The organism is Marinomonas sp. ATLA20, from assembly GCF_057180105.1.
The window spans coordinates 230,686-288,356 of record NZ_JBXUKU010000006.1; the positions used below are offsets into that span (position 1 = coordinate 230,686).

59 protein-coding genes (2 of these 59 only partly in view) are annotated in these 57,671 nt (G+C 42.2%); 20 read left to right on the plus strand and 39 right to left on the minus strand.

Going from position 1 to position 57,671, the window contains the following annotated elements:
- The 5 genes in view from miaB to lnt are tightly spaced (at most 58 nt apart) and all read left to right on the plus strand, a layout consistent with a single transcriptional unit that may run on beyond the window.
- Nucleotides 1-867, plus strand: the 3' portion of a protein-coding gene (gene miaB, locus AC2A4J_RS12420; RefSeq protein WP_484176227.1) for a tRNA (N6-isopentenyl adenosine(37)-C2)-methylthiotransferase MiaB. Its footprint begins 489 nt before the window's first position; 867 of the gene's 1,356 nt are visible here — the last part of the coding sequence; its start codon lies beyond the left edge, outside the window; its stop codon occupies nt 865-867.
- A 29-nt stretch (nt 868-896) separates the two neighbouring features.
- Complete coding sequence (locus AC2A4J_RS12425; protein WP_484176228.1) at nt 897-1,943, plus strand: PhoH family protein; 1,047 nt, start codon at nt 897-899, stop codon at nt 1,941-1,943.
- The gene (gene ybeY, locus AC2A4J_RS12430) at nt 1,943-2,407 is read left to right on the plus strand and encodes an rRNA maturation RNase YbeY (RefSeq protein WP_484176229.1); all 465 of its coding nucleotides are present in this window, start codon (nt 1,943-1,945) and stop codon (nt 2,405-2,407) included. Before AC2A4J_RS12425 ends, ybeY begins: the two co-directional genes overlap by 1 nt.
- A 12-nt stretch (nt 2,408-2,419) precedes the next feature.
- Nucleotides 2,420-3,286: a CorC family transporter gene (locus AC2A4J_RS12435; RefSeq protein ID WP_255828545.1), complete on the plus strand. Its 867-nt coding sequence runs from the start codon at nt 2,420-2,422 to the stop codon at nt 3,284-3,286.
- Between the two features lie 58 nt (nt 3,287-3,344).
- On the plus strand, nt 3,345-4,859 hold the full coding sequence (lnt, locus tag AC2A4J_RS12440; protein WP_484176230.1) for an apolipoprotein N-acyltransferase: 1,515 nt from the start codon (nt 3,345-3,347) through the stop codon (nt 4,857-4,859).
- Between the two features lie 195 nt (nt 4,860-5,054).
- Here the strand turns inward: lnt and AC2A4J_RS12445 are convergent, their stop codons facing one another.
- Complete coding sequence (locus AC2A4J_RS12445; protein ID WP_484176231.1) at nt 5,055-5,501, minus strand: hypothetical protein; 447 nt, start codon at nt 5,499-5,501, stop codon at nt 5,055-5,057.
- Between the two features lie 176 nt (nt 5,502-5,677).
- On the opposite strand from AC2A4J_RS12445, the gene leuS reads away from it, so the two are divergent.
- The 6 genes from leuS (at nt 5,678) to AC2A4J_RS12475 (ending at nt 14,127) form a co-directional block, all read left to right on the plus strand.
- On the plus strand, nt 5,678-8,125 hold the full coding sequence (leuS, locus tag AC2A4J_RS12450; RefSeq protein ID WP_484176232.1) for a leucine--tRNA ligase: 2,448 nt from the start codon (nt 5,678-5,680) through the stop codon (nt 8,123-8,125).
- A gap of 64 nt (nt 8,126-8,189) precedes the next feature.
- On the plus strand, nt 8,190-8,705 hold the full coding sequence (locus tag AC2A4J_RS12455) for an LPS-assembly lipoprotein LptE (RefSeq protein ID WP_484176233.1): 516 nt from the start codon (nt 8,190-8,192) through the stop codon (nt 8,703-8,705).
- Nucleotides 8,706-8,920: 215 nt separating this feature from the next.
- Complete coding sequence (gene holA, locus AC2A4J_RS12460) at nt 8,921-9,952, plus strand: DNA polymerase III subunit delta (protein WP_484176234.1); 1,032 nt, start codon at nt 8,921-8,923, stop codon at nt 9,950-9,952.
- A gap of 39 nt (nt 9,953-9,991) precedes the next feature.
- Entirely contained in the window at nt 9,992-10,648 is a 657-nt protein-coding gene (locus tag AC2A4J_RS12465; RefSeq protein WP_484176235.1) for a putative 2OG-Fe(II) oxygenase, read from the plus strand.
- 228 nt (nt 10,649-10,876) lie between these two features.
- Complete coding sequence (locus AC2A4J_RS12470; protein WP_484176236.1) at nt 10,877-11,485, plus strand: flavin reductase family protein; 609 nt, start codon at nt 10,877-10,879, stop codon at nt 11,483-11,485.
- A 26-nt stretch (nt 11,486-11,511) separates the two neighbouring features.
- Nucleotides 11,512-14,127, plus strand: coding sequence for a cyclic nucleotide-binding domain-containing protein (locus tag AC2A4J_RS12475; RefSeq protein WP_484176237.1), 2,616 nt, complete (start codon nt 11,512-11,514; stop codon nt 14,125-14,127).
- A gap of 57 nt (nt 14,128-14,184) precedes the next feature.
- Here the strand turns inward: AC2A4J_RS12475 and AC2A4J_RS12480 are convergent, their stop codons facing one another.
- A complete protein-coding gene (locus AC2A4J_RS12480) occupies nt 14,185-14,805 on the minus strand; it encodes a LysE family translocator (RefSeq protein ID WP_484176238.1) in 621 nt (206 codons plus the stop codon).
- Between the two features lie 370 nt (nt 14,806-15,175).
- On the opposite strand from AC2A4J_RS12480, the gene dapA reads away from it, so the two are divergent.
- Nucleotides 15,176-16,048: a 4-hydroxy-tetrahydrodipicolinate synthase gene (dapA, locus tag AC2A4J_RS12485; protein WP_484176239.1), complete on the plus strand. Its 873-nt coding sequence runs from the start codon at nt 15,176-15,178 to the stop codon at nt 16,046-16,048.
- A gap of 104 nt (nt 16,049-16,152) precedes the next feature.
- On the opposite strand, the gene AC2A4J_RS12490 is transcribed toward dapA, so the two are convergent.
- Entirely contained in the window at nt 16,153-16,392 is a 240-nt protein-coding gene (locus AC2A4J_RS12490; protein ID WP_012070611.1) for a GlsB/YeaQ/YmgE family stress response membrane protein, read from the minus strand.
- 237 nt (nt 16,393-16,629) lie between these two features.
- On the opposite strand from AC2A4J_RS12490, the gene AC2A4J_RS12495 reads away from it, so the two are divergent.
- Nucleotides 16,630-17,313 (plus strand): P-loop NTPase family protein, encoded by a 684-nt coding sequence (locus AC2A4J_RS12495; protein WP_255825416.1) that lies wholly within the window; start codon nt 16,630-16,632, stop codon nt 17,311-17,313.
- Between the two features lie 83 nt (nt 17,314-17,396).
- Here AC2A4J_RS12495 and AC2A4J_RS12500 read toward each other — a convergent pair whose 3' ends face one another.
- Together AC2A4J_RS12500 and AC2A4J_RS12505 are read right to left on the minus strand one after the other, a co-directional pair.
- Nucleotides 17,397-18,260 carry an isocitrate lyase/PEP mutase family protein gene (locus AC2A4J_RS12500; protein WP_114413291.1) on the minus strand — a complete coding sequence of 288 codons (864 nt, stop codon included), beginning with the start codon at nt 18,258-18,260 and terminating at the stop codon, nt 17,397-17,399.
- 435 nt (nt 18,261-18,695) lie between these two features.
- Complete coding sequence (locus AC2A4J_RS12505; RefSeq protein WP_484176240.1) at nt 18,696-20,432, minus strand: tannase/feruloyl esterase family alpha/beta hydrolase; 1,737 nt, start codon at nt 20,430-20,432, stop codon at nt 18,696-18,698.
- A gap of 345 nt (nt 20,433-20,777) precedes the next feature.
- Here AC2A4J_RS12505 and AC2A4J_RS12510 point away from each other — a divergent pair, with 345 nt between their 5' ends.
- Both AC2A4J_RS12510 and AC2A4J_RS12515 read left to right on the plus strand, forming a co-directional pair.
- Nucleotides 20,778-22,064 (plus strand): cation:proton antiporter, encoded by a 1,287-nt coding sequence (locus AC2A4J_RS12510; protein ID WP_484176241.1) that lies wholly within the window; start codon nt 20,778-20,780, stop codon nt 22,062-22,064.
- A gap of 227 nt (nt 22,065-22,291) precedes the next feature.
- Entirely contained in the window at nt 22,292-23,155 is an 864-nt protein-coding gene (locus AC2A4J_RS12515; RefSeq protein WP_484176242.1) for an alpha/beta fold hydrolase, read from the plus strand.
- A 6-nt stretch (nt 23,156-23,161) separates the two neighbouring features.
- Here the strand turns inward: AC2A4J_RS12515 and AC2A4J_RS12520 are convergent, their stop codons facing one another.
- Nucleotides 23,162-23,809, minus strand: coding sequence for a hypothetical protein (locus tag AC2A4J_RS12520; protein WP_484176243.1), 648 nt, complete (start codon nt 23,807-23,809; stop codon nt 23,162-23,164).
- Nucleotides 23,810-23,920: 111 nt separating this feature from the next.
- Here AC2A4J_RS12520 and AC2A4J_RS12525 point away from each other — a divergent pair, with 111 nt between their 5' ends.
- Nucleotides 23,921-24,526 carry an MSMEG_1061 family FMN-dependent PPOX-type flavoprotein gene (locus tag AC2A4J_RS12525; protein WP_484176244.1) on the plus strand — a complete coding sequence of 202 codons (606 nt, stop codon included), beginning with the start codon at nt 23,921-23,923 and terminating at the stop codon, nt 24,524-24,526.
- A gap of 86 nt (nt 24,527-24,612) precedes the next feature.
- Nucleotides 24,613-25,524 (plus strand): homocysteine S-methyltransferase family protein, encoded by a 912-nt coding sequence (locus tag AC2A4J_RS12530; RefSeq protein ID WP_255825430.1) that lies wholly within the window; start codon nt 24,613-24,615, stop codon nt 25,522-25,524.
- Between the two features lie 77 nt (nt 25,525-25,601).
- Here AC2A4J_RS12530 and AC2A4J_RS12535 read toward each other — a convergent pair whose 3' ends face one another.
- The 6 genes from AC2A4J_RS12535 to rluF form a co-directional block, all read right to left on the minus strand.
- Nucleotides 25,602-26,204 carry a PqiC family protein gene (locus AC2A4J_RS12535; protein ID WP_484176245.1) on the minus strand — a complete coding sequence of 201 codons (603 nt, stop codon included), beginning with the start codon at nt 26,202-26,204 and terminating at the stop codon, nt 25,602-25,604.
- Between the two features lie 14 nt (nt 26,205-26,218).
- Nucleotides 26,219-27,865, minus strand: coding sequence for an intermembrane transport protein PqiB (gene pqiB, locus AC2A4J_RS12540; protein ID WP_255825434.1), 1,647 nt, complete (start codon nt 27,863-27,865; stop codon nt 26,219-26,221).
- Nucleotides 27,862-29,133, minus strand: coding sequence for a PqiA/YebS family transporter subunit (locus tag AC2A4J_RS12545; protein ID WP_484176246.1), 1,272 nt, complete (start codon nt 29,131-29,133; stop codon nt 27,862-27,864). The genes pqiB and AC2A4J_RS12545 overlap by 4 nt, the downstream gene beginning before the upstream one ends.
- Before the next feature lie 238 nt (nt 29,134-29,371).
- The gene (locus AC2A4J_RS12550; protein ID WP_484176247.1) at nt 29,372-29,854 is read right to left on the minus strand and encodes an LEA/WHy family protein; all 483 of its coding nucleotides are present in this window, start codon (nt 29,852-29,854) and stop codon (nt 29,372-29,374) included.
- 2 nt (nt 29,855-29,856) lie between these two features.
- Nucleotides 29,857-30,858 carry a hypothetical protein gene (locus AC2A4J_RS12555; RefSeq protein ID WP_255825440.1) on the minus strand — a complete coding sequence of 334 codons (1,002 nt, stop codon included), beginning with the start codon at nt 30,856-30,858 and terminating at the stop codon, nt 29,857-29,859.
- Nucleotides 30,859-31,405: 547 nt separating this feature from the next.
- Nucleotides 31,406-32,461: a 23S rRNA pseudouridine(2604) synthase RluF gene (gene rluF / locus AC2A4J_RS12560; RefSeq protein ID WP_484176248.1), complete on the minus strand. Its 1,056-nt coding sequence runs from the start codon at nt 32,459-32,461 to the stop codon at nt 31,406-31,408.
- Between the two features lie 241 nt (nt 32,462-32,702).
- On the opposite strand from rluF, the gene AC2A4J_RS12565 reads away from it, so the two are divergent.
- Nucleotides 32,703-33,188 (plus strand): cytochrome b, encoded by a 486-nt coding sequence (locus tag AC2A4J_RS12565; RefSeq protein ID WP_484176249.1) that lies wholly within the window; start codon nt 32,703-32,705, stop codon nt 33,186-33,188.
- A gap of 161 nt (nt 33,189-33,349) precedes the next feature.
- On the opposite strand, the gene AC2A4J_RS12570 is transcribed toward AC2A4J_RS12565, so the two are convergent.
- The 8 genes from AC2A4J_RS12570 to AC2A4J_RS12605 form a co-directional block, all read right to left on the minus strand.
- Complete coding sequence (locus AC2A4J_RS12570; protein ID WP_484176250.1) at nt 33,350-33,709, minus strand: ribbon-helix-helix domain-containing protein; 360 nt, start codon at nt 33,707-33,709, stop codon at nt 33,350-33,352.
- Nucleotides 33,710-33,869: 160 nt separating this feature from the next.
- Nucleotides 33,870-34,439: a DJ-1/PfpI family protein gene (locus AC2A4J_RS12575; RefSeq protein WP_484176251.1), complete on the minus strand. Its 570-nt coding sequence runs from the start codon at nt 34,437-34,439 to the stop codon at nt 33,870-33,872.
- 701 nt (nt 34,440-35,140) lie between these two features.
- Nucleotides 35,141-35,473, minus strand: a complete 333-nt coding sequence (locus AC2A4J_RS12580; RefSeq protein ID WP_484176252.1) for a hypothetical protein — start codon at nt 35,471-35,473, stop codon at nt 35,141-35,143.
- Nucleotides 35,474-35,672: 199 nt separating this feature from the next.
- Entirely contained in the window at nt 35,673-36,014 is a 342-nt protein-coding gene (locus AC2A4J_RS12585) for a hypothetical protein (protein WP_484176253.1), read from the minus strand.
- Between the two features lie 86 nt (nt 36,015-36,100).
- Nucleotides 36,101-37,174, minus strand: coding sequence for a hypothetical protein (locus AC2A4J_RS12590; RefSeq protein WP_484176254.1), 1,074 nt, complete (start codon nt 37,172-37,174; stop codon nt 36,101-36,103).
- Nucleotides 37,175-37,281: 107 nt separating this feature from the next.
- Nucleotides 37,282-37,659 (minus strand): hypothetical protein, encoded by a 378-nt coding sequence (locus AC2A4J_RS12595; RefSeq protein WP_484176255.1) that lies wholly within the window; start codon nt 37,657-37,659, stop codon nt 37,282-37,284.
- A gap of 116 nt (nt 37,660-37,775) precedes the next feature.
- Entirely contained in the window at nt 37,776-38,348 is a 573-nt protein-coding gene (locus AC2A4J_RS12600; protein ID WP_484176256.1) for a hypothetical protein, read from the minus strand.
- A gap of 94 nt (nt 38,349-38,442) precedes the next feature.
- Nucleotides 38,443-38,913 carry a hypothetical protein gene (locus AC2A4J_RS12605; RefSeq protein ID WP_484176257.1) on the minus strand — a complete coding sequence of 157 codons (471 nt, stop codon included), beginning with the start codon at nt 38,911-38,913 and terminating at the stop codon, nt 38,443-38,445.
- Nucleotides 38,914-39,746: 833 nt separating this feature from the next.
- Here AC2A4J_RS12605 and AC2A4J_RS12610 point away from each other — a divergent pair.
- Nucleotides 39,747-41,378: a sensor domain-containing diguanylate cyclase gene (locus AC2A4J_RS12610; protein ID WP_484176258.1), complete on the plus strand. Its 1,632-nt coding sequence runs from the start codon at nt 39,747-39,749 to the stop codon at nt 41,376-41,378.
- A gap of 261 nt (nt 41,379-41,639) precedes the next feature.
- On the opposite strand, the gene AC2A4J_RS12615 is transcribed toward AC2A4J_RS12610, so the two are convergent.
- The 14 genes from AC2A4J_RS12615 to AC2A4J_RS12680 all read right to left on the minus strand — a co-directional run bounded on the left by AC2A4J_RS12615 (nt 41,640) and on the right by AC2A4J_RS12680 (nt 54,115).
- Nucleotides 41,640-42,413, minus strand: coding sequence for an alpha/beta fold hydrolase (locus tag AC2A4J_RS12615; RefSeq protein WP_484176259.1), 774 nt, complete (start codon nt 42,411-42,413; stop codon nt 41,640-41,642).
- Between the two features lie 139 nt (nt 42,414-42,552).
- A complete protein-coding gene (locus tag AC2A4J_RS12620; protein ID WP_484176260.1) occupies nt 42,553-43,176 on the minus strand; it encodes an HAD-IA family hydrolase in 624 nt (207 codons plus the stop codon).
- A 34-nt stretch (nt 43,177-43,210) separates the two neighbouring features.
- Complete coding sequence (locus AC2A4J_RS12625) at nt 43,211-43,597, minus strand: VOC family protein (RefSeq protein WP_484176289.1); 387 nt, start codon at nt 43,595-43,597, stop codon at nt 43,211-43,213.
- 261 nt (nt 43,598-43,858) lie between these two features.
- The gene (locus tag AC2A4J_RS12630; RefSeq protein ID WP_484176261.1) at nt 43,859-44,380 is read right to left on the minus strand and encodes a DUF2569 domain-containing protein; all 522 of its coding nucleotides are present in this window, start codon (nt 44,378-44,380) and stop codon (nt 43,859-43,861) included.
- A 131-nt stretch (nt 44,381-44,511) separates the two neighbouring features.
- Entirely contained in the window at nt 44,512-44,817 is a 306-nt protein-coding gene (locus tag AC2A4J_RS12635; protein WP_484176262.1) for an NIPSNAP family protein, read from the minus strand.
- A gap of 130 nt (nt 44,818-44,947) precedes the next feature.
- Nucleotides 44,948-45,520 (minus strand): hypothetical protein, encoded by a 573-nt coding sequence (locus AC2A4J_RS12640; RefSeq protein WP_484176263.1) that lies wholly within the window; start codon nt 45,518-45,520, stop codon nt 44,948-44,950.
- A gap of 168 nt (nt 45,521-45,688) precedes the next feature.
- Entirely contained in the window at nt 45,689-46,069 is a 381-nt protein-coding gene (locus AC2A4J_RS12645) for a VOC family protein (RefSeq protein WP_484176264.1), read from the minus strand.
- Between the two features lie 134 nt (nt 46,070-46,203).
- Nucleotides 46,204-46,653 carry a GNAT family N-acetyltransferase gene (locus tag AC2A4J_RS12650; RefSeq protein ID WP_484176290.1) on the minus strand — a complete coding sequence of 150 codons (450 nt, stop codon included), beginning with the start codon at nt 46,651-46,653 and terminating at the stop codon, nt 46,204-46,206.
- Nucleotides 46,654-46,686: 33 nt separating this feature from the next.
- Nucleotides 46,687-47,562 carry a J domain-containing protein gene (locus AC2A4J_RS12655; protein ID WP_484176265.1) on the minus strand — a complete coding sequence of 292 codons (876 nt, stop codon included), beginning with the start codon at nt 47,560-47,562 and terminating at the stop codon, nt 46,687-46,689.
- A gap of 114 nt (nt 47,563-47,676) precedes the next feature.
- A complete protein-coding gene (locus AC2A4J_RS12660; protein WP_484176266.1) occupies nt 47,677-48,897 on the minus strand; it encodes a Shedu anti-phage system protein SduA domain-containing protein in 1,221 nt (406 codons plus the stop codon).
- Nucleotides 48,836-49,564, minus strand: coding sequence for a hypothetical protein (locus AC2A4J_RS12665; RefSeq protein WP_484176267.1), 729 nt, complete (start codon nt 49,562-49,564; stop codon nt 48,836-48,838). Before AC2A4J_RS12665 ends, AC2A4J_RS12660 begins: the two co-directional genes overlap by 62 nt.
- 99 nt (nt 49,565-49,663) lie before the next feature.
- Nucleotides 49,664-50,956: a hypothetical protein gene (locus tag AC2A4J_RS12670; RefSeq protein ID WP_484176268.1), complete on the minus strand. Its 1,293-nt coding sequence runs from the start codon at nt 50,954-50,956 to the stop codon at nt 49,664-49,666.
- 93 nt (nt 50,957-51,049) lie between these two features.
- Nucleotides 51,050-51,604: a hypothetical protein gene (locus AC2A4J_RS12675; RefSeq protein WP_484176269.1), complete on the minus strand. Its 555-nt coding sequence runs from the start codon at nt 51,602-51,604 to the stop codon at nt 51,050-51,052.
- Nucleotides 51,605-52,477: 873 nt separating this feature from the next.
- Nucleotides 52,478-54,115 carry an NAD+ synthase gene (locus AC2A4J_RS12680; protein ID WP_484176270.1) on the minus strand — a complete coding sequence of 546 codons (1,638 nt, stop codon included), beginning with the start codon at nt 54,113-54,115 and terminating at the stop codon, nt 52,478-52,480.
- 73 nt (nt 54,116-54,188) lie between these two features.
- Between AC2A4J_RS12680 and AC2A4J_RS12685 the strand changes: the two genes are divergently transcribed.
- Entirely contained in the window at nt 54,189-54,449 is a 261-nt protein-coding gene (locus tag AC2A4J_RS12685; RefSeq protein ID WP_484176271.1) for a PP0621 family protein, read from the plus strand.
- Here the strand turns inward: AC2A4J_RS12685 and AC2A4J_RS12690 are convergent.
- From AC2A4J_RS12690 to AC2A4J_RS12710, 5 genes are all read right to left on the minus strand, one after another.
- Entirely contained in the window at nt 54,433-54,885 is a 453-nt protein-coding gene (locus AC2A4J_RS12690; protein WP_484176272.1) for a hypothetical protein, read from the minus strand. The two genes, AC2A4J_RS12685 and AC2A4J_RS12690, sit on opposite strands and share 17 nt — an antisense overlap.
- A gap of 55 nt (nt 54,886-54,940) precedes the next feature.
- The gene (locus AC2A4J_RS12695; protein ID WP_484176273.1) at nt 54,941-55,822 is read right to left on the minus strand and encodes a type II secretion system protein; all 882 of its coding nucleotides are present in this window, start codon (nt 55,820-55,822) and stop codon (nt 54,941-54,943) included.
- Nucleotides 55,819-56,133 carry a hypothetical protein gene (locus AC2A4J_RS12700; RefSeq protein ID WP_484176274.1) on the minus strand — a complete coding sequence of 105 codons (315 nt, stop codon included), beginning with the start codon at nt 56,131-56,133 and terminating at the stop codon, nt 55,819-55,821. The genes AC2A4J_RS12695 and AC2A4J_RS12700 overlap by 4 nt, the downstream gene beginning before the upstream one ends.
- 53 nt (nt 56,134-56,186) lie before the next feature.
- The gene (locus tag AC2A4J_RS12705; protein ID WP_484176275.1) at nt 56,187-56,729 is read right to left on the minus strand and encodes a GspH/FimT family pseudopilin; all 543 of its coding nucleotides are present in this window, start codon (nt 56,727-56,729) and stop codon (nt 56,187-56,189) included.
- Between the two features lie 87 nt (nt 56,730-56,816).
- On the minus strand, nt 56,817-57,671 hold the 3' portion of the coding sequence (locus AC2A4J_RS12710; protein WP_484176276.1) for an alpha/beta hydrolase. It continues 39 nt past the right edge of the window; only the last 855 of its 894 coding nucleotides appear in the window; its start codon lies off the right edge, out of view; its stop codon occupies nt 56,817-56,819.

The following is a 57,671-nucleotide window of genomic DNA, read 5'->3' on the forward strand; positions in this document are numbered from 1 at the left end:
GTTGTGCCTTACACTCGCGGCGAAGAAGTAAGTCGTCCGTTTGACAGCATTTTAAAAGAAGTAGTACAACTGGCTGAGCAAGGCGTTCGTGAAATCCATTTATTAGGACAGAACGTTAACGCGTATCGTGGTGAAACAGCAGAAGGCGATGAAGCAGATCTTGCTGATATTATTCACGCTGTAGCGCAAATCGATGGCGTAGAACGTATTCGATTCACTACATCGCACCCAGTTGAATTTACTGATAGCTTGATCGAAGCCTTCCGCAATGAACCTAAGCTAGTAAGCCATTTGCACTTACCGGTACAAAGTGGCGCAGATAATATTCTAAGCGCTATGAAGCGCGGTCACGATCGTCAATATTACATTGATAAAATCAACCGTATTAAAGCAGCGCGCCCTGGAATCAGCCTATCATCTGACTTTATCATTGGCTTCCCTGGCGAAACGGATGACGACTTTGTCGATACAATGAATTTAATTCAAGAAATCGGCTTTGATCACTCGTTCAGTTTTGTATACAGTCAAAGACCTGGCACCCCGGCTTCTAATTTAGAAGACGATACGCCAGAAGACGTTAAAAAAGAGCGTCTTGCTATTTTACAACGCCGTATCAGCCAGCAAGCCTATGACATTAGCTTGTCTATGGTCGGTGAGGTACAGCGTATTTTGATCAGTGGCTATTCACCTCGTGATCCTGGGCAGCTTCAAGGTCGAACAGAAAACAATCGGATTGTAAACTTCCGTGCGTTCGATCCACAATTGATTGGTAAATTCGCAGATGTTGTTATCACAGATGCTTACCCTAACTCCCTATTGGGTGAATTGGTCAGCTCTGAACTTGATTCTGACTTTATATTACAATAAAAGCGCACTTCAATAATCAAAGGTAAATCTTGGAAATCACACAGACAACTCAGCAAATCCGTTTAGTTCCTGCCGAAGCCGATGCTTTGGTTGGACTATGCGGTCAACTCGACGAGAACATCAAGTTAATCGAAAAACGACTTGATGTTTCTATTAAATACCGCGGCGAACTATTCGACATCTCCGGTGAAGACTCTGAACATGTTGCAGCCACAAAAACGCTACTAGAGAACCTTTATCGCGAAGCTTTGGCGAATACAAACATCACCCCAGAAACGATCCACCTTTACCTGCAAGAGTCTGCGATTGAATCGCTCACCAGCAGTAAAAGAGAGAAAAGCGATCAGTTGGTGATTAAAACGCGTAAGGCATTTATTAAACCAAAAGGTAAAAACCAACAAGGTTACGTCCAGCAGATTCGTAAACACGATATTAACTTTGGCATTGGACCGGCTGGCACAGGTAAAACTTACTTGGCAGTGGCTTGTGCGGTTGAAGCCCTCGAAGCCGACCGTGTTGAACGCATTATGCTGGTTCGTCCAGCAGTGGAAGCTGGTGAAAAACTGGGGTTCTTGCCAGGTGATTTATCACAAAAAATCGACCCTTACTTGCGCCCTCTTTATGATGCCTTGTACGAAATGCTTGGTTTCGAATTGGTCGATAAGCTGATTGAGAAAAATGTCATCGAAATCGCACCACTTGCTTTCATGCGTGGCCGCACCCTGAATAACGCCTTCATCATTCTTGATGAAAGCCAAAACACCACACGCGAACAAATGAAAATGTTTCTAACGCGTATTGGTTTTGGCTCAACGGCAGTGATCACGGGCGATACCACACAGGTCGACTTACCTCGTGGCACTACCTCAGGTTTGGCGCAAGCGATGCACGTTCTGAAAGACGTAAATGGCATTAGTGTGACTCAATTCGCCTCATCTGATGTTGTTCGTCACCCTCTGGTTCAACGTATTGTTGAAGCCTATGACAAGTTTGACGTAGAAGTCGAAGCGGAGAAAAAAGCGCGTACTGAAGCCCGTTTAAACGCTCAAGCTGAACTATCTGAGAGTAACAAATAATGGCTTCTTTAGAGTTAGACCTCCAAATCGCAACCGAAGAAACGGCAAACTTACCAAGCGAAGCGGATTTTAGACTTTGGGTTGAAAAAGCCCTTCCAGACTCTGATGAAGAATTTGAAGTCACCATCCGCATTGTCGATGAAGAAGAAAGCCACGCCCTGAATCATGAGTATCGTGGTAAAGACAAACCTACCAACGTCCTATCTTTCCCATTCGAGGCACCTCCTGGGTTAGAACTTCCATTATTAGGCGACTTGGTCATCTGCACTCAAATTGTGGCAAAAGAAGCCGCAGAGCAAGATAAAGAGTTGTTCCATCATTGGGCACATATGACTATTCATGGCATCTTGCATTTACGCGGCTATGATCATATAAATGATGATGAAGCAGATGAAATGGAATCGATAGAAACCGAGCTATTAGCATCTCTATCTATTTCCGATCCTTATTTGATTAAAGAGTGAGTTAACACCCCAATGAGTGATGACCGATCGAGTTTATCCAACGATCAACAAAAATCTTGGTTTGAACGTTTAACCCAAGCATTCAACGATGAACCACGCAGCCGTGGCGACATCGTTAAACTTCTAGAAGCCGCAGTGAAATCCGATGTTATTGATCGTGATGCTTTCACTATCGTAGAAGGCGCACTAGAAGTTTCAGAAGTTCAAGCACGTGACATCATGATTCCACCGTCTCAAATGGTGGTCATTAAGTCCGAAGATGACCCTAAAACGTCAATCCGCAAAATAATAGACTCTTCTCACTCACGATTCCCTGTCGTTGGCGAAGACTCCGATGAAATTCTCGGTGTGCTACTCGCCAAAGATTTATTACCTCTTCTATTTAAAGAAACCGTTGTGACAATAGAGGATATTTTAGCGCGCCTACGACCTGCTAACTTTATCCCTGAAAGTAAACGCCTCAACGTATTACTGAATGACTTTCGTACCAAGCGCTATCACATGGCATTAGTGCTAGACGAATATGGCAGCGTTTCTGGCTTAGTGACGATTGAAGACGTGCTAGAACAGATTGTTGGTGAAATTGAAGACGAAACCGACAAGCTTGATGAAGAAGGCATTCAAGTCACCACTGAACCTGGTGTGTATCTTGTACCTGCATTGTGTCCAGTTGAGGACTTCAATGAGTTCTTTAAAGTTGAACTCAACGAAGAAGAATTCGACACTATCGGCGGAATACTAGTACAACAATTTGGCCACGTTCCATTACGTGATGAAGAGCTTTTCTTCAACGACTTCCATTTCCGGGTAGTGAAGTCTGATGGACGCCGAGTTAAAACCATTCAAGTCACCAAACCAACCATCAACACACAAGATTAATATGACCCTATCTCACCCCGACTTAACCCATACCAAGACGGGGTGGGAGCCACTCTTGGTGGCTAAACTATCCAAACTCCCTTCTCTAGTTATTGGTCTTATCGGCGTTATTGCTGGCGCATTAGGCGTCACCAGTTTCTCTCCTTTTCATTTTTGGCCAGGCTATTTTATTAGCTTAACCATATTTAGCTTGCTCGTTTTTACCAGCACAACAGCCAAGTCCGCCTGCTGGCGTGGCACCTCTGTGGCGTTAGGCTTTTTTGGTGCGGGTGTTTCTTGGGTATATGTCAGCATTGCCGAATACGGACAAGTTGGTAGCCTCATTGCTGGGCTCATTACTTTCGCCTTTGTTGCTGTACTCTGCGTTTTTTGGGCGTTGTCAGCATGGGGGGCGTGGAAACTCTCTCAACGTTTCCCCAAATTACCTACCAGCCTATGGGTTACAGTCAGCTTATTGCTTGGTGAATTTGCCAGAAGTACGCTGTTTACTGGGTTTCCTTGGTTATTACCTGGTTATGCGATTGAAAACACCTGGTTATTTGAGCTTTTACCTATTGGTGGCATTTGGCTAACCAGTGCGTGTGTTGTACTAACCTCAAGCGTGCTTGCCAGTCTGCTATTAAGACGAAGCAATCAGCTTGCGCTGATTTTCGTATTGTCGGTCATCTGGTTAGGTTCAGCCTATTTAAACTATTCCCCTGTCTCTTGGGTAAGCCAAACAGGCACCTTAAAAACCACGTTAGTACAAGGCAATGTAAAACAAGATGAAAAATGGCTCGCTGAGACCGCAGGCAAATCTCTCGCCTATTACCAACAGGCAACCATAGAACACTTAGACAGTGAGTTAGTCGTCTGGCCTGAAACGGCTGTCACCTATACTTACCCTAGAATAAAGCCTTATTTTGCTAGCTTTAGTAAAGAGCTAGAAAACACGAATACCACGCTAATTACTGGCATCCCTGATGTCAGCGAAGACAAGAAGAATTACTACAATGCGATCTGGGCGACTGGAAATGGCTTTGGTCTTTATTACAAACGCCGACTGGTTCCCTTTGGTGAATACATTCCGTTTGCAGAATACATAGGCCCGATTTTAGATGTGTTCGGTATGCCCATGTCGAGCTTTAAATCCGGCGATGACAATCAGCCCGTATTGCAAGTCGGCGAATGGGGCATCGCTCCATTTATTTGCTATGAGATTGTTTATGCAGAGCAAGTAAGACGCATGGTAAGAGACAGCGACTTTCTAATCACCATTAGTAATGATGGTTGGTTTGGTACATCTTTCGGTCCTTGGCAACATTTGCAAATCGCCCAGTTTAGAGCAAAAGAAGCGGGTCGCTATGTTATTCGTGCGACCAATACTGGTGTGACAGCGTTTATTAATGAAAAAGGCGAAGTGGTCGCGCAAGCACCGCAGTTTAAAAGAACAACACTGACAGCGGAGGCCAAAGCCTTTACTGGTAACACACCTTATGTGCAATGGGGTTATTGGCCCACGCTTTGGTTACTAGGGATCTGTATGGTGTTTACTTATTTAAGCGGCTTAGCTCTAAAACGTAAAAACAGATAACCAATAAAGAAATGAACCTTGGAATTCGATTCACGCTGACGCGTTGAGCTTGCGAAACAGGCGCAAGTACTTTCTATTTTAAGAACTGAATACCAAGGCTCATGCTATGCATTACCACGCAGGACACCTACAGGGATGTAGGTGGTAGAGTCGAGTCAGGAATAGAGACCGAGCGTGGCAACGAGGAACAATGAATTACTCAGTTTTATTAGTCTGATTATCATGAGTCGACATCAAACCGTAGTGACAAATTTCACAGGGCGCTAATGCTTGCTTGGTTTCGATCACATTATCATGACCGCATGACATGCAGCGGTAACTCCCCGGTTCGACCTCAGCACCAACCACATGACACTCTTCAAGCGGCACAGGATTATTGTTGGCATGATTAATCAACCACAACAATGCAACATCTTCTTTTTCATCAAGTTCATCAACTAACTCATGACCTTCATCAAGAACGTAATGCCAATTCGCATCGACCCATGCTTCGGTATAGCCCATTTTGTCATGCCAATAAGCTGTCATTAAGGCCACATCTTCGAGAAACCAATCCTTTGCTCCAATCAATGTTTTACGAGCTTCTTCGACTAAATTGGAATCGTCAGTCTCTTTTGGTGAATCTTTTTTCATAGAATTCATAACTCCTCCTATATGCACCTTCTAATTAGGGCTCCATCTCTATAAAATAGCGGATATTTTCAGACTCTGTTGGCTATTGCATCATTATCTTGAGCTATGCCGCTATAATGGCTTCTTTATATTAAATAGAATACAGGTCTACCAACCTTTCGTCGATCACGGGATAAGAATACATCATGCAAGAACAATATAATCCGCAGCAAATCGAACAAGCTGCTCAATCTTTTTGGGACGAAAACAAAGTCTTCAAAGCCGTCGCTGATTCCAACAAAGAGAAGTTCTACTGTCTTTCGATGTTCCCTTACCCAAGTGGTCGCCTACACATGGGTCACGTTCGTAACTACACAATCGGCGATGTTATTTCTCGCTACCAGCGCATGCAAGGCAAAAACGTACTACAGCCAATGGGTTGGGATGCTTTCGGTCTGCCTGCCGAAAACGCAGCAATCAAACACAAAACCGCTCCGGCAAAATGGACGACTGAAAACATTGCCTACATGAAAGGCCAACTTAAAGAACTTGGTTTCGGTTACGACTGGGATCGTGAAATCGCTACTTGTACACCAGAGTACTACAAGTGGGAACAATGGTTCTTCACTCAATTGGTCGAAAAAGGCTTAGCATACAAGAAAACCGCTGCGGTTAACTGGTGTCCGCATGATCAAACTGTATTAGCCAACGAGCAAGTAGAAGATGGCGGATGCTGGCGCTGTGGTACAACCGTAGAGAAGAAAGAGATCTCACAATGGTTTATCCGTATCACAGATTACGCAGAAGAGTTATTAAACGATCTTGATCAATTGGATGGCTGGCCAGAAAAAGTAAAAGCCATGCAACGTAATTGGATCGGTCGTTCAGAAGGTCTAGAGTTCAGCTTTGCTGTAGAAGGCAAAGACGAGCGTCTATCGGTTTACACGACGCGTCCAGATACCATCATGGGGGTAACCTACGTTGCTGTGGCGACTCAGCACCCACTTTCTTTGGAAGCTGCCGAAAAAAATGCCGATCTAGCTAACTTCATTGCTGAAAGTAAACTAATGTCGACAACTGAAGCCGATATGGCCACCGTTGAGAAAAAAGGCATGGACACTGGTTTCAAGGCGGTTCACCCAATAACTGGCGATATTGTTCCCGTCTTCGCAGCGAACTTTGTCTTAATGGAATACGGCTCAGGCGCTGTAATGTCGGTGCCAGCTCACGATCAACGCGATTTTGAATTCGCGAAAAAATACGACCTAGCCATCAAACAAGTTGTTCAGCCTGCTGGCGACGAAGTCGTTGATCTAGAAAAAGCCGCTTTCACTGAGAAAGGCGTGCTTTGCAACTCTGGCGAATTCGACGGATTGGCATTCAAAGAAGCATTCGATGCGATTGCTGCTTGGATGGTAAAACACGAATTAGGCGAAGTAAAAGTGAACTACCGTCTACGCGATTGGGGCGTTAGCCGTCAACGCTACTGGGGTACACCAATCCCGACCATCAATCTAAAAGACGGCTCTGTTGTTCCAGTTCCAGCGGATCAACTTCCTGTTGAGCTGCCTACAGATGTAGTCATGGACGGTGTTAACTCTCCAATCAAAAATAACCCTGATTTTTCTTCCATTATGTTTAATGGTGAAGAAGCGGAACGTGAAACCGATACCTTCGATACATTCATGGAATCGTCATGGTACTTTGCACGTTACTGCTGCCCAGATTCTACTGATGCCATGCTGACAGAAGAAGCGAACTACTGGCTTCCGGTTGACCAATACGTTGGTGGCGTTGAGCACGCTATCCTTCACTTATTGTACTCACGCTTCTTCCATAAGTTGCTTCGCGATGCCGGTCTTGTTAACTCTGATGAACCATTCAAACGTCTTTTGACGCAAGGCATGGTAAACAAAGACGGCACCAAGATGTCTAAGTCCAAAGGCAATACAGTCGACCCTCAAGAAATGATTGAGAAATACGGCGCTGACACCGTTCGTCTGTTTATGATGTTCAGTGCGCCACCAGAGCAATCACTAGAATGGAACGATGCAGGTGTGGATGGTGCTTCACGCTTCCTACGTCGTTTATGGACGTTATCTTACCGTCATACCAACGCTGGAAAAGCGGGCGAGCTTAAGGTTGCTGAATTGAATGGCGCTCAAAAAGCCTTACGTCGTAAAACTCATGAAACGATTCAGAAAGTATCGGACGATATCGAACGCCGTCAAACATTCAATACCGCGATCGCGGCAGTGATGGAACTTTGCAACGAGATTAGTAAATTCGAAGACACATCTGAATTAGGTCTTGCCGTCGTTCAGGAAGCACTAGAAGCGGCAACATTATTGCTGTCTCCTATCGTACCTCACATAGCTCATCAGCTATGGGCTGAACTTGGCCACAACGGCAACATCGTTAATACACCTTGGCCAACGCTAGACGAAGACGCTTTGATCAAAGACGAGCTTACTATTGTTGTTCAAGTACTTGGTAAAAAGCGTGCTGAATTGACGGTTTCTGCTAGCGCAGATAACAAAACGATTGAAGCCGAAGCCCTTGCGCACCCAAGTGTTGCCAAATTCCTTGAAGGCAAGACCGTGCGTAAAGTGATTGTGGTTCCAGGTCGCTTGGTCAACATCGTTGCCAACTAATTGAGGCGTACAAAGGGATGGTTACACCATCCCTTTTCCTTCACACAAAATAGAGATCACGGATATGATAGCCGCATTAACACAAACTACTCGTCTCGTTTTATTAGCGCTACTAACCATGAGCATTGTCGCCTGTGGGTTCCATTTACGTGGCGAAACTAACATTCCGGCCAGACTAAAAGTAATCACTTTAACCTCTGAGAGCGGTTCTGACAGCTTTGATAGATCCTTACGCATTGCGTTTAACAAAGCAGGCGTGATGATTATAGATAAAGTCTATGCTGATAAAAACACCCTAAACCTGAAAATCAACCCGATTAAATCGAAAGACACAGAACTGGCTCGTGATGCCGATAATGATTTGTCACAAGTACAACGTCGCTTGAGCAGTAACTACTTCATTCGCCAAGCAGACGGTAAAGCCGTTTATGGGCCTAGAACTATTAGCACTACGAAAACACTGACCAATCAAAATGCAGAAGAAAGCGCCAAGCTTTCCTACAACCAAGACCAAACCGAAAGAATGAATGAAGAGCTAGCCAATCAATTAATTTATGACCTTGGTTATGCTCCATTATAACTCGCTTCATTTTTAGGCAAACAATGAGGCCTTTGCACGATGTCACGAGCGAAGCCAAGACGAGGCAAAAACAAACGAAAAAGCGGATAACTACATGGATGTAGTTATTAGAGCGACGCAGGAAGCCAAAGCCGAGCTATGGGTTATAAATGAGCATTTTGAGTTTGTTTTTAACAAAGTATTGGAGAGCACAGTAATAGTGCCAAGGTCTCAGAATGAAAGTCAGAGCTGACCAACTACCAGCACAGCTAAAAAAAAGCTTGGCGCCAATTTATATTATTTCTGGTGACGAAGTCTTATTGTGCCAAGAAGCAGCAGACACTATTCGCAAAGCAGCCCAGCAGCACGGTCTTGATGAACGATTGCGTTTCGTGGCTGATGCTCAATTTGATTGGCAAGATGTTATCAACGAAAATCAAAGCTTATCTTTGTTTTCATCTCGCCGTCTGTTTGATATTCAAATAGACAAAATGGGCGAAAAGCACAGCAAGGCACTGGCACAATTAGGCCAATCACTGAGCGAAGACAACATCATCTTGCTCACCCTGCCTAAAATTGACGCTCGAACTCAAAAAGCAAAGTGGTTCACTCAGCTTGAATCACAAGGTGTGTTTATACAAATCTGGCCAATAGACGCGAATCGATTACCTGCTTGGGTGCAACAAAGAGCTCAAGCATTAGATTTATCACTGACTCGTGATGCTGCCAGCATGATTTGTGAACGTGGAGAAGGTAACCTACTAGCGCTTTCTCAAGAATTAGAAAAACTCGCTCTAATGCATGGGCAAGGCGTACAGATTGATGCCGAAAAAGTCGCTGAATCTGTCGCTGATAGTAGTCGCTATTCTATTTATGACTTAAGCGATCGACTATTAATGGGTAAAACTAAAGAAGCCATGCACTGTCTACATCAATTATTAGGCGAAGGCGTCGAGCCCAACATTATCCTTTGGCTATTCAATCGAGAAATTCAAACCTTGGCTAACTTACTACAAGGCATGCAATCTTCCAGCTTTAAACAAGCCTGCCAAAGTGAAAAAATATGGGATAAGCGAGTCCCTTTTTACGAAAGCGCCATGTCACGTCACAATAAAGTGACTCTGCCTTACATGCAAAACTATCTAGCGCTTATTGATAAAAGCATCAAGGGGTTAGAAGGTCCAGATAACGAAACAGGCTTTCGTAACTTAGTAATGATGTTTTGTGGTTACAAACCTGTTGTGACCGAATTAGACATTCCCGCATAACCTTTCACATTCTCGTTCACCTTTTTGTAGGCATACAACATGACAAACAGCGCAATCATCGAAGAAATAAACGTTTGGACAACACCATTGTTTGTCACCCAAATGCCCGACCATGATTTTTTAAAAGAGGCACTTTTAGCTGCGGTGTATCAACAAAAAGCAGCTCAAAGCACTGCGATTGAAAGCCGAATAGCGCCAGCTGCAAAACACGCTCTACACGAAAGCACATTGGATTTTCTGGATCTTGCTGACGCCAACATCATGGAAGCCAAACGCACTTTTGAAGAGCTGATTCTAGAAATAGCTGGATCTGTGAACCAAGCTTTTTGGCCTGAAGATATGGAAGCTGACGCCCATATTATTGAGTCTTGGTATCATGTCACGCAAAAAGGCGGCTACCATGATGCACACTCTCACCCAAATTGCTCTTGGTGCGGTATTTACTATTTAGAACCCGGCGATGCCCATATTGAAGGCAATGGTGGTCTCAATCGCTTTTATGATCCAAGAGTCAATGCGGAACATTATGCAGATCCAGGCACGGCATATCTAGGCGGTCATGGTGTTTGGGATTTCACCCCCAAAGATGGACAAGTAATCATTTTCCCATCCTATTTGAAGCATTCCGCTTTGCCCTATTTCGGTGATAAAGATCGAGTGGTCATTGCTTTTAATGCCATCATTGAAGCCTACTAATCTAAAGACCTAAAAAAAACAAACAACACACCTACCAATTAAGAGCCTTCTGCCTTCTAGTTTTTAATTCCTGGAATTCATAACATATTGAGTTGGCTCTTATAATCGCTTCACCTACCCTGAACAGCCTTTTTACAATAAATTTCATAAGTTTCCATTCAAAGATTCACAATGGATTGGTATTTGTAGTAATTTAACAAGTAATGTTTCATAACGACGGGGAAGTCTATGCGTTTCCAGTTTGATCAACTAAGCGGCAATCAGCGCTATCATCTGATCACTCAGACAATTACACCACGCCCGATTGCGTGGATCATGACCAAAAATGAAAACGAGAGCTTCAACCTCGCCCCATTCTCTTACTTTGCTCCTATCTCTTCTGATCCTGCCCTATTAATGGTCTCAATTGGCAACAAAACGACGGATGTCGCCAAAGACACTAAACACAACCTAGTGAGAGAAAAGGAATGTGTTTTGCATATTCCGAGTGGGGATCTGGTTAATGCAGTAAATCAAAGTGCTGCGACATTATCGTATGGTGAATCTGAACTACCTACAACCGGTTTGTCACTTACCGATTTCACCACCACTTTACCCAGAATTAAAGAAGCAAAAGTCGCTCTGCACTGCAAATTGTTCGACATGCATACATTAGGCAATGCATCGTTCAATGCCATTTATTTGGAAATAACAGACTTATACGTTGATGAAGATCTTGTTACTGAAGAAAACGCTCGAATCTACATCAATAACGAAAAACTCAACCCTCTTGCACGACTAGGTGGCGACGACTACGCACTTTTAGGCGAGACAGTAACGATAACTCGTCCAAACTAGGGCAATACCAGATTTGAGGTAAAAAAATGGACATTACAAAACACATAAATGCATTTCCTTTTATGGCAGACATTGATGCCGAGCTAGCCACTTCCTTAACAGATCTAGCGGCTGTAAAAACGCTCAAAGCTGGCGACATCCTAGCAAAACAATTTGAAATTGGTCAGAATATCTATTTTCTTCTAGAAGGCGAAGTGGCCATTTCGGTTCCACTGCAAGATACAGGTAAATCTTATAATGTCGGTATGATAAGCAACCTTCTTTCTCCTATTGGCTGGTCTGCTTTTCGTCACCCTTCTCGCTATGCAACTACATTCACAGCAACCAAGTCTTCCAAGTTGCTCTATTGGCCTATTGTTGAGTTACAAAAAATTCTTGATGCCAATCTGTCTTTCGCTAATCAATTTCTACAATTTGTTTACCAAGAATCCTTACCCGTTCTCACCAATGTACAAAATCAAACGCACCCTTTCTTTTCCAATGAATCATTGGCTTTTGAAGAAACACGCCCATTAATCGACTCCGAAACGCAAGTTCATGCACTAAAAGATGCTATCAGTCTATTAAACTACGCACCGTTTTGTGAAACTTTCACCCAAGCGGAAATACACGCTTTAGCCAAAAAATCGTCGATTTTATTGGCGCATCAAGGTGACATTTTAAGCCAACAAGATCAGCCTGCTAATGGCTTATATATTCTAATTAAAGGCAAAGTTGTCATTAGTTATCAAACGGACTCTGGCGATATTATTACCACTCGCACCATCTCTCGTACTGGAACCGTTTTGGCTTGGGCAACTCAAAATAAAGAAATGAAAAACCGCACTTCCATCATCTCCTCTAGAGACAGCAGCATTCTCTTTATCAAGCGGGATGATTTATTAGAAATATTCGAAGATAACCCAAAATTTTCGGTCAAATACCTATACCGCCTTATTTGGCTGATTGGTGCTCATTTATTAGCCGCGAGAATGCGCTATCTTTCACAAATCGCCAACGATGAAGTGCTAGCAGTAAGCAACGTAATCGACCAAAACGCGGCACTATTACCCGTTAGCTCTCCTCTGTATAAAGTCAGCGAATTGCTCAAAAGTGCCATTACCACAGATGAAGCATTTGGTGTTCTTTACAAATGCCTGCATTTTGGCTGCGTGTTAGAAAGAACCATTTCTGGCATGTGTTTGGATATTCTGAAAGACTTACAGCGTGAAAATGCATTTTATCGTCATCTACAAAATGTCTATGACACCATCAACAGCTTACCGAAAGACACACCAGCACTAGATGCTAGACGTTTAAGTACCGAGCTTTTTAAACAAGCCTTCCAACAAGTACCTTATGTCGTAAAAGGACTGGAAAACCTACCTAAAAAAACTGGCTCTCTGTTTATTTACAATCACTTATTGGGTTCACCGACTAACCGTTTACCAAACGGATTCCGCTTCTCTATGGATGCGCAATTTATTAGCTCAATGATCATCGACAAACAATACGGTATTTCAGGGCAACGTGTTGTTCGCCGTAGTAAAGAGAGTGAATTCTGGCGTGATGATTTTTACGGGCGATTTGGAAATATCTTCATTAATAGCTGGGAGGACCTAGCAAAAGATACTCCTGAGTACGATGAATTTATCAAAAACTCCCAAGACACTTTGAATAAGAACTTTCCGCTAATGATTTCACCTGAAGGACAAAGTTTTAGCACGCAGCAATCTCCAGGTGCCTTCTTACCTCACGCCTTTGAACTCGCTGGCTCCATGGGAACTGAAGAGCCTTGGATTGTGCCGATTGTGGTAGCAAACTTTGATAAACGCGCCGATCACAACCTGTATACAGTCATCATCAAACCGGCATTTAAACTGTCCAGCAGAGTAGATTACACGGATAAGAAAGCCTTAGCGCAATTTTTAGCGGCTTACCAAGAAGAATACAAAGGTTATGTTAACGAAGCGGTTGAGCTATCACGAGAAATTCGTCAATACCCAATATTCAGTGGTAAAAACGGCTATCGCTCTAATGTAATGAGCTTGAATCAAATCGATGTAGAGTTCGAATCGGATGTTCGTGAACTCGAGTTCCACCTAGCCTATCAAGAATACAAAGAGCAGCCAGTGGCATTTTATGGCTCCTCTACTGTTAGATTATGGCATGATTTCACTCATAACTTCCGCGACAAAAACGCCATTAATTTAGGGTTTCGCGGTGCAACATTAGAAGCTTGCGTTTACTATTTTGAACGCATCATCTTGCCACATAAGCCACGTTCTATGGTTATTTATGCCGGTGACAATGATATTGGCAACCATTGTGACAGCAACAAAGTGGTCGATCTATACATTGAGCTACTTCAAAAAATAGACCGTCATCTGCCTGGCATTCCGGTCACTTTAATCAGCATTAAATGCAGCCCAACTCGCTCGAAAATGCGGGCAACCATCGAACAAACCAACAAACAATTAATACGTCTCGCTAAAACGCGGCCGAATACTCAGTACGTTGACTTATTCTCAACTTTACTGGACAAAGAAGGAGAGATAAAAGAAAACCTATTTGAAGGTGATAGGCTGCACTTACTTCCAAAAGCCTATGATATCTGGACCAAGAAATTGCTGGAAACAGAAAGCTTTATTTTTCAAAAATAAAGCTTTTCATTAGACACAAACCTTAAAAAGCGCTTCTCGGAGCGCTTTTTTTTACGCCTAGGCAAAGGCATCGATCACCACTTTTAGACCAAGCAATATCAAAATACTCCCCATGCTCCTATCTACCCAATCAGTGTGACGACGCAACCAAGAAAGCACAGGCCCACCAGCCAAAAGCAAAGCTACAATGACATACCATCCAGTATCAATGACCACCACGGTTGCCCATAATTGGAACTTGATTAAGGTATTTATTTCAGCAGGAATAAGCTGACTAAACAAAGCCAAGAAAAACAGTGCTGCCTTTGGGTTCATCAAAGAAATCATCATGCCATCACGAGCGGATTCCCAATAGGAAGACTTTTGACCTTCGACCTTAATGTCTTGACCTTTACCAGCGTAACGCCATGCTTTAAAGCCTAACCAAGCAAGGTAAATCCCACCTAAAACGGTTAATACAGAAAATATGGTTTGGTGTTTTGACATCAATATAGCAAGGCCTTGCAGTGTCAAAAATGCCCAGAAGCCGATTCCTAAACCATGTGTTATGGCAGCTAACACGCCATGCAAAGGGGATTGGGAAACTGATACACGTAAAATAACCGCAAGACTCGGCCCCGGAGAAATTGCCCCCATGACACAAACTGCAACCAAAGAAAGCCAAGTCGTAAGATCCATATAGTTTCTCTTATTAGAATGATTAAAAGCGCATTAAATTGCGCCAATATTTTATCCAATCTAACGCAAAAAAACGAACATCCTAGAGGCGAAAATAGATCGAACAAAAAACACCTTCGCGTATTGACCTTTTTTAGAAAAAGCGTCAGCATAGAAACACTAACTATTTATAAAACTGAACAAAGATTTTCTATTACTCTATGAATAACAATATCTTAAATAAACGCAACGGTGATAAACGTAAGGCTAAGAAGCTTTGCGGCGCTGACGTGTGGAATTAAGATTTAAACAACTCCCCGGCAGCATTCTCGCTGACGGGTTTATCTCTCTTTATCAGCAGAATGCATACCGGCCTAAATGAGGCAAAAGTATGTTCTACGGCGCAATCACAGCACTTATCACCCCTTTTCGTAACGGCCAATTAGACGAAGACGCATTACGTAACATCGTTCGCTGGCAAATTGATCAAGGCATCAATGGCTTAGTGCCTGTTGGAACAACGGGTGAATCCCCTACATTAAGCGAACATGAACACAAACGTGTTATTGAAATTACCGTTCAAGAAGCCAATAAAGCCGTCCCTGTTCTTGCTGGGGCGGGTTCAAACAACCCAGTTGAAGCGGTAAACTATTCTGAATTCGCTTATCAAGCTGGCGCCGATGCCACTTTACATGTAGCCGGTTATTACAATCGCCCCAATCAAACAGGTTTGTATGAGCACTTCAAATATGTACACGACAACAGCAAACTTCCCATCATTCTTTACAACATTCCACCACGCGCTGTTGTTGGCTTAGAGGTCGCAACCTTATCTCGCCTTGCTGAATTACCAAGAATCATTGGCGTAAAAGACGCAACAGGTGATCTAACTCGACCTATTCGCGAGCGAGCACTAATAAACAAACCATTTAGCTTTCTAAGCGGAGACGATGTAAGCACTGTCGCTTATAACGTCGGTGGTGGTATTGGCTGTATTTCGGTGACATCAAACGTAGCACCGAAACAAGTTGTCGAACTACAGCGCTTATGCCGTGAAGGCAATTATGTTGAAGCAGCACAATTACAGGATCAATTATTTGCCCTACATAGCGCTTTGTTTATCGAACCTAACCCAGCTGGTCCAAAATACGCAATGTCATTATTAGGTCTTTGTACTGAAGAATGTCGTTTGCCAATGGTGCCATTGCAAGACAGCACCAAAGCCACTATTCGCCGAATCATGGAAGAACTAGAACTTATCTAAGCTTGACCATTAAACTATTGCTCATAAAAAAGCCCGCATTTAAAAGCGGGCTGATTTATGAGAAGCAGTCTTAAAACTAGGATTTATGAGAAGCCGTCTTAAAACTAGGATTTAGCAAGCCGCACAACATAGAGAAGAATAATCGCCCCGACCGTTGCCGTAACAAGAGAACCTAAGAAACTACCCGAGTACAAACCGAGCAATTGAAATGTGAATCCGCCGACAAAAGAACCAACAACACCAATAACGATATTACCAATCAAGCCAAAGCCGCCACCTTTAACCAGCTGACCTGCTAACCACCCCGCCAAGGCACCAATAAATAAAAAAGCTAAGATCTCCATAAAATGATCCTTATATTATGTAATTTACAATCATTCAGACTAGCACCTATTTGATTAAGTACCTAGAAAAGCAGCCTAATCCCCTTTACTACTAACCCATTTATTCTTTTTTCTGTTACTTTGTAATGAAAGTGCAAAACCTTTTCAGGCAATATTGTTAGCATGCATTTCCAACCAACCATGCTTTCAGTAAATCCTTTAACCATGATCAAGTTAAGATTCAATGAGGAAATTTAAATGGGTAAGGTACATTTTGTCGGTGGTGAAAAAGGCGGAGTAGGAAAATCTATGACCGCGCGCGTCTTAGCACAATTCTATATTGATAATGATCAACCGTTTTTAGGTTTTGACTGTGATGCATCTCACGGAACTTTTTCACGCTTTTACAATGAGTTTGCTTCACCTATCGTGATTGGCGAGGAAGACAGCTTAGATGGCATGCTAGCCGCCGTTGAAGAATATCCAGATCGTGACTTAATCATTGATCTTGCTGCTCAAGCGTCTCAGCCATTGGGAAAATGGATTGAAGAAACCGACGTATTTGGCCTGTTAGACGAAATGGGATATCAGGTCTGTCTTTGGCACGTTATGGATGATGGCGCTGACTCTGTGGCGCTACTGGATGATTTACTTGACCGTTATACTCAACCCTCAGTTGATTTTGTGGTCGTACAAAACTTAGGTCGTGGTACTGATTTTTCTCGCTTTCAAAAATCTGACACCTATAAAAAAGCCGTGAGCCGCGAAGCCTTGATCATTGAACTGCCAAAACTACAAAGTAAGTTGACTCAAAAGATTGATTTTAACAACAGCAGTTTTTGGGCTGTGGCGAATGATAAAGGCATAATGAACATTGCCGAGCGCCAACGCATGAAAGTCTGGCTACGAAATACTTATGAGCAACTCGCCCAGCTTGGTTAATCGCCATATTAACAGGTAAAAAATATGAAAAAGCCAACATGATGTTGGCTTTTATCGTTTTAGATATCTATTGGTAATAAAGATTATTCTTGAACATCCATATACTTGTTTGCCCAAACGCGGTTTTCTTCCAAAGTAGAGTAACGCGTAGACAGCTCTGAAGCGTTCAGAGTACCTTCAGCAATACCACGCTGCTCACGCAAACAATCGTAAGTCGCTTTGATCGCAGCAAAGTATGCCGCATGACCATTAACCACAATACGCACACCATTTGCTGCAAGACGCTCACGATCGCGCAATTCTGGATTATCGTAAGCCACAAGCATGATTGGAATAGTAATATGCTGGCTGATCTCTTCTAGATGAGCAAAGTCACGAATACCAACCATACAAATACCATCAACCCCAACAGCTTGATAAGCCTTAACTCGGGAAATGGTTTCTTCGGTCGATAATTGACCCGCATTAGTACGAGCAATAATGCTCATAATAGGATCAATACGCGCCTCTAAAGCCGCTTTCAATTTACCTACAGCCTCTTCAACTGGAATCAAATCAGTAGATTTATGACCGTACTTTGCTGGCAATAAAGTATCTTCTATCGTTAATGCTGCAACACCAGCACGTTCAAGCTCAACAATGGTACGCATGACATTCAATGCATTACCGTAACCGTGGTCGGCATCAGCAATAATAGGTAAACGTGCCACACGACCAATTCGAGTCGCTTGCTCAGTAAATTCACTTAAAGTAATCAAAGCAAAATCTGGTGCAGCCAATACCTGCAAAGATGCAACAGAGCCACCTAAAATCCCGACTTCAAAGCCAAGATCTGCAGCAATACGAGCCGACATAGGATCGAATGTAGAAGCAGTGTAATAACATTTACCGCTTGCTAATAATGCTCGAAAATCATTACGCAAATCGTGCTGGGAAGGTGTTGCCATGAATATACTCCTAAAAGACGTCACTAAATTTCATATTGGGACATTTTCACGATGTTACGAGCGAAGCCAAGACGAGGCAAAAATAAACGAGAAAGCGGATTTTATTGGGTATAAATGAGCATTTCGAGTTTGTTTTTAACAAAGTATTGACAAGCGTAGTAGTCGTGCAAAGATCTCATATAGTGTAAATGCCGCGGATTATACTCCCCTTGAGGGCTCGCTTCATCTAATTCAGACCATTTGGTTATGTTTTGTAAGTAAACTACGACCTATAAAAGCGGAAAACATTAAGAAATGAAGGGAATTTACAAACTATGAAAAAATCGGGGATATTATTCAGATAAATTTAAAACTGCACATTGGTTATTAAAAATTGGGGGTAGCAAAAAGGCTTACCTACTTTCATAGGCAAGCCTCTCCATAGCAATCAAAACATTACATGCTTTGAGGAACCTCACAAGCAAAGCTTTTGGCACTTTCTATATCACCTTTGCCGTCATAGGTTGCGACACTAGGATAAGGGCAAAGTGGTCTAGTACGGTTGGCACTCCATGAGGCTGGTAGTTCATCATTGACGCCACCTGGGTTACCTTCCCCTCGTGCAGTCGCAATCACTTGTTCAGGCTTCTGACCTTTTTCAACCCAAGCGACCAAAGGCATCAACATATCAAACTGATCCGTTGCTTGCCCGCCGCGGCAATGTCCCATACCAGGCACTGGGTAAAACTGGGCGAAATCGTCAGCATGACCTCCATTGGCTGAATTTAATGCGTTATACCAAGATTCCGTATCCTGCACAGAAAAAATGCCATCAGACACTCCGTGGTACACCATAATCTTGCCGCCATTATCTCGCAAGGTAGACATGTTTTCTGGCGTAGGCGGTGCCATAAATGACATAGCGGATTCTTTATACCCCCCAGACACAGCATTCACTCCAGCAACCAAATCATCAATATTGGACTGCCAAACAAAGTCAGCGCCATTGAAATTGCGGATACTATAATCTTTAAGATCAACAGGCGGTGTATTAAAAATCATTGCTACGGCACCAGAATCTCGCTGTAAAGGAGCTGAGTATTCCCACATCATGTGGTCTTTATCATTAATCCCCGCATCATAGGGAAAAGAAGAGTAAAAACGTGTGCCATCGCTCGTTGTGACGCCTTTATAGATGGTATCCACAGCGTCTTTTTGCGGTTGAGTAAGACAAGTGCCATCGCGGTCTGCCTTACAAGTAGCCACATCGGTTTGAATACTAAAAGCTGTCTGACAAGACTTAAAATCTTGAATCATGCCATCTTTAATACCATCAAGCGCGTCACATTTTGCCAGTATAGCCTTCGAAACGGTTGTACGTTCTGCCAAGGTAAAAGCCGTTTTCAAATCCTTTTTATCCGTATTAGGGACTGACGCATACACTTGAGCACCGGCAATGCTTGCCACCGCCGCAAGCGGTAAACGATAACCAGGAGCACCGACTAAAATACCATCGTAATCATTGGCATATCGGGTCGCCGCCACCATGGCATGACGACCACCATTAGAGCAGCCTGCAAAATAGCTACGATCAGGGCCTTTGCCATAAACTTGCTGTATCACTGTTTTCGCCATTGGCGTTAATTTAGCAACGGCCTGATAACCATAATCCAGTCTTGCTTGCGGATCATAACCAAAGGTTGGAAGCCCCTTGCCATGACCGGCATCAGAACTAATCACTGCAAAACCTTGTAATAGTGCACCAGTAAGAGGCCCACCGCCTAGTGCGCCTTCAGCCGTTTTGACGGCACCATCCAAACCACCATTGGCTTGATAGTAAAAACGACCATTCCATTTTTTAGGCAAACGTAGCTCAAAGCCAATGGCATAAGGCTTTCCATCTACCTCGCCAATTCGCTCATGCATCTTGCCCCTGACTAAACAATGCTTTTCAACCTCATTATCACCTAATTTCAACACGCCTTTGGCGACGGTTTCAACCGAGTCAATCACGGTATTGTTTGCCGTTAATAGTGCTGAAAATCCCTCACAACTCTTAGCTAGAACAGAAGATTTGGCTTCACTCAATTGTGGAATTGTCGCAGCAGTAGCGGCATTTACTAGGCTACTATAAGCAACACAACTGCCAATGGCTAAGGTAAGCAAACTAGGTTTGTATAAGAATGGGCGCATTATCAATTCCCTTATTTTGTTTTTATTAAAAATTGTTATCCATAACAACAGAATAAAAGAGATAAACAAAAAAGCAGAATAATTTTTTCGCTCAGACTATTCGAAAAATGCACAGCAACACACCAAATAGTTGTAATTTTCCTACATAAGAAGCGAAATATCGTCCAAAAATGATGCTTTTTGAAATAAAATTTCCTGTTTTATAAAAAAACACCCACTTCAGGACTACTTTTTGTACAGTGAAACAGTGACAGAGGCAAATTCTAGGGATAACATACTGTCCCAGCATCCCCCATGCACTCTTTTATGACTCTCACTCTTACTGATAAATGTTAAGGTTCTCGAATGAACGCTTGGTATCTCATCTGTTTTCTTTCGGCATTAGCGGTTTTTATCGCTTTTACCAATCAATACATACTAAAAATGCAAACTACGATCGCCATCACAACAGGTTCTGTCGTAATTTCATTACTTCTGATTCTTGCTGTGAAAATGCTTGGCGATGAAACCGCGCTTTTCATTACTCAAGTTGTTTCCGGTATAGACTTTAATCAGCTTTTGTTAAAAGGCATGTTAGGCTTTTTATTGTTTGCAGGCGCATTAGAAATCGACCTTGCGGCATTAAGAAGGCAGCGCTGGGAGATCACCATATTGGTGTTATTTTCCACACTCGTTTCCACCTTCATAGTCGGCTATTTAAGTTACTATGTATTGGCTCTCCTCAACTTCCCCGTTCCCTTTATCTACTGTCTACTATTTGGCGCTTTGATTAGCCCTACCGACCCGATTGCAGTATTGGCTATCATCAAACAAATGAATGCGCCTCAGGGCATCTCTATCCAGGTAGAAGGAGAGTCTTTGTTTAACGATGGTGTTGGTTTGGTTATTTTCACCACCATCTTTGCGGTCGCATTTTATGGTACTGAAGCCAACTTCCAAGACGTCGCTGAACTCTTCTTAGTCGACGCGATTGGTGGCATTGTATTTGGTCTTGTTATCGCTCTGGTTGGTCACTTTGTTATTATCAATTGCAAAGACATCAATACTCGCCTACTAGTTACTCTAACCATCCCTTCCGCTGGCTTTGCGCTGGCAAATATCTGGGAAATTTCAGGGGCACTTGCGATGGTCACTAGCGGTATACTTCTAGGTAACATCACGCGAGCAACAGCGTCAAAAAGACGCGGACCTGATGGAACCCGCTATGTAAAAGATTTTTGGCATGCAACTGACAGCTTCCTAAACGCCTTACTTTTCCTAATCATAGGTATGTTGATCGTTACCATGCCTTTAACCTGGGAAATAATAGGTGTAGGTTTAGTCATGGTGCCTGTTGTACTACTGGCTCGTTTTATCAGTGTTGGCAGCCCATATTTGATTTTCAAACGCTACCGCGAATACGATAAGCATTCCGTTAAAATACTCACTTGGGGCGGTTTACGAGGCGGGTTAGCACTTGCTATGGCTGCTGCTATTCCAACCAATAAAATGATGATTGAAGGCCTAGATTTACACGACATTATCGTCATTATTACTTATGTTGTGGTTATCTTCTCCATCATTGTGCAAGGCCTCACTATTTCGCCTCTGATTCAAAAGAGCATTGAAGCGGCAAAGAACAAAGCGAAATAATCACTCGCTTCATTCACTCTAAATCGCTTTAGAGCGATCCATTAGTAGAATGTAAAACGCCAACATCACGTTGGCGTTTTTTTTGCTACGGTCAACGCGGCAAACATTCCTACCATAAACTTGCTGTAGATCATAAAAACCTTCAAGTAAGTATTATAAAATAGCGTTATACCTTATGCGAAATAGTAGACAGGACTGAACTCAAATAAAGGAAGGAACACTTTATAATGCTGAAAACACTGCAAACAAAACACCTGTCAGCAGACATTATGCTCCGCAATAACATCAAACTAGTGGGCAAAGGCGAAAAAACAATTATTTTGGCGCACGGTTTTGGCTGCAATCAAAACATGTGGCGTTTTATGCTGCCTTTTCTTGAAAAAACACACAAAATACTACTATTTGATTATGTCGGTAGCGGCAATTCTGACTTTTCAGCTTATGAAAAAAATCGCTATCAGCAGCTAGAAGGCTATGCTTTAGACATCATTGAAATATGCGACACTTTAGAATTGAAAGACGCTATTTTTGTCGGCCACTCTGTCAGCAGCACTATAGGCTGGATAGTTGCCCAACAACGCCCTGAGCTTTTTTCAAAGTTGGTAGCAGTTTGCCCTTCACCTTGTTTCTTAAACATAGACGAAGAGTACCAAGGCGGCTTTGAGAGACAAGATTTGGAAAACCTAATCCAGTTAATGGATAAAGATTATATTGGCTGGGGAAACTATCTAGCGCCAATAGTAATGGGTAACGACTTGTCCCCTATTGGCCCTGGCATGTCGGAGAATGATGCATTAGTACATGAGTTACTTAGTAGTTTTTGTTCTACTGATGTGACCTACTCAAAACCCTTTGCAAAAGCGACTTTCTTCTCTGATTATCGGTCATTATTGCCGAGCATCTCTCATCCGTGCCTTATTTTACAAAGTTCAAACGATACCTTAGTCGCTAAAAGCGTAGGCGAATACACTCAAAAGAAATTGAAAAATGCCAAGCTGGAAGTCGTAGAAGGAAATGGACATTGTTTACACATGACTCATCCTCAGCATGTTCTAAACGCTATGGATACTTTCTTACAAGAAAACGAATAGAAACCGCTACTCTCGATGTACTGAATAGATAGCGCCATTTTCATAAAATTTAAGCAACTCTCGAATATTAAATGGCGTCACTTCATCCACATAATAAAATGCTTCTTTGGCCTTACCATTATGTAGGTCTTTTCTTACCCCACTTTTGCCGTCATAAGCATGAGTGCTACTTTGCACTTCTACAACATTAAGATTTACGGAGACAACCACCATGGTGCCGTATTTATAAACGGGATCTTCGTTTTTAAAAATTTTAGCAAAATCTACCCCATAGATGTCATTAACCTTTGGCTTGGCAAGATATGCCAGCGTCTTATTTTCTTGCTCAGCATTAAAATAATCAACGCCTAAGAAAATGCAGGGAACAATGACAGCCCATACCTCAACAGGCAAAAATAACAGGGTGTGTGCCGGTGACCGAGTTTTTTTGCCTGTTTCAGAATCAATCTGAATAATGCGATCGCGACTATTTAACAGATAACCAATAACGCCCACTAAGCAAGCAACGGCCACTAAAGCCGACACTTTTACCCAACGATTATCGCTATAAAATCCCTCTCCCATAAAGTAATCAACGACTCGTTGAATATCCACAAAAAAGGCAATGAAAATAACAGGGGCAATCCAGCCTCGTCCTTTCCAAATTGATAACATATTCACTTCCTATATATTATGTCTATTATTCATTAAATTTTAATTTCCTTTAAAACACAAGCAACCCCCAAAAACAGTCAAAATATGACACCCAAAAATAAGGATATTGCTATGTACATAGAGTCTGAAGAGGAACTAAGAGAAATATTTGGCTTCCCTAAAGGGCGAGCAAAAGACAAGCTTCTGACTAAGCTAGAAAAGCATTCAACCGCCTTTATTCGTTTATCTCCATTCTTCACCCTAGCGAGTTACAACGCTGAGGGCAAAGCTGACAGCTCTCCTCGAGGGGGCAAACCAGGCTTTGTAAAAGCCATCAATGAGCAATGCATTGTCATACCAGAATCCAAAGGCAACAATCGTTTGGATAGCTTAGTAAATTTATTGGCAACCAACAGTATTGGTTGTCTATTTTTAATTCCCGGCGTCGATGAAACCTTACGCATCAACGGAACGGCGCGCATAAGCACAGCGCCAGACTATTTGGCATTATTTTCAGAAGAACAAAATCCACCCAAAGCCTGTATTGAAGTACAAATTACTGAAGTCTTTCTACACTGCGCAAAAGCGTTAATGCGTTCTAAGCTTTGGTCTAGTGAGGCAATAATCGAACGATCCTCCCTACCCGCTATGGGCGTCATGATTAATGACCAATTAGGTATTAACGCAGAGCCTGAAACGAACGCCGATATGCTCAAACGCTATACGAAAGACCTATAGTGTCACTTGGATAATTGGTGTGCCCATTGAATACTTTAAAAATCCGTCTAAAATCGCGCATACACTAAAATACTGTAGGATTTTATATGACCTCATTTACCATTCTTGATGGCGGCATGGGCCGAGAACTTGCACGCCGCGGCGCTCCATTTAAACAACCAGAATGGTCTGCATTGGCGATGATGGAAGCACCAAACATTGTAAAAGAAATACATCAGTCTTACATTGCTAGTGGCTCACGCGTCATCACAACCAATAGTTATTCCCTAGTTCCTTTTCACATTGGCGAAGACGTTTTTAAAGAGCAAGGACGAACACTTGCCGTACTTTCAGGAAAAGTGGCTCGTGAAGCCGCTGACGAAAGCGGCACAGGTACAAAAGTCGCGGGGTCTCTTGCTCCGCTGTTCGGTTCATACCGTGCAGATCTATATCAAGCCGATCGTGTTGAAGAGCTGGCTGTTCCGCTTATTGAGTCACTCAACCCTTATGTGGATCTTTGGTTATCAGAAACCCAAAGCCTTATCGATGAAGTTACGCGTGTAAAAGCCCTTGTCGATAAAATTGATACCGATCAAAAACCGTTCTGGGTCTCTTTTACCCTTGAAGATTCAGAGCCAACCGCAGAGCCTTTATTGCGGTCTGGCGAAACGGTGGTTGAGGCGGTCAACGCCATGCAAGCCATCGGCGTCGATGCGATACTGTTTAATTGCAGCCAACCTGAAATTATCGGCGAAGCGATTCGACTCACCCAAGAAGTATTGTCATCATTGAAGGTTAGCAATATCCAAGTCGGCGCTTACGCCAACGCTTTCCCACCACAACCTAAAAATGCCACAGCAAACGATGGTCTTGATGAACTACGTGCAGATTTAACACCACCAGCTTACCTCGCATGGGTTAAACAATGGGTGGCAGATGGCGCCACGTTAATTGGCGGTTGTTGCGGTATTGGACCAGAACATATTGCTGCCATGAATGAGTTCAATCAATCTCACTAAGAATCAATTGAATGGGATTAAAAAAGGGACCGCGAATAGATCCGCCGTCCCTTTTTATTTACGCCAAAAAACAAGGTTTATTCTTTGAACGACTGGGCTATTTCTTGTGCCATAGGATCAATCACTTGATCAAACCAGCTGGCAGACAGTGTTTGCACCATGGTTGAATAACCATCTGATTTTAAGGCGCTTTTGACATCAAACGTATTTGAAGCAGACAAGTCTCCCATGGCAGAAATCACCTGCCAACGACCGACAATATGTATCATGCCTTCTAAATCTGCGTAAAAAGCATCTACTTCAATATTCAATAAAGCAATCGCATAAGACGGCAGACGCTGACCACCAAACCAAGTGATATTTGGTAAGGTTTTTTCCAATCGCTGCTGGGTTAATCGCGTTAATTGTGGTGATAGCGGCTCAGCCCACAAATTACTCTGAGAACGATGAACATCACCCTGCTTTGTGACCAAGACAATCTCGCTACTTGCCAAGTAATTGGCTACTACGATTGGCATAAGTTGCACAGACATTGCTTTTGTCGGTTGAGGTTGGACATTTTGTAGCCCAGTATCCATCAACAAATATTCTTTACTGGGTGGGGTTTGCGTGGCACAACCAGTCATCATCCAACCGATTAAAGCCAGCAAAAAAACGCGCCCATAAATCATCATATTCATTTTATCCCTTTCAACTATTTCGCTGCTTTTGGCTGTACATCTACTCGCGGTTTGCTATCAAAAATGAGTGTATTTGGATTTTCTCTCAACTGACGAAGCAAAGGCTGCAACTCGTTTAATGCTCGCCCTAGGGACACCATATTCTCTTTCAAAGGACGACCAATTTGGCCATTTGCCTGATAGGTTTCCAAAGTAACATTTAACTCATTAATAGTGGCAGCAAGATCCGCAGGAATCGCTTGAGTCTCTGATTTATCAAGCAACTGTTTCACACCTTTACTCAGCTCTTGTAACTGGCGTAATGTTTCGTTGGCTTCACTCAGGGTTTGCCCAAGCTGCTCAAACGTTCTATTTAAAGGAACCTGAGACACATTATCTAAGATATTTCCCACTTTGGTTTCAATATTAGCAAGCGCATCCGGTGCTGTGGGGAAAATCTGATAACCGGCAAACTCTTTTATTTTTACTGGCGGTGGATTGGCTATAAAATCGATATTAATAACCTTTGCACCATTCAGATAGTTACCAATTTTAAGGGTCGCTCTAACACCTTTATTAATACGATCTTCGATTAATTCATTCCATTTTTGTAATGATGATTCCTCCGACGTATCTAGGGAGTTCAAGCGTTGAGGCTCGATGCGTGCTCGTACTGGGATCAAAGGCGTATCAAGAGAAGTTAAAGAGTCCATTGGAATACCATTAAATGGCACATCAAGAACCGTACCTATACGCACACCTCGAAACTCAACGGCGGCACCCGGTGTCAGGCCACTAATGTTGCTCTCAAACAAAAATACATAATTGATAAATTGATTGTACATATTGTTCGCAGCGCTTTCTTTTGACGAATAAAGGCGGAATGAAGCCATGTCGTTAACCGGTGGCCCTGCTGTTCGACCTGGAGGCAAGCCAAACGAAATTCCACCAGCAAAAAATGTTTCTAATGAATCAAGACGAACTTCAAAACCACTGGCAGAGCTTTTTAGTGACAACCCCGGAGTCATCCAAAACTGCACGTCACTATTAACCAAAGCATCATACGGAGAACGCACAACGATACGATATGTAATCGCTCCTTTTTCTGAATCAAAGCCAACTTTTTCAACATAACCGACTTCGTAACCACGAAAATGCACTAAAGCACCAACGTCTAACTTAGATCCCTCGGTACTAGATAAAACAAGACGCACGCCCTCATCTTCAGTAGACAATGGCGGCTGACTTAGAAGCGTAAACTCGGTTTCCAATCGCCCCTTTACGCCTGGCGTCATATCAATATAAGCGCCCGATAACAATGTCCCTAAGCCACTTACCCCCTCTTTACCCACACGAGGCTTAACCACCCAAAACTTAGCATCATCACGCAACATTTTGTCTGTACCATGATTCATCCGAATTTGAATAATGGCTTTTTCATAATCTGGACTCAGACGAATATCAATGACTCGCCCTATGTCGACGTTCCGGGATTTGAGTTTGGTTTTCCCCATCTCTAACCCATCTGCATTGGCAGCAATCAGCGTAATAACTGGGCCTTGGCTTGACCAGTTTTGATAAAGCATCCAACCTGCGACTAACAGCGCAATCAAGGGCACAAGCCAAATAGAGTTAAATCGGACTTGTCGCATACTTTCTACTTGTTTATTTGGATCACTCACTCATTTCCCCTTTCTATAGAAGAGCTACTAGGAGCTTCGTCTTTATCCCATAAGAGTCTAGGGTCAAATGCCATCGCAGCCCACATAGTCAACACAATAACAGCGGTAAATGACAACACCGCGGGGCCAGGTAAAATAGACATAAAATTACCCATTTGAACCAAACTAGTCAAAATAGCCACCACAAAAACATCAATCATCGACCAACGCCCTATCAATTCGGTAATACGATACAGCTTAATTTTTTGTGCTGTCTGTTTGCGGCTCGGAAAATAGCTCTGCCAACACAACCAGCTTAATGCCAGCACTTTAGCAAGAGGAATAACGACACTCGCCAGCAATATAATCAAGGCAACAGGATAAGAGCCTAGCGACCAAAGCAACAACACCCCCCCCATAATAGTAGAAGGTTCAGTAGTACCTAAAAATGTCGTTTGCATGATTGGAAAAACATTAGCTGGAATGTACATCACCAAGGAAGCAATTAATAACGCAACAGTGGTGCCAATACTTTTTGGTCGTCGGCTATAAACGGCATGCCCACAGCGGTCACAATGTTGCGCATCACCAGACAAGGTAGCGCCACAAAAAAGACAGCCAATTAGCCCTTGTTGCTTGGCCGTTGCCTTAATCACGTCATGCTCAGCCGACTTCCCAGCTACTTGATTCCAAAACCAACGTTTATCGACCAAAGTGACTGTTTTTAGCAAGAGCAGGACATAACCACAAAACGCCCAGAAAGACAGTTCAAAAGAAATATCGGCCAAACTGTTCATCTTGACCAGAGCAACTAAAACCCCAACAAGAAACACATCAACCATCAACCAAGGCTGAATAACGGTTATCCAACGTAGACAATAACGTTGAGCAAGGTTCAAGGTATGCGGATGCCTAAAAGACCAAATTAGAAATAAAACAGACAGCAGATAAACCAGCGGAAAAATAAACAACGCCAGACTGATTAATGCCCCTAGAACAAGGTACCCCTGACTAAGCAGCACACTCAAGGTATCAAACAAGGTCACGCTTCGCTCAATACCATTGCTAGAAAAACCAAGGAAAGAAAAACTCATGGCCAATGCCAGCATTAACAGAGAAGAAAGACCTGCTCCTATAATCCTTGCAGCAACATGCTGATGAGCACTGACCAAAACATGATCACAATGCTGACAACGAAAACGCTCTCCTCTATGTAACGGAGGAATCTCGTTAATAAAGTCGCACTCTTCACAAGTCGTTATATTTTCATAAAATACGGCATGACTCATACTAAAAAACCACGACTAAAATGAACCCTAATAAAAGCACTAAGCGTCCTCTATCTAACACGAGGATGCAGGTAAGAATCAAGCTATCAAAGATATTCCCAGAAAATAGTAACCCCTTTAGTTACCCCTTACCTTTATCGTTACTGCATAGTATTGACTATCATCGGCTTAACTTCATAAATTAACATTCGCTATAAAGCAATGTGCTAGTACGCAACATTTATTGCTAACAACAAAGCTAAAAAAACATATCAAGTCGTTTAGGAATCGAGAGAGTGCCGGAATAATCAACCGGCACATCAAAGTCACCCAGTACAGGCAAATTGATCGCCACAGCACCTTTCACAACATATTTCAGGCCGTCTTTATCAGGCAAGCCCCCAACACTTTCAAGAATTTGATCAAACATCAATGTCACAGGAAGGCGCATACTATTGCTGCCTTCGGCAGGCAAAGATAAATTAACATCAGGCTGATTTATCTTCACAACTTTGTGTTCATTTATCAATAAATCCAAATCGACACCCGCCGTTTTAAGGTCAAACGAGTTGGGGTTATTCACTTTAACTTCCATCAGCAATGTCATGGATTTTGTCGACACACTTTTGACCGAAACACCCGTTATCGATGCTGTTGGCTTACGAACATCCATCGTATCCTTTAAGGCGCTACAGCCAGACAAAAATACAATCAGTGCAATACCTATAAAACGAAAAAACATATCTATACCTTCTTAATCACTGGAAGATAGCCTTGTATACGTTCAGGCAGTCTTTGCACAAAAACAGATCGAACCGTGTGCCAATAAAAAGACAACAGCAGTAAAGACGCTCCGACTACAACACCCGTCACAGCAAAGCTATAACCCACACCACCATAATGCTCAAACAAGCTCACCAAAGCGTAAATCACATAGACCAGCGACGATACCATAAAAGCACGACGGTCAATCGAGATAGACACCACCGTCATCAACAAATACAAAAGAACAATCAGCAGCATATTACTCAAACTTTCATTGCCCTCTAAGATACCCAAATTGGAAAAAATAGGATGAATAATTAAAGGGGCCGCTAGTAAATGCAACCAAAAAGCCACATCAGATTTGCGTGTAGTGCGGCTGGTATCACCGGCATCCCAATACATAGCCAAAGCAAACGCCACACACCCGCATAAAAACAAAGTGACCATCAGAAAGCCTGCGCTTTGAGGAAAAAAGCTCAGTACACTGGAACCCAATAACGCTAAGGCCGTTCCTGTACCAACAGCGACCGTAATAGGCACCTTAAAACGACGCCAATGAAGGTAAGCTGCCAAAGTAGACACTGCGGTCGAAAAAATCACCGCATAGCTAGACTGATCACCTAATAAAGACCCTGCGAAATTAAACGCCCCGCCCACAAAAGTCAGTAGCAACACAATGGCAGGTAACGCCATTTTTCGGCGTTTAACAAAGATTTCTGACAATCCCCAAGATAAGCCAGCAAACACCAAATACGCCAAGCTTTCATTCATTGACATCAACACCCAAAGCGATGAAAACAACAGCAAAGCACAAGCAATGACTATAAAAATATCGTTAAACCCACCCACCAGACGAAAGTTCTCTTCATCTACTGCCGATGAGCCGTTTGAGGACGATACAAGCTGACGGAACTCCTCTACTGAATGGGCTGAAAAAACGCCCTTCTTCACAGCTAAATTTAAATCTTCGTCTGTGTACATAACCATCCTTAAAAGCTCTTAAGTAATAAACGAAAAACAACACAAAGAGATACCGTTTTCCTTATCGACTCACCCATTATAAACAAAATAAAAACGACTGCTTCAAACTTACAATAGTGTCTCAATGATAACTTTTTTGAGTACCAAGAAAGCAAAAAAACAACGACAAAAAAATTACTATTTTCACCTCAAATAGCCCTTTACTTGCTCTGCAATAAGCACATACTCAGCTGGCTGCGTAGCAAATTTTTACGGCGTCGATACCAACCGTACGTAGCAACAGCCCTAACGTAGGCAAGAGCCCACGAAGGTTATACAGTTATGACTGATGGTGAATATCATGAGCAAGGGTCAAAACAGTAAGAAAGATACAAAGAAGAAACCGCTTTTAACGGCAAAAGAAAAGAAAGCAGCGAAGGTGTCTAAAAAGTCGACCACCAACACTATATTAGGAAAATAACCTCGCCTGCTAGCCACTAAATCTCATGGTGGTATCACATTCGAGTCATCTAAGCCCTAACTCATCATTAGGGCTTTTTATTGTTCTCTATGGACGCGACGATTTATTAGGGCCACGACCGTTTGCAGGACGCTTACCTTTAGGAGCTGGCTTACCGTTACCTTTTGGCGCCCCACTTGGCTTACCTGTCGGACGTTTGTCTCCACCAGCGCCATTACCCGCAGGCTTCTTACCATTACCAAAAGGACGACGATCTTTTCCTTTCGAACCCGCCGGCTTTCTAGAATCATCTTTAGGGTGCTTAGTATTACCTTTCGTCGCAGCGCCTGGTTTTGTTGAAGCTTTCGGTTTTGACGCACCATCAGAACGCGTATTTTTACGCGGTGCATTACGAGACTTCTTAGCTGGCGCACTGGCTTCTGAAGAAGAATCTTCAATAGACTTTAGCAACACAGACAATTCTTTCTGTGTTAAATCTCGCCACTCACCCACTGGAACACCTTTCAGACTGACATTCATAATCCGCGTGCGTTCAAGCTTCATGACTTCATAGCCAAAATGCTCACACATACGACGAATCTGACGGTTCAAGCCTTGCACTAAAGTAATGTTAAACACATTCGCCGTGACTTTTTTCACCGGACACTTCTTCGTCATCGTCCCTAATATCGGCACACCACCTGCCAAACCTGCAATAAAGTCATCTGTGATCGGCTTATTCACCGTCACTAAATATTCTTTCTCGTGGTTATTCCCGGCACGCAATACCTTATTGACCAGATCGCCATTATTGGTCAAAAAGATCAAACCCTGAGAATCCTTGTCCAAACGACCAATTGGGAAAATACGCACCCCATGGCTAACAAAATCGACAATGTTATTTTTCTCGGAGCTTTCCGTAGTACTCACTATGCCAACTGGCTTATTCAACACAATAAAAACAAAATCATCCGCGTCTTGCGGTTCGATAATTTGCCCATTCACTCGCACCGTATCGCCAGCAACCACCTGATCGCCCACCGAAGCACGCTTGCCATTGATGAACACATTACCTTGTTCAATAAAGCGGTCAGCGTCCCTTCGAGAGCAGATACCGCTTTCGCTGATGTATTTATTTAAACGAGTAGATGAAGCGTTAAACATAAAGTGCCGTTTACCTAATAAAAAGCCTTTCTAACAATGAAAAGCTTAAACTGAATGAATCGTAACAACGAGATGGCGCACATTATATAGGAAACGACGTGAGCATTTTAGGCGAGATAGGCAGAAATCTAGAAATATATGCTCAATGAAATAGCCGTTAAGAAAACCTTAATCTTGCCTCGCTAAAGTTCATTGGTAAAAGCAGAGTCACTTCGCCAACCGGTTAACGATGGAGATTAAAATGCAAAACCAAGAGCGATCCTACAATACAGCCCAAATCCTATTGCACTGGGCTATTGCCGCCTTAATTATTTTCAACTACTTCGTCAGTGAAGGGATGGGGCGCGCTTTTCGTCAACACCTTGATGACAGCAATGCAGGCTATAACCTAGTGGCATCATTGCATGTATATGTTGGATTGGCCGTTATTGCCTTGGTCGTAATACGCATCATAGTGCGCTTCCTGTCTAAAAAAGCCAAAACAGCCTCAACGAACTTACTCGACCGAGTGTCTCGTATTGTCCATGAAATCTTATATTTACTGATGTTTTTAGTGCCTGTGTTTGGCGCAACCGCTTGGTACTTAGGCATTCACAGCATGGGAGATGTACACGAAATTGCCATGAACATCATGATGTCTTTGGTATTACTTCACGCTTTCGCCGCACTGTTCCATCAATACGTATTAAAAGACGGGACCTTAATGAAAATGTTTGGACAAAAATAACCTCTAATAAATATTGAGTCCTTTGTACGATGTAACGAGCGAAACCAAGACGAGGCAAAAACAGACGAAAAAGCGGAGTTTATGGGTTATAAATGAGTATTTTGAGTCTGTTTTTAACAAAGTATTGGTGAGCACAGTAGTCGTAAAAAGGTCTCAAATGGTTACTGATGCGTCTCTAGATAGTATCTCTCCTGTTCAAGAATACGATCCGTATTAAGAGACGCGATGCTCACTTCATGGGAATGAGGCAACATACCAATGGCTTGCAAATGCAAGTAGCGCATCGCACACACTCGGAGAAAAGACGTGAAATTATCCAAGTTATGACCGGCATCTAAAGCTTCGTGATTGAGCTTGGCAATCATCTGCGCCAAAGACAACTTATCGCGCAGGGCAATCTCTTCCAACGTAAACCAAAAGAAACTTTCCAATCGAATACTGGTGACCATGCCATCAATACGCAAGGAACGAGTGACATTTTCCCACAGGCTAGGATCTGAATTCACGAAGAGCTTACACATTGTATTTTTCCTATTGAATGACGTTTTTTATTTTTGGAATAAAATAACTCAATGCAAACAGTCTAGCTGATGAAAAGGAAAAATAGTCGGACGAATTTAACTTTTACTACCTCATGACAAAATCAAATCCGTCCCAATGTACTCATCAACTCTCAGCTTGTTATTTATCTAGCAAAACATAAAACTGAGCAAGCCAAGCAGGATGAGCAGGCCACGCAGGCGCAGTTACCAAATTACCATCGGTCACCGCTTGATCCACGGGAATATCCATAAACTCCCCTTTCGCAAGCTCCACCTCAGGCTGACACGCAGGATAAGCAGAACACTTCCTACCTTCCAACACACCCGCCGCGGCCAACAACTGCGCACCATGACACACCGCCGCCACCGGTTTATTGTTATCAAAGAAATGCTTAACCATAGCAACCACGGCTTTATTCAAACGAAGATACTCAGGCGCTCGACCACCAGGAATCACCAAAGCATCGTAATCTTCTACCTTGATATCGGCAAAAGTCGCATTCAACGCAAAACAGTGCCCCGGTTTTTCCGTATAGGTTTGATCGCCTTCAAAATCATGAATCGCCGTCGCCACCGTATCGCCAGACTTCTTATCTGGACACACCGCATGCACCGTATGGCCAACACTCATCAACGCCTGAAACGGCACCATAGTTTCGTAATCTTCCGTGAAATCACCCGTGATCATTAAGATTTTTTTATTCGACATGACACCTTCTCCTGTTTTAGTTAAAACGTCCTATGTTGTAACAGCTAGAGAACGCAAAAAGGTATTAATGGGTTATTACATTAAGTCCCTTCCGCTTTTGGGAACCAAAAAACGTAGGTCTGATGAGACGAGGAACGAGGCGTGATCTGACGCTGAAAGCGAAGCTTTCATCTTGTAAGTCGCGCCTTTATTCCGCGCTGTTGAACGGGGCTTAGTCCCTTCCCCTTTTGTTTTCCAAGGGGAAGGCGGAGGATGGGGTTGTTCCTTGGTTCTTCAGGTATATTTGTTTCTTCTCAATGACTTTGTATTCGTAAACTTCTTTCCGCTCTGCTGAGCGGGTAACTTTTGCCCAGATCCGCAAAAGTAACCAAAAGGTCTCTTTAAGATCTTTAATGCCTGCTTTTCTGTGTAGGACCATGATTGTTCCCCTACGCTCGTTACATCGTAAGGCATGGATTGTTTATTCGGAGGGAGATAGACCGTCAAACAATGACTCTGAAACTCCATAAGGTCGCGCAATCGGGATTGCGTCGAAGGGACAACTTTGGAAATCCGATGCTGGAAAACCAAAGAACGTAGGTCTGATGAGACGAGGAACGAGGCGTGATCTGACGCTGAAAGCGAAGCTTTCATCTTGTAAGTCGTACCTTCAGAACAAAGTGAACCGCTACTTTTTACTGGGACAAGGCTAACCAAACTTATTATACAGAACCATAATTTGCTGCCAGAGCATGCATTGAAGCAAACGATAAATACATAACTGCATGAGTGACAACTAGACCGACAGCCCAAACTTTGGATTGTGTTGCGCCACGAATAAATAAAGCTAAAGAGACAACGCCCGAAACGAGTGATAATAGAATAAACACCGCTCCAAGCAAAAGCTCAATGATGTCTGATATCCCGTAGGGTTCGTCTGGAGCCATATACATGTCTGCATATATGAAAGCACGAAAATAAAGCATGTATAAAAACAACGCTATTGAAAGCACTGCTAATACAACGACCACTTTACTTCCTTTAGTGAGATTCATAATTAAAATGCCTAACGCTAAGATGAGTAGCTAAAACAGAGGTGCTAACGATAATAATTGAACTATTGTTCTTAGCATCAGCGCTCCATGAGAGGGTCAACACCCATAGCAGGCGAATTTATGTAGGTGATTGTTTTATGCCAGCGTAGCGGCCGCCACATAAAATGTACCGGAATAAATCTCGCGCTGATTACGTTTGTTAAATTGCACTTGGCTTATACCTTTGAAGGACACTAGATCCTATAGCCAACAAACCTAAAATGACACTAAAGCCACCAAACAACCCCATTAATACTGAAAGCGGGATGGTATACCTAAGAAGCAACATTTCGACCTTGAGAAAATATATCCCGAGAATCCCGGCCGATACAACGAATAAAGAGTTCACAAATAGCAGAGTCGAGAAAAGCCAAAATGAATCTTCAGGAGCAGCGAAGGCATCGGATGACTGCTTTAGCTGATCAATATTAGTGATCAACTCCAAACAGATGTAAACCGCATTAACTAAAATTGCGACTCCTAGCATTTTCTTTGCTGACACTGAATCTCCTTGACATTTAACGAGAAGCTCAACGGCGCGAGCTTGCGAGCGTCCGGCACCCACAGGGGGCGAATTGCCGCGCCTTGTTAACCGTTGTTGCGCAATGAACTGATAAGGTTTTCATTTTCCGCTTCATCGCCAATCTTTGTTACCATAAATAAAAGAGATTCTGAGTTGAAAAAACTAAGGGATTTTTCAATAAAGTCCCTATAAAGAACAAATGCCTTACCATTTTCTAAAAGGGCTAGCAACCTGCTAGCACTCGAATATCGAGAGTTATTCCCGTCTAGAATGCTAAAATTTACTCTGAGCAACATGTCACTTAGTAACTGATCCTGCATAAAATTAATAGATCTCGTCACAAAAACAAATTCGCCTTGCTCTTTCACTGAAATAATCTTCTGAGCAAAGCAGTCTAGAAATAAGTTAAATATGAAATGGCTTTGCTCTAGGGCGATATATTTTTCCCCGTACCTTACTGTGACACACTTTAAGTAGCCATGCTTCGGATCATGAATTCTTGACGCCTCCGGCTGTACAGAAAATGTAAAATCAATAAGTAAATCTTGTGCAGTTGTTATAAAATAATCATTTAGAAAAAGGTGATTAACACAGCTTGAGAGGCATTCAACGCTAGCCTTACGACCGAAATTTTTAAATTGGTCGATAGTTTGAATAACCCACCATTGTTGCTGCTCATTCAAGTTCAGTCGTGACGCTATAAATAGTGGATGACTAAATGACTTAGCATAAGTAGCATACTTATCTAGAAACCCAGACCCTAGCTTCTTCGTTTCCATGCTATCCGTTGTTTTGACTTCAACGAAAGCAGGGTACATTTTCAATTCTGAATTAGAATCGTAGAGATTTTCCTTAGTATCGAATACTGCCAAGAAGTCTGGACACTTTAGCCCATTCTCTATAGAAAACCCTTGATCAATTCCATTGATTAAATGACAAGCCTTCATCAGCTTGCACAAAAGCAAAAACTCATCTTCAAGTAACAAGCCATCGATTCTTCTCTTGGCTTCTGCCTTAGTCAATTCGCCTGAGTGTTGCTCGAGATATGAATCAAAGTCGGAGTCCGAAGAGCAACCAATCCTTATAGATTTAAGGATTTTCAATCTTTCAATTGTAGAAAGGTCATTCATACTTTCCATATACTCTGATCCTTACTGGGCGGTTAACGCCTTTCTAAGCAGGTAAAAATGGTTGGCTATAATCGCGAAACGACTGCCAACTGCTTTTATTCCGTTTAAGCAACTTGTTAGCCATTGTTAACCGTTAAGTGTAATGTTCGTAGATCGCCTTGCTTATCCAATTTTGGTGTGACAAAGAATTCAAGTTTTTTACCACGGGATAATAATTCAAGTTTATATGAAGTTACTTTTACAGGGCTATGTTTAATATGATCTCTAAAACCATCAATAACTCTCTCATCATTAATGTACGCTGACACTAATAGATCGTCATGAAGATAACTCTCATCATGTTTTTGGTCGCCACTCATTGGTGATAACGTGTACCTCAAAATGGCCAAATCACTTTTCAATTCAGACTCTACAAGTTTGCCACGAATATCATGTCCAGTATTTAGGTGTTGAAAATAAATACTCGTTGTTCCTTTACGTAAACTACGATTCATATCGACTCCATAGATGGCTAAATCCACAAACACCGGCATGGTGAAGATGATGTCTTTTTTGGAATAAACAAGGTGACAGCTTTACCATGTCCGCGTGTTTTGGATTGTTAAGCATGCTACCTCACTTTAGCTACATCAGTAACATACTCTATGTTGTAGGTTTGTAGCTCTTCGTTCATTGCAGTAAGAAGCCGACGAGTGAGCTTTTCATCTTCAAGCCACCATTTAGGATTTGAAGCCAAGCTATCACAAACAGCCTTAGTTTTTTCTCCAAAATAGATAGCCGCAAGCTGGATTGTTGCAGCATATTCGCTATCTAGATCAGACATTGCTTGCAACGTCTCTGATGCGTCTTTTATTTTAAAAATATCAGAGCAGTTACTGAAGTTAGAATACTCTTCGATTTGCCTGAAGCATGTCGAAGATTCTTCAGCTTGCTTTGCATAGAATTTTAATGTTTCTCGATAGTCTTTTGCTTTGGACTTTGAATTCAAAATCTTCGAAGCCCTTTCGATAATGCCTACTCTCTTTTCGAAGATTTTGCCTTTTTGATCCATAACGCTTTGTCTCAGCCAAATATTTTCTTCGTAATTGGCTGTAAGAACTGGAGAAACAATACTTCCAATAAAGGCGCCCAAAAAACCTAAAATAGCTGTAAAGATTAATGTGTATTTTTCACCTTGAGTCAAAATTATCTCTCCCTGTGCTTAACGCCCATAGCTGCGGCCTAGCGTAGCGAGTTCCAGCCACGTAGTAACGATGCTGCCTTTGCTTGTTATTTCTTTAATATGTGCGTGTATAGTCATCGTTATAACCAAATTGTGTAGCAAGTTGGTCTAAAACTAATTTCGCTTGGTGCAGGAGGGATAGATTTCTCTGCTTATCGTCAACTTCGAAATCCCCATGCTTGCCACCATGGAACAAATTGTTTCTGATAGTACATAGCATCGTAATAACTTTGCATAGCTCATTTGTACAGTGATCCAAACCAACAGGGATCCACTCTAAACTTCTTCCGACCGAAACAACTTGTCTTTTCGGGTGTAGGTCGATTAAAGCTTTTGCCTCACTCGATGCATTATATTGGTCTTTGAATTTATCCTTAAATTTACCCCAGCTAGGCTCCGCCTTTGCTCCTTGATCTTCAGATTTCAGAAACCCGTTTTCCTTTAGAACAAATTCGAAGCGAGAAAACCAATAGAAATACTCAAAGGACGACTCCTTTAGCTCTTCAGATATTTCATCGTGTCGCATACTAAATCAATCCTAGTAGAGATAACAATTAAGGGTTATACGGCAGCGTAGCTGCGGTTATAACCCACTGTTGAACGGCTGCGTTGTCTATATAGGGGATTTGCTTTTTTCATGGTGGGACTTCCCTGTTAAATAAATCGCTAAACACCAAAGTCTGTTTGGAGGATGCCGCTTCAGATGGTCTTTGATCGCCGCTATGTTGATTCTTCATTTGCTCTTTTGTAGCGCGATTTGACCAAAGAGGCAAGCGATTCCCCCCCCAGGCCTTATGATTTAGAAAAGGTATTTATAATAGTGTCTATCAGCTGCTATAAATGGCTCAGCTGCCATCCAGCGATTTAAAATACATTTTCATTATTAACTCAATAACAGCTGATTGTCGGCCTAAAGGCTCGACCTACCTGAACAATGAAAGCTTCGCTTTCAATGGCGGATCACGGTCGTACCTCCCTCATCCGCCCTACGACTGGCATTACGATATTGGGTATAAATTTGCAGACGATTAGCTACGAAGAAGCCAGTTCGACGCGACGAAGTTGCGCGACTATATGGAGTTTAAGGGTCAGTGTTCGAAGGCCTGCCTCCCATCAAATAAGCAATCTATGCCTTACGGCTTAAATCGTCTTGCTAAACGCAACATTAAACAAAAAAACAAGACGTTTGAACGAAACTCATACAAAAGTCACGTCTTATGAAGGCAGTAAAGGGCTATAATTTTCGAGTGACATTATTAGTTAGCGTTATGCTAAGACCAGAAATACATGTAGACAATCTAAGTTCCTTTTGACAGTATCGAACAATTTTTAATCGAAAAACCGTCTAAAGAACACTGTGTGTCTGAAGCCGATAATAGAGCTTATTTGCCATTTTATATGAAAAAGTTTTCAAAGTTACATCGCCAAATTTTTGCTATCACCACAACTTTAGCTTTGATCACCATTGTCATTATCAGCATTTCTATTGCCTCACTTTTGTATACACAGGGGATAGATAACGCTAAATCTGTACTTCGTAATAAAAATCGATCTGTCACAACGCTCATAAAAGGCTATGTTGCCCCCTTACGCAAAGCCGTTGAATACACTGGTAGCTCCGCTTCAGGTGTTGACCATAGTCGCTTTCGTGAGCAAGAAACCAAAGAAAAAATTCTAAGTTTATTTGAGGTACTACAAAACACCATACCTAACATACATTACATTTTTGCTGGCTATGAAGATGGCTCCTTGCTGATTAATGATTACACTGCACCCGAAGGTTTTAATTCCACCGTTCGCCCTTGGTATCTGGCGGCAATCAAGTCAAAGCCACTAATTTCTGAAGGTGTGCCTTATCAAGATATTAACTCTAAAGAGTGGTTGGTTTCGTTTGGGAAAACGCTTTTAGACGCAGATAACAAGGTTGTTGGTGTTATTTCAATTGATGCGGGAATGGATTCCATTGTTGAAGCACTGGCTATTCAGGATGAAAAATATCCAACTATATACAACTTTGTCATGGATACTGAGGGTAAAATACTGATTCATCCTGATGAAGCCCTCCCCGATACACTTCATCAACAAATCTTTTCTCATTTACCAAAGAAAATGAATGCTTCAGGCAGCCTTTCTTACAATGATGGAGATCATAAAAAACTGGCTCATTTTGATCGTATTGATGAGTTGGGCTGGATTGTTGTTACCGAAGTTAATTTGACAGATATTCGACAACCGATTGTAAAAACCATTACATCAACTTTGTTAATGATAGTCATAGGGTCTCTTTTTACGACTTGGTTAATGAGCTATATATTAAGTAGGCATCTGATTTTACCCCTGACAAGGCTGCAACAAAGAGTACAGGAAATTACCGAAGGGAAAGATGAATTAGGCAAATATGTGTTTCCCAAGAACGAAATCGGTAAGATATCGGAAGCCATTGAGAAACTCACTGAAAAAGCATTAATTCAGAAGAACATTGAGTTAAAAGACAAAAACACGCTGCTTAGTACTATTTCTAATACCGATCAGCTAACCTCGATTGCAAACCGTCGCAAAATGATGGAAGTACTTCATACCGAAGTTAGTAGTTATGAGCAAAATCAACACCCCTTTAGCGTGCTTATGTTTGATGTAGACCACTTCAAGCATGTGAATGATACGTTTGGGCATGACGTGGGAGATCAGGTTCTAATAAGGCTTGCTCAAGTCATCAAGGAAGCGATTCGTAATACAGACACATTAGGAAGATGGGGCGGTGAAGAGTTTGTTATCGTATGCCCAAATACAGATAAAATAATGGCGCTAAACATTGCAGAGAAAGTGTTTTCAGCTATTCAATTACATAATTTTCCTTTGCAAATTAACATTACCATTAGTCTCGGCCTATCCGAATTTAGTGACAATCATTCTTTAGAAAGCATTTTGGTAGAAATAGACCAAAAAATGTACCGCGCTAAACAAGCTGGCCGAAATCAAATTCAGACATAATACTTATCAAAGGTCTCATATCGAATGGGCCCACATAGGCATAGAGAGCCTGACCAGCTTTAGCGTATCAGGCTTCAAACTCATGCCATTCAAATGCTTTGTATTCCGCTCTTTAATTCAAGAAAAAGCTAAGCGGGTAATTTTTGTCACATACCGAAAGGTATTTGCTTAGATGAGACAAGTCAGTCACAAGAAGTAATTTCTCTCGCCCCTGATATCACAGCCTCACAAAGGTAGTCGGCTTATTAATTAACATTAACTCTATGGTGAAAATATGTTCTTAATATATTTTGAGAACTCTCTTGGCTTCTCTTGCGGCATCATGTGACTTTCACCGAGTAATTCTTTTAGTCGGCTATTGCTTAACAACCCTGACGTTCCAACGGTCACCAACTTAAAAAGGTCACGAGTGTTCTCACCATAACCAAAAACAACAGGGACATTGATTTTTGACACAGTCTCAGCATCTATCAAAGGCTGCTCTTTTTGATTGAGCTGATAAGACAAAGTATATTTTTTAGCAAGCTGAAGCGCCTTCACCGCCTCACTTTGACCATGAAAATAGCCTTGCTCATTTCCTGATCCATCAATCAAAGACTCTACTGCTTGCGCAAGGTTACCACTTGAGAAATGCTCAAACACTGGCCCAAACATTTTGTTTGCATCTAGCTGCCATACCCCCAACTCTGGTTCTTGTAAACATCCGGGATAACCAGGCTCATATAGAAACACCTTAGCAACAGACAAGTCGTGATTTACTAAAGCATTCAACACCACATCCGCACCATACGACCAGCCAACTATATTGACTGTTTTATCCTTGGAAAGCTGATTAACAAACTCAGCTAAATCATCAGCGTGAGTATTTAAACCAAAACCTTCTACATCACCTTCATCAAAACAACGTAACGTAATAGACACCACTTCAAAATCAGCAGCTAAATACGCCAAGTGATCATTCCACATAGAGCTATCAGTCAATGCTCCATGAACCAATACAAGGTAATCTCCGCTACCTTCTCTTTTGTATTTCATTATCAAATCTCGTTAAATTATTAATGCCCGCTTAAGTAGCAAACAACCTACTACCAAAAGCGTCCTCCTAACACAGTAACCACAAAAGCCAAATCCAACCAAAACGGCCAAACTTTGCGAGTCAATCTTAAAGCGCTTGTTATGTGATAATTTCGATTAACTCAGACATGCTTTGTATTTGAATAGCTCCATACTGATTCTGCTGTTTGATTTCAGGGGCATAGTAGACCATTCTCATATTGGCATTGCTTGCAGTTTCCAACCCCTGCAAGCTGTCCTCAACTACACAACAATCTTGGGGATTTACACCCATTTCCTTCGCTGCATGCAAAAATAGTTCAGGTTCAGGTTTCCACGAATTAATTTCGTAGGAGCTAAAGATATTGTTTTCAAAGTATTCAGCTAAGCCAGTAACACTTAAAGCTCTGTTGATCTTTTCTCTAGGTGCAGACGAGGCGATACAAAACGGTATAGAGAGTGACTCAAGGATCTCTTTTACACCAGCATTAGGCTTTAAGTGTTCATCGAAAAGAACACTCACTTTTTTGCGATATTCTTTTTCAAACGACGCTGGAAGTGAAATAGAAAATTCGGCTTCTAGACGAGCAAATATAACTGCTAACTTGCTGCCTCTATACTTTGCGAGTAGATCCGTTGCTCTAGATTCAATCCCAATTTCAGCGAGTTGATACTCTAGAGCTAAGTTACATAAGTACTCACTATCGACTAGAGTTCCATCACAATCAAAAATGACTAGCTTCATAACCCTCCTTATCACATAACTTCGCCGAGCCGCGTCAGCGATCGACGTGCTCGGCTTTGTTAAATAGCCCCCGTAGGCCGATCAAATTTCCGAAAGGGTCTGTGACCTGACACATCCCCATACCATTCTCGATTTCTATAGGTCCCCTGTAGAGTTGGGATCCTAGCTGCCGAAAGTGCTCTATTGCGCCGTGAAGGTCTTCCACTGCCCAATATAAAACAGTCCCGGCCTTCCCGCTCGGTACTTTCTCATCGCTACGCACAATTTCGAGTACAAAATCACCTATGCGTAGATATCTAAACTCGAATTCCGGCAGCTCAACTACTACGGCCTCCGGAAAGGCTTTTCGATACCAGGAGAACCCAACTTCCCAATCACATACATGTATCAGTAGAGCTGCTGGTTGAATGGGAGATACCATATTGACTGCTTTATCCTTGGAAAGCTGATTAACCAACTCGGCTAAATCATCAGCGTGGGTATTTAAACCAAAATTCTACATCAACTTCATCAAAACAACGTAACGTAATAGACACCACTTCAAAATCAGCATTTAAATATGCCAAGTGATCATTCCACATAGAGTTATCTGTCAATGCACCATGAACCAATACAAGGCAATCTCAGTTACCTTCTCTTTTGTATTTCATTATAAATCTTCTTTAAGATACTAGCGCACAAATCAGCCTACGCTTTCAGCGGGCAGCTGCATTTTCTTGTTAGGCTTTTTTTCTACAAAAGTTGCTTTAACTCTCCTGGATATACACATGTAAGGCACCCAAATGAGCCCAACAATCAGTACACTCATAAATTCCTTGGCTGTTTCAGGATCGAACATTGGCTCAGCTGGTAAAATTTTAGTAATTAGCCATGCGTCTAGAGGAATAAAAACAAGAGAAGCAGCAACGATTGCAATATATAACTTGGGAAACAAATAGTGTTTAGTGAAAAATAGATATACTAGGTATATGGAGGCAGCAGCCATTAGTGAGTTATACGCACCTTCTCCGACCAGTAACGGCCCCCAAAGCGCGTTGTATGTAGGTGAGCTAACAGAGGTCAGAGCTTCCCAAGTGCCATCTTCAAATAAAGGTTTATAAAGTGGTATATATGTTACTAACAGCTTAATGGGTGCAATCACAACTCCAATGCCAACCAAAATCAACCAACCACCAAGTCCTTTTAGTTCATTATCCTTACTCATTTTGTTCTCCGTTTTGTATTGGTTTCTGACGCTCGCTTAACAAGTGCAAAAGGCTTGGCTAAAATCAATCACGAAGTGACGAAAGCCAAGCTTTTGCGTCCTTTGTTGAAGCACTTTTTATCCGTAATTTTTTAACCAAATACAGGTCTAAAAAAGCTGCGCTCATAACTGATAATGCAGTCTACTTTATCGGCAAATTCGAAAGCTTTAATACACTCAGCGTCATTCAGAGACTTAGTGCGATAATCCTCGTAAGCAGACAAACTTTCAAATGTAAAAAGAGCCAAAGCGATATTGTTTGCACCTTCAGATGGCAGAAAGTACCCATTGTGTTGGCCACCAAATTTTTCAACAAGTGGAATCCACATTTTCGCGTATTCTTCGAACTCCCCAACCTTCTTAGGATCTATTACATACCTGACATAGCAAGTAATCATAAACATTCATTCCTTCTAATTGTTTAATTTTGTGGGTTAGGCATGACACCTAGAACAGGGGCGGAGCGTAGTTTAATTCCTTGCTGCTGATTGTTATGTGATGCTCTCGGAAATATCAACATCTCACCAACTATATTTTCCAAATCCTGACGCTGAAGTGATCGTCTGGATACTCGCGTTTAACATGAATACTCGATATTTCTACACCAAACAGAGCTTTCTTTAGATTGACGTTCACTTCGTCACTTTCATATTCGGGAATTACAAGAATCATGTATTTTTCAATATCTTGAGCCGATATGCCTTTCAAACGCACAACATCCTTTAGCAAAGATCCTTCTTTAAGATTCACTGAGTCTAAATGAGACTGCGTGACGATGGTCTTGTCACTCTTTATGAATTCAGAAAGGTTATTTTTTCCCGCTATATTTTTATTCAGAAAGGAAGTTGCGATTATCTTTATTTCCCCAACCATGGTTTGAGGTGACGAACTACTTCTTGGTCTAAACCCATGCAAGTCAAGAGCTTTACCTCTGCTACCAATCTTGTATGAATTTACCATAAAATTTTTGTCTTCAGATTGGCGAAACATCTCTCCCTGGAGCCAACCTTCTCTGCATCCTTCTGCGTACATTACCGCACCTATTTGCGATGCATTTCGATCAAAAAATTCGCAAAATGCATTCATCCACTCGGTTAACATGTAGTCTCCTCAAAACTAGCCGTCATATATTTCAATGTTGCACAAACTGACCCGAGACTCACCCGATCCCTTAACACCCGCATAAAGGCGATAACACATGGGCTCAAATTAGGAACGGGTTAACGCAGCTCATGTGTTAGCACCCCAGCGAGCGATTTAATACGTTTGTTATATGCGTTTCTCGACTTTCCAAGGAGGGTTTAAACGATTCTCACCTGCCCAGTAAAGCTTGATTTTATTACCAGACGGATCTTTAAGAATGGCCTCTTTCCACAGGTATCTTTGTTCTGTCGGTAGTTGTTCAAATTGAAAACCTCTTTGAGACAAATCAACACACAGCTCATCAAGTTTCTCATGCTCGAAGTAGATTACAGAACTATTTTCGAACTCATCGGATTCGAGAGATAAGGAGAAAGTAGAGTTCCCTTCTGGGCAAGAAAATCTAGAGTAATGCGGCGTATCGACAATTTGAGTGAAACCAAGTTTTAGATAAAAGTTAACAGCATCATCCATATCTTTTACTGGCAAAGTAATCTGGTTCAATTCCATTTAAACTCCTAACGTATAATGCCGCGTTAAGGGGCAGCAACGCGTACTACCAAACTTCAATTTAACACTGTAAACACAGATGCCAAGATTTAATAAAAATCGCCACGCGTGGTGAATCAATCTTAAATTGTTTGTTATGTAACAAGCGCCTTAGATAGGCAAATTGAGTGTCTTACACCAACATACTTACCATATGCGTTCGACTCTGAATAAGCGTTACGCAGATAAAAATTCACTGCCTTAAAATTAACTCTTCGTGTAGACAGAACGGAATTTTTATAGCCTTTTTCAATCGCATAACTTTCGAGTTGTTCAAGTAAATAAGTTCCTGCACCTGGTGTATTTGAGTACATTCGCTTGAGTTCACAAACTTCACTTTGGTGGTACCTAAAAACCCCACACGCTACAGCAACTTTTTTTAGATACACCACAATACATCCATCTTTCGACGAATCGAAAGCATCAGATGAAAACGAGCTTTCACCAGAATCATTAGTGATCTGGCTAAGTGATGAGTTCAATTCTGCTACGAGCAATTGAAAGTCAATGTTGTTTGGTTCTACTTTTTTGTGTTCGAATTTCATATCTGTCACATAACGCCACCAGAAGCTGCGAGTTTACGAGTCCGCCTTACTGGCCTTGTTAGCCGATACAATTTGGTACACTGTAGATATTGAACCAGGATTACTGCTTGTTAGAGCTTTCCTTTTCAGCGCTCTTTCTAAGATAACTTCAGCGGTTGCATGTGCCAAAGGTGAATCAATTCGTCTCGAACTACCGAAGATAATAGAACTTGGATGCCGATATCTTTCATTTCGATTCATAATGAATTCGACAAATTCTTCAAGAGTAAAACTGCCGCCGTTAATGCTAGCAGTAAAGTTGATAAACAGTCTGTTTTGAACAGATTCAGTTTTCAAGCTTTCCTTTTGTACCTTAGTTCGCTCCTCTCTTCTCCAAGTTATAACCCAAAACCCAACAGCAAAAAACAGCAAGTAAAGCCATGCTATATTCGTCGTCATGCTTTCGAAATTAATGAATTTACTTAGTACTGGGTGTTCTTGTACTGTATTTGGAAACATCCAAATTGCTGAAATAGCAACAGTTACAGCTGTTAAAGCAATTCTAGGCATCTTAAGCCTTGAGCGATAGCTTTCAATGCTTCGATTTATTTCAGCAGAAAGTAATGTGTCTTTACCCGATTCCTCGTTCTTTGCAGCAACCATGGCAGTTACTGCTTTTGTTAAATCTGTTACCGCAGAAATTGCCACTAGATCAGAGTTGTTTTTGTTCATACTGTCAATGAAGGAAATAGCTTGATCTAATTTATGATATTGCCTCTCGCTATCTTCATCAACAAAGCTCCCTCCATTCTTATCAGGGTGGTGCTCTGCCTGCATCCCTCTTAACTTCGATCTCAAATCATCCATTGATTCTCCATCAATGCAAAATTGACTTTTAATCATTTCAACTGAGGAAAAATGAGTACTCATATCTATCCCTTGTACGGCTAACGCTGAGAACAGTTGCAAAAAATATAGCGCTATATTTTGAGAACCAAAATTCGTGACATATATTTTTGTCAATTGCTTCGACTTGTTAATTTTCTAAAACTCGGAATCGAACCAATCATCATTGTCTACATACTTACTATCAGTTTCAGTACATTGACTAGGTTCAAGTAAATTTACAAGCCTTTCACCTTGGTTCAAAAGGTGATCATAAGTCATTATAGATAAACTAGTTAGTCTAGAGTTCAATCCGTGTAGCGCTTTATGTTTTTCGGCAGACCAATCGTGAGAGCGACCAATAACAATAGTTGCTCTTGGATGGTATGCAACAATTTCAGGGTGATCCGCTAACCCTTTGGATGCTACATCATTAAAGACATCCATATACCTATGGCATTGACCAATTGCCTTAGAAACTTCAGAAGAAAAATAGAAATTCCGATGAGAACTATCGTAGTTTAAAACGTCCATATTTGGGCGCTTCAACTCAATAATATCCCGAAATCCACCGATTACATTAGATAACATTAAATCTAAATGGTCATGAGGGGAGATAGCTCTAACGTCGTCGTTAACGATGTATGCGTTACCAAATGCCCAAGGATATTCCTCACACCAACTTTGGTAAATTTTTTCATCGTTTTCTTGGTTGTTTAGGTGATTACGCAATTGATTAACTGCTGACTTCATGTCTTTTAGGCGGATAGAACCCTTTAACGCATTTGCCAATTCATCAGATAGATCGGTATTTTCCAGATGCTTAACGATTTCAGTTTGGGATAACACTGCTGTTAACGCATTCGCAACGGATTGAGGGTCATGTTCAGCTAATTGAGCTGTACCGTCATTGACTCGAATTAGAAGAAAGTCACCCTCAGTTTCATCTTTTACCGCAACATGAGATTTAATCGCTTCATATAGCTTGAGCAACGAGCCTGCTTGTAATGAAACGGACTTCTCATCAACAGGAAGCAACCCAAAAGGTGTTTTGTCTTTCTTGTACGTGATGATCTTTCCAGCAAGTTCTACACCTTGAGACTTAGTTATATAAAATGGAACAAAGTCTATTCTTGAACGCGTGGTTTCATGGATCGTTACTGGATCACTGTACCCAACATTTCCTGACTTTGCTTGCTTTTTACCAATTGAGCCTACTGCCAAATTTACCTCCATACGCAAAAGAAAGTTAACGCTGCCAGCAGGGGCCGAAAAACCAAAGCGAAGCGGCGGTTTGGGGTCCCTATGGCTGGCTTTGTTAGCCAAATCGACCACCCGAACCACCCGAACCACCCGAACCGCCTGGGCCGCTTCTTCCATTTCGGCGAGTATTTGCTTGCGCTAATTTTTTCGCGTTGTCAGCAACCCACTTTTGCATCATTTCTACGCTAGTAAATGGTACTCCTGCGGCTCTTCGATTAAACGGGTTAGAAACTAACAGCTCTAGATACCCGTTGGTATTAGTTTCATCACCTAAATTAAGTAGCCATTGCATATACTCATTAAAAACCTTGAAGCTCGCTCCTTCTTTCCCTACGAGGAAGGAGTCTATGAAGTCATTTTCACTTTGGCGAGTGTTTATAGTTGGCGATTCAATATGACTGAAGCTATCACCCCAAAATTCCTTATTACACACTTCGTTGTAGTAAATATTAGCTTCAATCGTTATTTCTTCTTTGTTATCGCTCCATGCAGCAAAATGACATTTATTATGCAAGGGACGTATTTTTGTGTTCTCGTGCAGGGCCTTGCATAGTTGAAGCCTCTTTTCCTTCTTAACTTCTGACAGTAAGTCACCCTCTCTGTACTTGAATTCTACTATTGAAAATGAAGCGTGATTCGTGAATAGATAGTCAGCTCCTACCAATCTATCCTGCCCATCTAATGAGGCGGATGTGTATATATAACCTTTTTCACGAGCGGCTTCTTCAAAGTTGTCTTTGAATATATTTTCAACTGACTTTTCATGTTTAAACTTTGTACTCAATATTCGCACTCCTTGAGATATAAGTTGATATGTAAACTAGCTAACGCCGCCAGCAGAGGCGCAGCTTTGCTGCGTCCTGCTGGCTGGCTTTGTTAGCCATTACCATTGTGGTACACGAGGTTGTTTACCTCTGGATGCCGATACTCTGTTAATTATTGATTCATACTCATCTTTGAAGCTTTGAGTTTGAAGTAATGCAATAGCGTGATTCTTCATTTCTTCAGTTGTATTTAATGGAACTTCTGCAATCAGCTTTACTATGTCTTTTATATATTCATAAACGGTTTCGCTTGCACTATTAGATTGTTCGTTCAACTCATAAAAGTCCTTCCCTTCATGAACAAGCTTATTTCTTACATCTGTGTAAAGTCGATCATATTCTTCGAGCTTTCTACCAAATAGTGAAGCATCACCATTAGAAACCAGCGCTGCAATATAGGTTCTATGCTTCCAACCACTCCATTCGGGATCAGTCAACCCGTCAAGAACGAATATCAAGTTTAAGAATTGAGATTCATCACCTATTGAGTAAAAGGATTGACGACAAGATCTCAATGCAGAAATCACAGCTTTCGCCATTTCATTGTCAATGTTATTGCTATATATGAAAGAGAGATAATCAATTCCCGGCTCAAAAAAGTCATCGACTTGAGGACCTAGCCAGTTATTACTCACTGAGATTGGCTTGGATATACCATGTAGTTCTAGTGGTTTCAGGTGAGTTTTTCCCAATGGGATAATGTTTACAGAATAAAACCCATTATCCATTTGACCCGCTGGATTGGGTGTGAACTCACGAGTTAAGAAAGAGCTGTGAACAAATCTCACAATATCCATAGCATGTTCTGCAAGCGACAAACATTTATTTATGACATGGTCGTTGTGATCAATGCTTTTGTTCAGCCTTAAAAGATCTCTGTAGTTCAGGCTTACTTCAAACTGGAGATATTCTCCCTCAAAATCAGCTAACCTTTCATAGGGTTCTTCATCAAATTGTTTTCTACAAACAAAAGTATACTTGCCCAACACCAGAGTCTTTTGAATATATATTTTATCTAGAGGAACGATGACTATGCATTCTAACGTTTCGGCCTCACCCTCTAATTCTGCTAATTCGGTGTTGGAGTCTTTTGACTTCGCCTTCTCAATATCGACCCAATCAAAAGCCGAACGAAAGTCATCGAACATTTCATCGTTGCTTTTTGTTGAGGTTTCATCAGTGACATTGAACGTTACACCATCACCTTCAGGGAATGCGCTTGCCCAATAACCTATTTCTCTTAACTTCCCTAATGAGATTTCAATCTTTGATTTTGAATCGTTAAATATACTTTTATTCCAAAGTAAATTACCCGAGTAATTTTCTCTTGGAGGCAAAAACCTTGCTTTCATTCGTCATCCTATGATGGCTAACGCCCGCATTTGGGGCCGACTGAAAGGAGGTCCCAAGCCGCGGAGCGGCTGAACAACATGCGCTTGTTAGGCCTAACCAACAACTGGAACACCAACTATAAATGGCTTTAATCCACCTTCGTGGCGTTTTACAAAATGTTCGTAATTTTTCTTGTAGAGCTCTGAACTCTCGACCGAGTCGAGCCACAACCTCACACCAGATATCATTTCTTTGCAGAAACTTCCCAAATCGATATTTAGGGCGTCATTCATAATATTATAATGAAAAGTATTTGTTGTTGCGCCAGGCTCAACAAAGAGAATGCGCGAATACTTATTTTTCGGGTGTACTGTACGCCCTTGGTGTAATAGCGAACAACGAAACAAGTAGCACGCCTCACCGTCTAATGGATTTTCCATTTCGGATAAATGCTGCCTCATATCCTCTGGCATTGATTCTTTTAAAATCTCCAAAAATCGAGGCCTGACCCATTGTTCGTACCAAGCCTTGTATTTTGCTCCAGTAGCCAAACCATTCTCGGAATCCATAGCACCAGCAATATCAGGCAATGTAAGGGCTGTAAAAAGTGATAGATAGTAATTCCCTGAATCTAGGGATTGTTCAAGCTGATCTATTAACAATCTCATAATTTGACTCCATTCAATGACCTAACATTTTAATAGTGCGCATGCGCGTTTACACATTTTTAAATTCTCTCAAAAATCCTTTTAACTTTCTGAAGAATAATACTTTTTAACTGATCTCCACAAAAATCAAAACTGGAAAAACGAGCATGCGAGTTATTCCTTTTATCCACAGCAAGTTATTTCTGTGCGGTAGATTCTTATTCATTGATATTAGGAGACTTTCTTTATTTCTGCTAGCACAAAACACGCACAACTGGTTTATTAAAAATAGTTAAACGCGCAAGAAAGTTCACTTTAAAAAATAAACTGTACATACAGACAGAAAATACAGTTTTTTTATTAGCTCAGGATTCTTTAATTGTCGGCCTAAAGGCGCGCCCCACAATGAAAGCTTCGCTTTCAGCGTCAGATCACGCCTCGTGCCTCGTCTCATCAGACCTACGTGCTTTGGTGCCTATTATTGAATTCACTATGAAGCCAGTTCGACGCGACGAAGTTGCGCGACTCTATGGAGTTTCAGGGTCAGTTAAAAATCTCCTTCCCTCCACCAGCAAAAACAATCTATGCCTTACGATAAAAATCGTCTTGCAAGACGTGATGTTAAACAAAACGATTCAGACGTTTGGGCGATAGCCCGATAAAGAGACCTTTTGGTTACTTTTGTACTTTTCTGAATTAAGCAACGGACAAAAGTTACCCGCTCAGCTTTTTCCTGAATTAAAGAGCGGAATAAAGGTTGGGAATACAAAGCGTTTGAATGGAAATCAAAGAGCAACCCCATCCTAACCTTCCCCTTGGAAGACAAAAGGGGAAGGAACTGAGCCCCGCTATGCAGAGCGGAAAAGAACAAGTTTTGAAAGCTTTTTAAAAGCCCTACTCGCCGATGTGCCAACCATTGGTAATCGGATAACGACGATCTCGTCCAAACCCACGTGCGGTAATACGAACACCGGTTGGTGCTTGTCGACGTTTGTATTCATTCACGTCGACAAGTCGAAGTACGCGATACACAGTGTCACGGTCGAATTTCTTGGTCGCTAGTATAGCGTCTGCACTTTGATCTTCTTCGATGTACATGCGTAAGATCTCATCGAGGATGTCGTAGCTTGGCAAGGAGTCTTCGTCTTTTTGATCTGGAGCGAGTTCCGCGGAAGGTGGACGCGTGATGACGCGTTCTGGGATCACGTAACCCAAGGTATTGCGATAGCGGCAAAGTTTGAAGACGAGTGTTTTGAAGACGTCTTTTAAAACGGAATAACCACCAACCATGTCGCCGTAAAGTGTGGCATAACCAACAGCCATTTCACTCTTGTTGCCTGTGGTTAGTACCATGTAGCCTTTCTTGTTAGAAATCGCCATTAGGGTCACTCCACGAGTACGCGCTTGTAGGTTTTCTTCTGTGGTGTCTTTGGCGTAGCCTTCGAATTCTGGGGCTAGTACGTCGGTAAAGGCCGATACCATGGATTCAATCGGTAAAACGCTGTATTTCACACCTAATAAATTGGCTTCTTCTTCGGCGTCGTGCAAGCTGATAGACGAGGTGTATGTGTAAGGCATCATGATGGCTTGAACACGATCCGCGCCGATGGCATCTACTGCGACAGCCAAAGACAAGGCTGAGTCGATTCCGCCACTCAAACCCAGCACAATGCCTTTAAAACGGTTTTTAGTAATGTAGTCACGCAAGCCAAGCACCATGGCTTGGTAAACGCTGGCTTCTACATCCAATGTTGGCGCTATAACACCAGCCACAGGCTCAACTTTGTTTGGTTGGCTTTCGTCAACGATCATGTCGATACAGAACAGACCGGCTTCAAACCAAGGCGCTTGCATGATTTTTTCGCCTTTGGCGTTAACCACAAACGAGCCGCCTTCGTAGACTAATTCGTCCTGCGCGCCCATGTAGTTCACATAGACAATGGGTAATGTCGATTCGGTCGCACGCTGGTGAAGCAATTCTTCGCGCTCACCCATTTTTTCAATGTGGTAAGGCGAGGCGTTCAAGTTAAGAATCAGTTCTGCCCCAGCCGCTTTGGCTTGGGCAATCGGCTCTGGGTGCCAGATATCTTCACAAATACTTAAGCCAACGGTAACACCTTTGATATCCACAAGACCCGCTTCGCGGCCTTCGCTAAAGTAACGCTTGTCATCAAACACAAGGAAGTTAGGCAGTTTCTGCTTGGCGTACTCCACCAGCAAGTCACCTTGGTAAATCACGCCAGCGCAGTTAAACAGTTCGCCATCGATTCGACGAGGGTAACCAACGACCACGTAGATATCGCGAATCTCGGCTAATAATTTTGCCAAGGCAGATTCGATGCGCTGATCCAAACTGGAACGTAACAGTAAGTCTTCTGGTGGATAGCCAGTTAAGGTTAATTCAGGAAAAACCACCACATCCGCACGTTCTTCATCACGGGCTTTGTTCGCCGCATCAATAACGGATTGAGTGTTTTTTGTGATGTCTCCGACCAGCATATCCAGCTGGGCCATTGCAATTCGTAATGTCATACAGTTGCTATCTCGTGAACTCTGTTAGAATATGCCCGTTATTGTCTGGAATAACCCAAGCTAGGTAAAGTATATGATCGTACGTTTGATCGTTTTTGTTGCTATTTTCTTTATTGGTTGGTGGTTGTACCGCCAATTTGTCGCTTTTAAACGCAGTCAGTCGCCTGCGAAAGCCAAAAAACAGGATTCAACCAAAAAGGATGAGTCCCAAGAAAGTATGGTTCGCTGTGAAGAATGCAAAACCTTCATGCCGCGTTCTCATGCAATCCATGACCAAGATGCGCGTGCATTTTGCAGTGCGGAACATTTAAAAGCCTTCAACCAGAAACACTAACCCAACCGTTTGACAGTAACCTGTCTTCTCGCCACCACCAGCATCGATACTCTTGCTGGTTTTGTGTGGCGCAGAGTCGGTAGAAGGTTTTTGTATTGTCAGCGTCGTCTGGCAAAGACTCGTAACTTTCCCAGCGATAATGCACAAGTTGCTTGGCTTTTTGCCATGTCTTTTCCTGAATAGGTTTACCCAGATCGCAAAATCCAACACATTCGCTCGCTGTGGCCGATGCAAAACGTGGAGACGCTACTAAATCTTGATGAAAATCCGTCCAAATTTGCTGATCTAATTCCACTTCATTCACTTGGCCACGCCATTTATAGGATGCCATGAGTCTTTCTTGAAAATGCATCGACAAGCTAGACATCGCCAATAGCAAAGCAATAATGGGCAAAGACACCCAAGCCCGTTGCGCATGAAATAAAAAAGCAGCCATTTTATTTATCCCTTAACACTTTTATCTCATCCTTGAGACTGTAAAAGCAGCGATCTTATAAGACGATTATTTGATTACCGACACTTTGACAAGGTGAATAATAGTGCCATTTTTCACCGCGCATAGAGTGATATTCTTCCAGAAACTCGGCATCACGAGCGACTTGGCAGTCACTTAATCGATATTGATATTCGACCCATAAACCACGCAGATTTTTTAAGGGAAAGCGCCCATATTGAGTGTCTAGTGTGTCCACCAAACCATCTTGATTATTATCCAACATAGGGAAAATCGCCATACGCTCTATACCATTCCACAGCTCTAGCGAGTTACCGCTTTCTTCTGGTGTTCGCCATAATGCGTTTGAGCCATCTTTGCCTTGAGATACGTACCAATAAAACCCGTCTTCACTTTCTAAAATGCCAGACTGACCAACAGCAAGATCATCGGCTAATTTTATTTGGCTCTTTCTGCTAGAAACACTCAGCACCTGACCTTTATAGTGCGACTCACAAGATGAGAAATTGGCTTTATCACCGGCTTTCCAGTGACACGCCATGGAGGTTTCCATCGGGTTACTCCTGACAGTAACTGAGCTACGACACAAACCGTGATCGACACCCTGTAGCCAATCTGAATATTTATCAACGATACGAGTGACCAATCGCAACGGCGGAGACATACCCGATTCAATGGTCAAATATAACGACTCATCAATCGCACAGCTGGCAGGCAATAGCCGCGACCACTGGGCTTTAAAATGCGCATCAATAGCGGCCTTTATGGTGTGTTGATCTTGATAGATTTGCGCCAAAAGGTGACGCTCTTGCATGCGCGCAATAGCAATTACCAGAAACGGTAAAAACACCGCAATCAAACCACAAACCACCAACAATTCAATCAACAAGCTGCCTTTTAGATAACGTCGCTGATTCATCGTGAGCCCTCTTCATTCAAGGTTAAGACCGTTGACTCAGACACAAAATGCTGGGAGGCATGGAACCAGTTTTTAAGTTCATTGCCGCTGCATGTCTGACAATCAGGATACGTGTCGCTAGGTAAATTCTGAGCATCAAGCCAAGCGGCTGATCCGGTCAACTGCGCCATTGCTGCTTGCTTCTGTTGATTTTCATCAAGCTTTCGTTGCGCTTCCGCTTGCTGAAGCGATTGCCATTGTGCAGTGCTCTGACGCTGCAAAACCAACAGCACTACAGCAAATAACGCCAAACACAGCACTACTTCGAGCATGAACCAGCCTTTTGATCTTGGCTGAGACAATTTTTTTATTAACCGCTGCCTATTCATCCGCATCGCTCTTCACCTGTTCCTTGTGAGTCATAGTCCTTTGAATCAATACCCTGTGGATTAGTAAGGTAAAAACGACCGCTTTGATTAAGAATCAAATCTGCTTGCCAAGCCCCTAAGCAAAATTCAAAGGTGCCATTTTGGTAACCAGACAAGCCATTAGGTCGAAATTCTATTTGCTGTTTTTTAACCGGAAAACCACGCCAAGATACTGCTAGCTCATGATCAAACGCGATCTGGCGATAGTGTTTTTCAACATCGCTATCAGGTTCAATTTGATAAAGGGTAAAGCCTGAAGACCATCCGCCATCGCAACTCAAACCGCCACACAAAAAGCTGGTTTGACCACTAATTACCGCCAATTGCCGAGCTTGCGTGAGCGCATCTGCCAGACGCTTCATGTCATTTTTGAGGGTATTTTTATCTTTGGTTTTTTGGCTGACGCTGAGAAATTGCGCCGAGCCTGCGTGAGCTAAAATGCTCAAGATGGCCAGAACACAAAGCAGTTCCAGCAGAGAAAAACCGTATTGACGGTTCATTGAAAACCTCCTTGTTTTATATTAAACAACACTGAACAGAACCGACATCCATGCCCGTTCTGATTAATTTATCCTAACCACTCTAGACTATACCGTCGTGAACCATTTGTTAATATGATTCGCAATTTGTCTCGGCTTTTGAAAGGGCAATGAATGATCGCATGCACTCATAGTTTTATGTTGCCAAGCCGTGTTTTGCTCACTCAACAAATCATAATGTTGGCGCAAGGCTTCGTGACTTAATTCTCCAGAGAACAAAAACACCTGCTCAGACGCTTCTATCATGGCCTGACGAATATGAGGTTCCTCCGCCATTAACGCCACATGGTCTGTCACCGCATCCAAAGCATAAGCAAAACCAAAAGGTCGGTGAGCGAGTCGAGATTGAGTGGTGGCTTCCGCAACCGGATGTTTGCGGCGGTTCGGTGATACACCATCCATAAAACTCGCTACGCCTAGTTCCACATCGCCCGTATCTCGAATCAACTTCGAAGCATGGCGATATTTTTGGCGTACATCCATCAAGTTGGATAAGTCTTCACGATCCAAAGATGCTGGCTCTAATAACGCCATTTTCACTTTCTTTTTGCCTTGCAAGCTACGCTGATAATTGAGATTCAACGCCACCAGACCGCCTAATGAGTAGGCAACCAAATCAAAGTCGTCCCATTTAACATGGGTTAGCAACGCCTCAACTTCCTCGGTCAATTCGGCAATCGACACTGCGCCCTCTTCACCGTGATGATGAAACTCGCCCTTTTCGCCATGACAATGAAAAGAGTCGCCCATGCCCTTTAGATCTGGCACCAGCATCCAACGCCATTGGGTAAAATACGGCAACATTGGGGAAAAGGTGATTTCACCAGCTACACCAGCACCATGCAATAACAGGCAGGCTCGGTCGCTTTGTGCTTCTGGATTTTCGTAAAGGCGATAGGCAAT

What these genes read in the sequence shown, in the direction of transcription:
- ybeY (WP_484176229.1), top strand. Translation starts at nt 1,943, where the DNA reads ATGGCTTCTTTAGAGTTAGACCTCCAAATCGCAACCGAAGAAACGGCA.
- AC2A4J_RS12435 (WP_255828545.1), top strand. Translation starts at nt 2,420, where the DNA reads ATGAGTGATGACCGATCGAGTTTATCCAACGATCAACAAAAATCTTGG.
- AC2A4J_RS12445 (WP_484176231.1), bottom strand. Translation starts at nt 5,501, where the DNA reads ATGAATTCTATGAAAAAAGATTCACCAAAAGAGACTGACGATTCCAAT.
- leuS (WP_484176232.1), top strand. Translation starts at nt 5,678, where the DNA reads ATGCAAGAACAATATAATCCGCAGCAAATCGAACAAGCTGCTCAATCT.
- AC2A4J_RS12455 (WP_484176233.1), top strand. Translation starts at nt 8,190, where the DNA reads ATGATAGCCGCATTAACACAAACTACTCGTCTCGTTTTATTAGCGCTA.
- holA (WP_484176234.1), top strand. Translation starts at nt 8,921, where the DNA reads ATGAAAGTCAGAGCTGACCAACTACCAGCACAGCTAAAAAAAAGCTTG.
- AC2A4J_RS12465 (WP_484176235.1), top strand. Translation starts at nt 9,992, where the DNA reads ATGACAAACAGCGCAATCATCGAAGAAATAAACGTTTGGACAACACCA.
- AC2A4J_RS12470 (WP_484176236.1), top strand. Translation starts at nt 10,877, where the DNA reads ATGCGTTTCCAGTTTGATCAACTAAGCGGCAATCAGCGCTATCATCTG.
- AC2A4J_RS12475 (WP_484176237.1), top strand. Translation starts at nt 11,512, where the DNA reads ATGGACATTACAAAACACATAAATGCATTTCCTTTTATGGCAGACATT.
- AC2A4J_RS12480 (WP_484176238.1), bottom strand. Translation starts at nt 14,805, where the DNA reads ATGGATCTTACGACTTGGCTTTCTTTGGTTGCAGTTTGTGTCATGGGG.
- dapA (WP_484176239.1), top strand. Translation starts at nt 15,176, where the DNA reads ATGTTCTACGGCGCAATCACAGCACTTATCACCCCTTTTCGTAACGGC.
- AC2A4J_RS12490 (WP_012070611.1), bottom strand. Translation starts at nt 16,392, where the DNA reads ATGGAGATCTTAGCTTTTTTATTTATTGGTGCCTTGGCGGGGTGGTTA.
- AC2A4J_RS12495 (WP_255825416.1), top strand. Translation starts at nt 16,630, where the DNA reads ATGGGTAAGGTACATTTTGTCGGTGGTGAAAAAGGCGGAGTAGGAAAA.
- AC2A4J_RS12500 (WP_114413291.1), bottom strand. Translation starts at nt 18,260, where the DNA reads ATGGCAACACCTTCCCAGCACGATTTGCGTAATGATTTTCGAGCATTA.
- AC2A4J_RS12505 (WP_484176240.1), bottom strand. Translation starts at nt 20,432, where the DNA reads ATGCGCCCATTCTTATACAAACCTAGTTTGCTTACCTTAGCCATTGGC.
- AC2A4J_RS12510 (WP_484176241.1), top strand. Translation starts at nt 20,778, where the DNA reads ATGAACGCTTGGTATCTCATCTGTTTTCTTTCGGCATTAGCGGTTTTT.
- AC2A4J_RS12515 (WP_484176242.1), top strand. Translation starts at nt 22,292, where the DNA reads ATGCTGAAAACACTGCAAACAAAACACCTGTCAGCAGACATTATGCTC.
- AC2A4J_RS12520 (WP_484176243.1), bottom strand. Translation starts at nt 23,809, where the DNA reads ATGTTATCAATTTGGAAAGGACGAGGCTGGATTGCCCCTGTTATTTTC.
- AC2A4J_RS12525 (WP_484176244.1), top strand. Translation starts at nt 23,921, where the DNA reads ATGTACATAGAGTCTGAAGAGGAACTAAGAGAAATATTTGGCTTCCCT.
- AC2A4J_RS12530 (WP_255825430.1), top strand. Translation starts at nt 24,613, where the DNA reads ATGACCTCATTTACCATTCTTGATGGCGGCATGGGCCGAGAACTTGCA.
- AC2A4J_RS12535 (WP_484176245.1), bottom strand. Translation starts at nt 26,204, where the DNA reads ATGAATATGATGATTTATGGGCGCGTTTTTTTGCTGGCTTTAATCGGT.
- AC2A4J_RS12545 (WP_484176246.1), bottom strand. Translation starts at nt 29,133, where the DNA reads ATGAGTCATGCCGTATTTTATGAAAATATAACGACTTGTGAAGAGTGC.
- AC2A4J_RS12550 (WP_484176247.1), bottom strand. Translation starts at nt 29,854, where the DNA reads ATGTTTTTTCGTTTTATAGGTATTGCACTGATTGTATTTTTGTCTGGC.
- AC2A4J_RS12555 (WP_255825440.1), bottom strand. Translation starts at nt 30,858, where the DNA reads ATGTACACAGACGAAGATTTAAATTTAGCTGTGAAGAAGGGCGTTTTT.
- rluF (WP_484176248.1), bottom strand. Translation starts at nt 32,461, where the DNA reads ATGTTTAACGCTTCATCTACTCGTTTAAATAAATACATCAGCGAAAGC.
- AC2A4J_RS12565 (WP_484176249.1), top strand. Translation starts at nt 32,703, where the DNA reads ATGCAAAACCAAGAGCGATCCTACAATACAGCCCAAATCCTATTGCAC.
- AC2A4J_RS12570 (WP_484176250.1), bottom strand. Translation starts at nt 33,709, where the DNA reads ATGTGTAAGCTCTTCGTGAATTCAGATCCTAGCCTGTGGGAAAATGTC.
- AC2A4J_RS12575 (WP_484176251.1), bottom strand. Translation starts at nt 34,439, where the DNA reads ATGTCGAATAAAAAAATCTTAATGATCACGGGTGATTTCACGGAAGAT.
- AC2A4J_RS12580 (WP_484176252.1), bottom strand. Translation starts at nt 35,473, where the DNA reads ATGAATCTCACTAAAGGAAGTAAAGTGGTCGTTGTATTAGCAGTGCTT.
- AC2A4J_RS12590 (WP_484176254.1), bottom strand. Translation starts at nt 37,174, where the DNA reads ATGGAAAGTATGAATGACCTTTCTACAATTGAAAGATTGAAAATCCTT.
- AC2A4J_RS12595 (WP_484176255.1), bottom strand. Translation starts at nt 37,659, where the DNA reads ATGAATCGTAGTTTACGTAAAGGAACAACGAGTATTTATTTTCAACAC.
- AC2A4J_RS12605 (WP_484176257.1), bottom strand. Translation starts at nt 38,913, where the DNA reads ATGCGACACGATGAAATATCTGAAGAGCTAAAGGAGTCGTCCTTTGAG.
- AC2A4J_RS12615 (WP_484176259.1), bottom strand. Translation starts at nt 42,413, where the DNA reads ATGAAATACAAAAGAGAAGGTAGCGGAGATTACCTTGTATTGGTTCAT.
- AC2A4J_RS12620 (WP_484176260.1), bottom strand. Translation starts at nt 43,176, where the DNA reads ATGAAGCTAGTCATTTTTGATTGTGATGGAACTCTAGTCGATAGTGAG.
- AC2A4J_RS12625 (WP_484176289.1), bottom strand. Translation starts at nt 43,597, where the DNA reads ATGGTATCTCCCATTCAACCAGCAGCTCTACTGATACATGTATGTGAT.
- AC2A4J_RS12630 (WP_484176261.1), bottom strand. Translation starts at nt 44,380, where the DNA reads ATGAGTAAGGATAATGAACTAAAAGGACTTGGTGGTTGGTTGATTTTG.
- AC2A4J_RS12635 (WP_484176262.1), bottom strand. Translation starts at nt 44,817, where the DNA reads ATGATTACTTGCTATGTCAGGTATGTAATAGATCCTAAGAAGGTTGGG.
- AC2A4J_RS12640 (WP_484176263.1), bottom strand. Translation starts at nt 45,520, where the DNA reads ATGTTAACCGAGTGGATGAATGCATTTTGCGAATTTTTTGATCGAAAT.
- AC2A4J_RS12645 (WP_484176264.1), bottom strand. Translation starts at nt 46,069, where the DNA reads ATGGAATTGAACCAGATTACTTTGCCAGTAAAAGATATGGATGATGCT.
- AC2A4J_RS12650 (WP_484176290.1), bottom strand. Translation starts at nt 46,653, where the DNA reads ATGAAATTCGAACACAAAAAAGTAGAACCAAACAACATTGACTTTCAA.
- AC2A4J_RS12655 (WP_484176265.1), bottom strand. Translation starts at nt 47,562, where the DNA reads ATGAGTACTCATTTTTCCTCAGTTGAAATGATTAAAAGTCAATTTTGC.
- AC2A4J_RS12660 (WP_484176266.1), bottom strand. Translation starts at nt 48,897, where the DNA reads ATGGAAGAAGCGGCCCAGGCGGTTCGGGTGGTTCGGGTGGTTCGGGTG.
- AC2A4J_RS12670 (WP_484176268.1), bottom strand. Translation starts at nt 50,956, where the DNA reads ATGAAAGCAAGGTTTTTGCCTCCAAGAGAAAATTACTCGGGTAATTTA.
- AC2A4J_RS12675 (WP_484176269.1), bottom strand. Translation starts at nt 51,604, where the DNA reads ATGAGATTGTTAATAGATCAGCTTGAACAATCCCTAGATTCAGGGAAT.
- AC2A4J_RS12680 (WP_484176270.1), bottom strand. Translation starts at nt 54,115, where the DNA reads ATGACATTACGAATTGCAATGGCCCAGCTGGATATGCTGGTCGGAGAC.
- AC2A4J_RS12685 (WP_484176271.1), top strand. Translation starts at nt 54,189, where the DNA reads ATGATCGTACGTTTGATCGTTTTTGTTGCTATTTTCTTTATTGGTTGG.
- AC2A4J_RS12690 (WP_484176272.1), bottom strand. Translation starts at nt 54,885, where the DNA reads ATGGCTGCTTTTTTATTTCATGCGCAACGGGCTTGGGTGTCTTTGCCC.
- AC2A4J_RS12695 (WP_484176273.1), bottom strand. Translation starts at nt 55,822, where the DNA reads ATGAATCAGCGACGTTATCTAAAAGGCAGCTTGTTGATTGAATTGTTG.
- AC2A4J_RS12700 (WP_484176274.1), bottom strand. Translation starts at nt 56,133, where the DNA reads ATGCTCGAAGTAGTGCTGTGTTTGGCGTTATTTGCTGTAGTGCTGTTG.
- AC2A4J_RS12705 (WP_484176275.1), bottom strand. Translation starts at nt 56,729, where the DNA reads ATGAACCGTCAATACGGTTTTTCTCTGCTGGAACTGCTTTGTGTTCTG.